Source organism: Paenibacillus provencensis (assembly GCF_042678545.1).
Lineage (GTDB): Bacteria > Bacillota > Bacilli > Paenibacillales > Paenibacillaceae > Paenibacillus > Paenibacillus provencensis.
The window spans coordinates 1-57,671 of sequence record NZ_JBHTKX010000007.1 but is presented as its reverse complement, the minus strand read 5'-3'; the positions used below and the strand labels follow the sequence as shown (position 1 = coordinate 57,671).

The window sequence follows — 57,671 nt, the reverse complement described above, 5'->3', positions numbered from 1 at the left end:
GATCGAACGGGTTCGGCGCGGTGAAGAAGTAGCTGAGATTTACAAACTGGATTCACTGCTTAATCAGGAATATCCGGAGATGTATTCGCTTGCTTGGAAGCTGACGAAGATAATGGAAAGACGGATTAATCTTCCTGTGTATTCCGCCGAGGTGAGCTACTTGACGATGCATTTACAGCGGCTTTCCCAGAAAAAGGAGCGAAACGAATAAATTTCTATTCAATATGTAGGGTATTATTTTTGTTTCTAACTATATCTTGTGGTTATTAAGATGTTTCGAAATTAAAATATTTTTTTGATTGTAAAGGCTTGCAATCTTTTTTTTCTGGTGCTATGATGTTCACCGTAGTAAATAACAGCTTAATATTATGACGTGTTACTGATTCGATCAGGCATGAGTTGATTAAAGTATGATTGGCAATGACTACTATTGGGCAATATAACCCACAGGTTGTTGCACACATGCTCTATACGCTCATGCTTTTTTTGCATTCTTCGAAATCAACTGACACATATATCCTTGAAGGAGTGAAACACATGTTCAAAAAGCTTTTCGGCGTGTTGCAGCGTGTCGGTAAAGCAGTCATGCTTCCGGTTGCGATCCTGCCGGCGGCAGGTCTCCTGCTCGGAATTGGGAACCTTCTGGTTAACCCTGACTTCCTGCAGTATGTGCCTTTTCTAGAGGCTCACTGGATCCAAGTCGTTGCTAGCGTCATGATGAACTCGGGACAAATTGTCTTTGATAACCTGTCCTTGCTGTTCGCCGTTGGCGTAGCGATTGGTCTTGCCGGTGGGGACGGCGTTGCGGGTCTAGCCGCAATTATTGGTTATTTGGTTATGAACGTAACCATGGGAACAGTCATGGGCGTAAATGCTTACTCTATAGCCCAAAGTGGAGCTGCATATGCAAACGTTCTTGGTATCCCGACTTTGCAGACAGGCGTATTCGGTGGTATCATAATCGGGGTCTTAGCTGCCTCGATGTATAATCGATTCTTTAAGATCGAACTTCCGTCCTACTTGGGATTCTTTGCAGGTAAACGCTTCGTACCGATCATCACCGCAGTGATGTCGCTCTTGATTGGTTTGGCATTGACACTAATTTGGCCGCCGATCCAAGAAGCGATGAACTTCATCTCTCGAAGCATGATTGGTGAGAATGAAACACTGGCTGCCTTTATCTTCGGTCTGATTGAGCGTTCGCTCATTCCATTTGGTTTGCATCATATCTTCTACTCACCGTTCTGGTTCGAGTTTGGAGAATATGTTAACCAAGCAGGTCAAGTCATCCGTGGTGACCAGAAGATATTTATGGCTCAGTTGCAAGATGGCGTAGCATTTACAGCGGGTACATTTACAACAGGTAAATATCCGTTCATGATGTTCGGTCTTCCGGCTGCAGCACTTGCCATCTATCACACAGCGAAGCCAGAGAACAAGAAAGTAGTCGGCTCCTTGATGGTATCCGGTGCACTGACAGCATTCCTGACAGGTATTACAGAGCCGCTTGAGTTCTCGTTCCTGTTCGTAGCGCCTATCTTGTTCGCAGTTCATGCTGTGTTTGCAGGCTTGTCCTTCATGGTGATGCATATTCTCGGTGTTAAGATCGGGATGACCTTCTCCGGTGGTTTCATTGACTTCATGCTGTTCGGGGTATTGCCAAACCGTACGCCTTGGTGGCTGGTTATTGTTGTAGGTCTTGTGTTCGCGGTGATCTACTACTTCGGTTTCCGTTTCGTTATTCAGAAATTCAATCTGAAAACACCGGGACGTGAGGACAAAGTTGTAGAGACGGGATCAATGAATATAGGATCCAAGGACGAGCTGCCGCATCAAATCCTGAAAGCTTTTGGTGGTTCAGACAACATCAAGCATTTGGATGCATGTATCACCAGACTTCGTATCGAGGTTAAAGATAAAGGCAACGTTGATAAAGGTCGTTTGAAAGACCTTGGTGCTTCTGGAGTACTGGAAGTCGGTAACAACGTACAAGCGATCTTCGGGACACGTTCGGATACGATTAAGTCGCAAATGAAAGACATCATCGAAGGGCGTACACCAGCACCAGCGCAAGCCACTGCAGAGCCTAAACCAGAAGAAGAGCAGGCACAAGGTGAAGCGGGTGAAGCGATCATCAATGAGCAGATCGTTATGCCGGTTAACGGTGAGCTTCTCGATATTACGAAAGTTCCAGACCCAGTATTTTCCGAGAAAATGACAGGTGATGGATTTGCGATTCTGCCGCATGATGGAACGATTGTGTCACCAGTGAACGGTAAAGTGTTCAACGTATTCCCTAGCAAGCATGCGGTCGGCATCATGTCCGACGGCGGCAAGGAAGTACTCGTTCACATTGGAGTCAACACCGTGAAGCTGAAAGGCCAAGGCTTTAATGTTCTGGTTGCCGAAGGAGATCTCGTCTCTGCAGGTCAACCGATCATGGAAGTTGACGTGGATTATGTTAAGGAGCATGCTCCTTCCATTATTTCACCAATTATTTTCTCTAACCTGCCGGAGGGTTCCGCTGTTACACTGAATAAATCTGGTGTACTGAAAGCTGGCGAAAAGGGAATTATAACAATCAAATAAAGACGAGATTTTTACGTTTGAATTCATAGCACCGTAGAAGAGCTCACGCAAGATCTAGTTAAAACTTAAGTTTTGGCTAAATCTTGCACCTCATTTATCAGCAGCATGAATCTGGGAAAAATCAGTCTATTGTGGTTCGATACTCCTGTGTAACAGGTAATATACGTATATGACGTAATCACAACCAAATTAAAAAATGACGAAAGTGGGATGAAAACTATGCAACAAACATTCAGAATTACTGACGAAGATGGAATCCATGCACGCCCTGCAACAGCACTTGTAAACACGGCTAACAAATTCAAAGGTGCTGAGTCTTTTGCAGAAGCGAAAGGCAAAAAAGTAACATTGAAATCCATTCTGGGTGTTCTCTCCCTTGGTCTTGAAAAAGGCGACACAATTAGCATCATCGTTGAAGGCGAAGGAGAAGCAGAAGCGATTCAAGCACTGACAGACGTTATGGTTAACGAAGGGCTGGGCGAAGTTCATGCCTAATGTTTCCGGGATTGCTGCCTCGGCGGGTATTGCCATTGCCCGGGCGTTTATCTTGGAGCATCCTGATTACTCTGTAGACAAACGCTCGATCACCGACGTTGATGCGGAGATTGCTAAACTGGAAGCGGCTTTGGAGAAATCCGAAGCCGAGCTCCAGGCAATCAAAGCACGTACTTTGCAAGAACTGGGTGAGAAAAAAGCAGAAATTTTTGAATCTCACTTGCTTATATTGAATGACCCGGAACTTATTGATCCTGTTAAGTCCAAAATTTCTGATGAAAAAGTAAATGCTGAATTTGCACTTGAAGAAACAGCAGCTACTTTCATTCAGATGTTTGAAAATATGAAAAGCGCGTATCTTCAAGAGCGTGCAGCTGACATGCGTGACGTTACCAAACGCGTGCTTGGTCACTTGCTTGGACTTCAAGTTGTGAATCCGGCAGAGATCAGCGAAGAAGTCATCGTACTTGCTGAGGATTTGACTCCGTCTGATACAGCGCAGCTGAACCGTAAATACGTGCTTGGCTTTGCTACCAATATTGGAGGTCGTACCTCTCACTCCGCAATCATGGCCAGATCTCTTGAAATTCCTGCAGTTGTGGGAACGAAGGAAGTACTGACTCAAGCGAAAAACGGTGATCTGATCATCGTGGACGGGTTGGACGGTCATGTACTGATCAATCCGGAGGCTTCCGTTGTGGAAGAGTACAGATCCAAGCAGGCTGCTTATGCAGCTCAAGTTGCAGAGTGGAGAAAGCTACGCGACGAGCCTACAGTAACCGTAGACGGCGTGCATGTTGAACTTGCTGCAAACATTGGTACTCCTAACGATGTAGCTGGTGTGCTTGAGAACGGCGGAGAGGGCGTAGGTCTCTATCGTACAGAATTCCTGTACATGGGACGCGACAAGCTGCCATCTGAGGATGTGCAGTACAATGCCTACAAAACTGTTCTTGAAAAAATGGAAGGAAAACCGGTTGTCGTTCGTACACTCGACATTGGTGGTGACAAGGAGCTTCCTTACCTCGACCTTCCAAAAGAGATGAATCCATTCCTGGGCTTCCGTGCGGTTCGCCTATGCCTGGATCGTCAAGACATTTTCCGTACACAGCTTCGTGCATTGCTTCGCGCGAGTGTGCATGGTAACCTGCGCATCATGTTCCCGATGATTGCTACGCTCGGAGAATTCCGTGAAGCAAAAGCAATTCTTCTCGAAGAGAAGGAGAAGCTTGTATCTGAAGGTCTTGAAGTATCCGACAGCATTCAGCTCGGAATCATGGTTGAAATTCCTTCAACTGCAGTGCTTGCCGATCAATTTGCCAAGGAAGTGGACTTCTTCAGTATCGGAACGAACGATCTGATCCAGTACACGATGGCAGCTGACCGGATGAATGAACGTGTATCTTATCTGTACCAGCCTTATAACCCATCTATTCTTCGTTTGATCAAGATGGTCATTGATGCAGCGGATCGCGAAGGCCGCTGGGTTGGCATGTGCGGAGAGATGGCAGGCGATGCTACCGCAATTCCGCTGCTTCTGGGTCTTGGCTTGGATGAATTCAGTATGAGCGCGACTTCAATTCTGCCTGCACGCAGCCAGCTGACCAAGCTGTCTCAAGCAGACATGAAAGAGCTTGCTGCAAAAGCACTGGATATGCAGACTGCTGAACAGGTGGTAGAGCTTGTTCAGAGCATTGAACAGTAATCTTTGTTTTTCGAAATTTCTGAAATCTCTATTTTCTAATTCTCTATCTTTTCCAACATTTTCACGGTATTCGCATCATGCGGATACCGTTTTTTTTACTATTTAGCAAATGTGCTTAATTATCTCTACCGCCGCGTCCAGAACAGCCTGTGTATATTCTCTAAATTGGTTTAAATCGATCTATACCTGGTGATCACTCAGTCTCTAAATTAGAATGAAATGGAGCACTTACAGAATTTGAGAAATACATAGAGAACATGATAAAGGAGATTCCATGTACAAAGATAAGGAAATTGCAGTTCGACCGATAGAAAGGGCAGATTTACCGCGTTTATGGGAGCTGATCTATACAGAGGAGAATCCAGAGTGGAAACAGTGGGATGCACCCTATCTTCCACATTATACGAAGAGTTGGGAAGAGTTTGCTGAAATGCAGGATGGCTGGATTGCAAGCGATCACCGCTGGGTCATTATTGTACACGAAGAAATATGCGGAATGGTTTCTTACTATTATGAGGATGAACAGAAGAACTGGCTGGAAATGGGGATTGTGCTGCATCAGCCAAGCAGCTGGAACCAATCCATTGGAACAAGAGCTTTAGGCTTATGGATCGATCATCTGTTTAATCATTTGCCTCTTGTTAGAGTGGGACTGACCACCTGGTCAGGGAACACTCGAATGATTCGGGTCGCAGAGAAGCTGGGCATGCAGATTGAAGCAAGAATCCGAAAGGTGAGATACTATAACGGCAAGTACTATGATTCCATTAGACTCGGAATGCTTCGTGAAGAATGGGAGATATGAGGAAGAGACAAGAGCAGGATATGATAAATGATGCACTTGGATCTGAAAACAATTAACAAACCTCCAATATAGGATTGGAGGTTTGTTTGGTCTATTTCTGTTCTATTTTAGATCAAGGCGAGACTGCCTGCGTATGAAATTAACTGCATGCACAGTTTAGGACAGGCTTACGTGCAGCTGTCGTTTCATCCAAACGAGTAACAGGTGTCCCGTAAGGAGCATTAAGGACGAGCTCTGGATTCTCTTCGGCTTCCTTAGCAATGCGGATCATCGTGTCGATGAAGCCGTCGAGCGTTTCTTTGCTTTCGGTTTCTGTCGGTTCGATCATGATGCATTCTTCCACGTTCAGCGGGAAGTAGATGGTTGGCGGATGATAGCCGAAATCAAGCAGGCGCTTCGCTACATCAAGTGTACGTACACCATACTGCTTCAAGCCTTTGCCGGACATCACGAATTCATGCTTGCAGACGCCTGGATAAGGAATTTCATAATAAGGCTCCAGTCGTTTCATCATGTAGTTGGCATTAAGCACAGCATACTCGGATACCCGGCGCAGTCCAACCGGACCATAAGTACGGATATAGGCATACGCACGAACAAGAATTCCGAAGTTACCATAGTAAGCTTTAACACGGCCAATGGATTGTCCTTCTTCACGATCCAGATAGAATGTACCCTCTTCTGTACGTTTCACGTGTGGTTTTGGAAGGAACGGCACGAGCAGCTTCTTCACACCGACAGGACCAGCGCCTGGGCCGCCGCCGCCATGAGGAGTACTCATCGTTTTATGCAGATTCAAGTGAACCACGTCGAAGCCCATATCACCTGGACGGGCAATTCCCATAATTGCGTTGGAGTTAGCTCCATCGTAATACAGAAGACCGCCGGCATCATGCACGATCTTGGCAATCTCAACAATTTGTTTCTCAAACAGGCCGAGTGTATTCGGGTTCGTCAGCATAAGCGCGGCTGTATCGCTACCTACCACTGCACGCAGCTCATCCAGATCGACCAGTCCCTCTGCAGTTGAAGGAATAGTCACGGTCTCGAAGCCTGCAACTGTCGCACTGGCAGGGTTCGTACCATGGGAAGAGTCAGGCACGATGACCTTGGTGCGAACTTCGCCGCGGCTCTCATGATAAGCACGAATCATCATCAGTCCTGTCCATTCACCGTGTGCACCGGCTGCCGGCTGAAGTGTCACTTCGTCCATTCCAGTAAGACCTGCGAGGTCGGATTGCAGCTGATACAGCAGCTCAAGGGCGCCTTGTACACTTTCTTCCGGCTGATAAGGATGAATCTTCGCAAACCCGGTATAACGAGCAACATCCTCGTTAATCTTCGGATTATATTTCATCGTGCAAGAGCCTAGTGGATAGAAGCCGTTATCTACACCAAAATTGCGGCGGGACAAGCTTGTATAGTGGCGAACGACATCGACTTCATATACTTCTGGCAGTGCAGCTGCCTCCTTACGCAAAAACCCAGAAGGGATAAGCTCATTCTGACGTACCTGAGGCACATCAAGCTCGGGCAAGGAGTATGCGACGCGACCTGGTTTGCTTAGTTCAAATATCAGCTTCTGCTCAGGAGCTTCTGATCCTGCCGTTCTTCCAAAATCCAGTGCAGCTGTCTCGTTCTGAACCTGTGGTTTCTCTGCTTCAATCTTACTCACAGCAATCCCTCCAATACCGCTTTGAATTCATCGATCTCTTCTTTGCTCCGGCGTTCTGTAACGGCGATCAGCATATGACCACTTAGTTCCGGGTATTCACGTCCCAAATCATATCCGCCGATAAATCCTGCAGCGAGCAGCTTGCTCTGCACATCTTCCATACTCGAATTGTCGGGAAGCTTAATAACAAATTCGTTAAACGTCGGTGAAGTAAAAGGAGTGCTTACTCCTTCAATAGAAGTTATTGTCTGCTTGGCATAATGACTCTTCTGCAAATTAAGCTCCGACACATCCAGCATGCCTTGTTTGCCGAGCAGAGACATATAGACCGACGCACTTAGCGCAAGCAGAGCCTGGTTGGAACAAATATTGGAGGTCGCTTTTTCACGGCGGATATGCTGTTCACGAGCCTGAAGTGTGAGTACAAAGCCTCTTCTGCCATAACGATCCGTCGTTTGACCAACGATCCGTCCAGGAATTCTGCGCATATGGGCCTGTGATACAGCAAAATATCCACAGGTAGGACCGCCATAGGAGCCTGCAATTCCAAGCGGCTGAGCATCACCAACCACAATATCCGCACCAAGCTTGCCCGGAGCTTCCAGAAGTCCGAGTGAAATTGGATTCGCACTGACGATAAGGAGTCCTTTGTTTGGATGGATCAGGTCAGCTGCAGCCTGGATGTCTTCTACACTACCGAAGAAATTCGGACTTTGAATCATCACTGCAGCCGTATCTTCACTGATTGCAGCTGCGAGTGCTTCCATATCTGTAACACCATTTGTATAACCAATCTCAACGACCTCAAGATTCAGACCATGTGCGTAACTGGCGAGTACCTGGCGGGATTCTGGATGCACCGTACTCGATACAACCAGCTTTTTACGACGTGTCGCACTTGCAGCCAGATTACCTGCTTCTGCAAAGGCCGTTGCTCCATCATACATACTGGCATTGGCGACAGCCATTCCGGTCAGCTCGCAGATATAGGATTGGAATTCAAAAATCGCCTGCAGCTCGCCTTGGCTGATCTCTGGCTGATAGGGCGTATAAGCAGTATAGAATTCGGAGCGGGAAATGACATGGTTAATAACAGAAGGTACATGGTGGTCATAGATACCTGCACCTAGAAAGCTTGCGTGTGTATCTGCGTTCACATTACGTCCGGCAAGGCGGGACATATGACGAGTAAGTGCGTATTCGTCCAGCTTGGATGAAACAGGGAGTTCGCCTTTAAAGCGGATCTCTTCAGGAATGTCGGAGAAGAGATCCTCCATCGTTTCCGCTCCGATTGCTGCCAGCATTTCCGCCTGATCTTGTTCCGTCATCGGTAGATAACGATTTGCCATTATGAATTCGCTCCTTTTGCCGCTTGGGCTGTAGGTTTTGGTCTTCTATAGAATGGGGTTTTGATCACTTCTGCCTTGAGGCGTTTCCCCCGGATTTCGACTTCAACAGTGGTGCCTGGTTCTGTATACTGAATATCCAGCAGTGCAAGGCCCAGATTGCGTTTGAGTGTAGGCGACTGGGTACCAGTCGTTACCTCACCGATTTGCTCTCCCTCTGCATAGACCGGATAATGAGAACGCGGAATGCCTCGATCCGTAATCTCGATACCGACGAGTTTGCGGGTCAGGCCTTCCTCTTTTTGCTTCACCAGTGCATCCCGACCGATAAAGTCACCAGCAGCCAGCTTCACGAACATGCCAAGCCCGGCTTCAAGCGGTGTAATCGTAGAAGAAAGCTCCTGTCCATATAACGGGAGTTTAGCTTCAAATCGAAGTGTATCTCTCGCGCCAAGCCCGATGGGAAGCAGACCTTCATCTTCACCTGCGGCCATAAGCGCAAGCCATACTTTCTGTGCGTCATCGGCACTGACATAGATTTCGAATCCATCCTCACCAGTGTATCCTGTACGCGATAGAATAACGGTGCTGCCGCTCACTTCCGCACCGTCCACAAAACGGAAAGAGCCAAGCTCAGCAAGATTCACATCGGTCACTTGGGATAGAATAGCTTCTGCCTTCGGACCCTGTAATGCAAGCAAAGCAGTTGCTTCCGATTCATTCACCAATTGAACGTTCTCAGGCAGATGGTCCTGCAGCCAAGTCCAGTCCTTCTCGATATTGGATGCATTCACAACGAGCATGAACAAATGGTCGCTGCGCTTGTAGACAAGCAAATCGTCCACTACACCACCAGTTGGATAGCACATGAGTGTGTATTGTGCCTGACCGATTTCAAGCAGGGATACGTCATTTGTCAGCATTCCTTGTAAAAAGTCTGCTGCATTCTCGCCTTCTACCCGAAATTCACCCATATGGGATACATCGAATAGTCCAGCCTGCTGTCTCACAGCCTCATGTTCTTTCTGGATTCCGCTGAAGGAAACCGGGAGCTCCCAGCCTCCAAAATCGATACAGCGTACATTTGGATATTGTTCATAAAGAGGGAAAAGCGGTGTTCTCAATAATTGGGACATAATTTTCACCTCGTAAAAAGCCGGCTTTCGGCTGTAATTTAGAAGAAGAATAAGTAGAGTTTTCAGAATAAACACTTGAAAAGGGAAAAAGGAAAAAGGGCTATTGGAAAATGGAAAAAGGACAGGCCAAAGAAAAATACACGCTAATAAAGCATGTGTTCTTCTTAGGCTCTGTCCTTGGTACCTGAGAGTTACCCCGCATGATGCTCACGAGTTTCCCCTTGGGTGATCCTTTATTAACATCGTTCGCTTATCGTAAGCAGCGAACGGTTATGGATGCTCTCCAGAGTCGCGTCCGGTAAAAGTCCTTTTTGCCTGAGAGATTCACCCTTTGCTTATCAATGGGCTTACTCCTTCGGCGTTACCATGCGGAAATGTCCCTGCTTACAAGCTGATAATGAACATCATACAACAGCTGTCAGAAGCTCAGAACGATGATCCTGCGGTAATCTCTCCCTTTACGTTCAACCGCTTAATGGGCTAGAATGTTCGGAAATAGCGAACTCTTCCGTTCAATCTAACGCTTATACTACATTAATACGTGATTAAATCCGAAAAGTCAAGGAGTATGTTAAATAAACATATTTTTTGTTAGCATTCTTGACATTGTGATGAGGATTGTTTTACGCTATGGGTGGAAAAAGGGCAGGAACCAGAGAAGAAACACAATTCTAACTTTTGAAAAAAGCGAGGCTGACGAGAACATGAGCGAAGTGATTAACGGTTTGTTGTATAGTAAAGAGCATGAATGGGTTCAAACGTTAGACGGAGATACGGTACGTATCGGGATTACTGAATTTGCTCAGCATCAGCTGGGAGATATTGTGTTTGTGGAGCTGCCTGAAGTTGGAACGGAAATTAACAGTGACGATAGCATTGGTACCATTGAATCGGTTAAGACCGTATCTGATTTGTTTGCGCCAGTAAGCGGAACAATCGTCAGTGTTAATGACAAGCTTCAAGACGAGCCGGAGCTTGTAAATGCTGCACCATATGGTGACGGCTGGATGATTGAAGTGAAAATAAATGGAGATTCCAAAGCTGCTCTTACTAAACTGCTGGATGCAGATGCGTATCGCGCGCATACTGAAGAGTAAGAATATATTTATTTTAATTATCTATAATATATAACGCGTTTGTTTAAATTGTATGAGCTGATTTTCCTGTCTTAAAGGGGAGATCAGCTTTTTTGTATTATTTCGGCTTATAACACTTAGGTATAACTGAACTGAACATGGATTATATCTGTTATGGTAAAAAATGTTTCTCGTGGAACGAAACTCATGGGGTTAATTAATTTTATAAAATCCATCTTGATCCTTTGAAATATGAATCGAAACCGGCTTAATTGCCGAATTCTGATGTTGAGACTGACTTGTTACCGTTATGCTGGTTTCACTTACTGGTGTAGCTGCAAGAGGGGACCAATAAATGGTGTTTCCTTCTTTCAACTCAAGTGATGCTCCCGATGATCTCACCTGCTTGCCAGCCGAACCTTCCTTAACCAGTAATTCACCAGAGGAAGTTGCTATAATTAGTGGGAAATTATTATGATCTTCACTTATTTCGATTGGGAATCCGGGAACGCTGCTCATCACCACAGAATATTTATCTAGCGGGAATGCGACTTGAAGGGAGCTGTGACCATCGTACTCTGATGATATGTTTGAAGGTGGAGATATAGCAGAAGGTACATTGGGCCACAGAATGAACGCGAAGGCAAGAAGGATGGAAGAGACGGTAAGAGTAAATACTTTTGACTTGAATGATGATTGTGTCCTCATGACATGGGTCTTCATAATGATAACCTCCCGGAAAGATTAGTATATATTTTATATAACGTTCACTTGCCGCTAAAGTTTTGAATATACAATCATTCGCATATGAAATTGATTGATAAGGTGAAAAATATCCAGGCAGCTTAGACTTCGTCCGTTCCCCTGGCATGAAACTCGGTCACACATGCTTCACACACACATGCCTTGCGTCTCTGCTCGTCCGGAATACGTGACAGCAGCTCCTTGGGCACAGACTGGCTCATGCACCAGCATTCAGTGTGAGGTTTCCCGGCTGCATTGGCACATCCATTAGGCTTGTGGCATAAGGGGCAAATGTGCGGATTGATGTCAATCGTTAAGGAGGGCATCTTTTTCACCTGCTTATTATTAGTCTGTTGGCTGTACAAAATCGACCAGTATCAAGAAAATGAGCATCCGTGCAATCACGATACCGTATTCAAATTTAAGCTTAAGTCTATCATATGGGTAACTGAATCCAAAGTCATATTTGTACGTAAGCCAGGATATGAGCTTACCTAAGAAGTAAAGTATTTTTCATGGAAATGTTAAAGACGGACGAGGAGAGACAAATCCCCGCCCGTCTTGGGTTATTCAATTGCATAATTCCGCTTATTCAAATGAACATTTAAGACTCGTCTTTTGGCATTTCTATACTGAGACCCGGAACATGCTTCTTGGACATTTGCTTTCGTTTTTTTCGAATCTCCTTAGTCTGGGAGACAACGTCAAAATCGTAGTCGTCCGGGTAAAGCTCCTCGCCTGCAATATGAAGCTTCACTCGCTGCTTGGCAATTTTCAGCTTTTTTCCTCGAATAAGTACGGTAAGCTTGCCTTTTGCATCCTCTGCTTCGACGATAATCCCCCCTTCCTTCATATAAGGGATGTGCACCCTGTCACCAACTTGCAGCGGCCGGACCGGCTGAGCTTCCACATCGCTTGGTTGAGGTCTCTTGGCATGGGCAGCGCTGGATTCTCGGCGGTCGTTATTCACCCGATTTGTATTGTCACGGGTTAGATCTTGAGGATCTAAACTTCGGGATTCCGCGAGGTTGACCTCGTTACCGCTGGATTTCGATTCCCCTAACGAATCAGCATTCCCTGTCAATGATGTGGCAGAGATCTGTTTGGAACGCTCAATGATATACGGCGGAATTCCGAGCTTTAGGGCAATGGCATAAGCATAGCTGTTTCCTGCTTCCCCAATCGTCAGCCGATATAACGGCTTTAATGACTCGGTATCAAATTCCATGCGGGCATTTTCGAATCCGTTAGCCGAAGCTGCGAAATTTTTGATCTCCGAAAAATGGGTTGTTGCCACGACAGTAGCCTGCCTTCTATGCATCTCTTCCAGCAGAGCAATGGATAGTCCGGTTCCCTCCCCAGGATCTGTACCCGAAGCCATTTCATCAATAAGAATGAGCGTTGAGGGGCCCGCCATCTTCAGAATCTCGATGATGTTCTTGATGTGGGCAGAGAACGTACTGAGCTGATGCTCGATACTCTGACCATCTCCGATATCGACGGCAACTTGCTCAAATACGCTCAGCTGGCTGCCTTCTCCAACAGGGACTAGAAGTCCGGACTGGGCCATCAGCGTCAACAAGCCGATGGTCTTGAGGCACAATGTTTTACCGCCGGTATTGGGACCTGTAATGATCAAGGACTTGAATGCATCACCAATGTGGAAGTCCAGTGGAACCATATGATTCACGAGCGGATGCCGTGCGGATCTTAATCGAATGACCCCATGATCGACGAGATGAATGGACCGTCCCTGATAGGAGAGAGCATAGCGCGCTTTGGCGAATAAAAAGTCATACATGCCCACTGTGTCCGTATTAACCCGAAGCTCATATTCAGCTTGATCTGCCAAACGCGTCAATTCACTGAGGATCTTCATTTCTTCTCGCTGCTCCGCAGCACGATGCAGACTGAGCTCCATCTGGAGGGCAGCGATTTCGTCAGGCTCAATAAATACCGTTTGGCCACTGGCTGATTCACCGTGAACCGTTCCTCTGATAAGCTTGCGGAATTCCTTCTGGACAGGCAGGCAGTAGCGATCCCCGCGTCTTGTAATGAGCTGGTCCTGCAGAATAGAACGGTGCTTGGACAGGAGGGTATCGAGCTTTTTTTTCAGCCGTTCCTCAATGACCTGAACTTGTTTTCTCGTCTTGAGCAGCTCTTTACTCGCGTGATCCGTTACCCGTCCTAAGTAAATACAGCGTTCTACCTCTTCACGAAGGGAATCCAGGGTGTACATGGAGCCAGCATAGGCACTTACATTCGGGGCGATTTCTCCTTTGGATTGCATGTACTTCATAAGCTGGGCGCAGCTTCGCAGAAATTGCAGTAGATGCATGAAATCCTGTTCGGTAAATAAATAGCCGGTGCCCAGCAGATTCATGATATTCTCGATTCCTGACAATGAAGGAAGAGGGACGCTTGCTCCGTGCCGGATCAGTCCCAGTGCCTCATCCGTTTCAGCCAGTGCCTGACGGATCTGGGTTAGACGAGTCATGGGGGACAGCGAATCGATCTGTCGCTCTCCAAGGTAGGATACCGCGTAGGACCGCAGCTGTTCTTTGACAGTATTGTATTCGAGTCTTTGCATGCTTTGTTGATTCATGGGTTAATGCTCCTTTTTTTGTAATGTTTGAATGACGTTGAAGCGGATAAAAAAAAGACGCAAGAAACGAACAGAAGCGTTCGTTCTTACGTCTTTATGCATGAGTTATCTTAAGGATCGGGCAAAGAATGCTGCTAATCCATAAGGTATCAACCTGTGAGTGGCCCCCGGTCATCAAAGTTATGTTCATAACAGAACATTGATGGTCTGTAAATAGATGGATTCCGGGTACAAAAAAACCGCGCTGCAAAAACAGCACGGATGAGTTCACAAGTCAATTATTACATAACTCATGTTCATAGAGAGTTTGGTTATCCGCTGTTCTTAACTGATTTCATGAGGCATCTGAAGTGAGTGCTTGAAAATGCGCATAAAAAATAAACATCGCAAATTCAGGCGATAAAGCAATAGATCAAGCCTCAGTATGAAATTAATTAGTTAAGAACGATCACCGACATCAAAAATCTCTCCTTTTTTGGATGAGTTACTTTGTATCATAGGCTACAGGTTAGCAAAAGTCAACAAATTGAATATTGGGAAGATGTACTATACAATGAAGAGGAACGAGCAACTTCAACAATTATATAAATACGGGAGCCTGCGGAAGCAAGCTGAGAGTACAACTAATCTGTTGTTGACCGGTTGAACCTGCCATGGATAATGCCAGCGTAGGGAGCGAACATGATGATTACGCATGCTTTCGCATGCGTTTTTTTATATTTGCGGTACCCCTCAGTTCCAAGATCGGCTCCTGTGTACCTTCCAAAAAGAAAGGTCTGATGACGATGTCTAATGATGTACTATCCTCTCTTATTACTCGAATTCATGAAGAACAACCATTGATTCATAACATAACGAATACGGTCGTTACGAATTTTACGGCTAATGGTTTACTAGCCCTTGGTGCTTCCCCGGTCATGGCATATGCGGAGGAGGAAGTGGCGGATATGGTTCAACATGCCCGCGCACTGGTGCTCAATATCGGGACACTTACTACAGACCTTGTCAATACGATGGTCACCGCAGGCAAGGCGGCAAATAAATACGGTGTTCCTGTGCTCCTTGATCCTGTCGGAGCGGGAGCTACACCTTATCGAACGGATGCGGCTCTTCGGATTCTTCGTGAAGTGGAGATTACACTGATTCGAGGCAATGCAGGAGAGATCAGTCACCTCATCGGGGAAGGAATGACTGTAAAAGGTGTAGATGCAGGTCAATCCGAGGTCGTAGAACGAGCCCAAATGGCGGTGCGTGCTGCCCGAACATTGGGAACAACCGTCGTTGTATCTGGTCCAGAAGACGTCATTACCAATGGTGATACAGGACTTGTTATAAAGTCCGGCCATCCGTTACTAACACGTGTCACAGGGACAGGCTGTCTCTTAACCTCTGTCATCGGTGCTTTTCTTGCAGTTCATGATTCGGTATTAGAAGCAGGAGCCGCGGGTCTCGGCTATTACGGAGCGGCTGCAAGCATAGCAGGACAGAAGACAGAGCAGATGGGAACTGGCAGCTTCCAGATTGCATTTTTGGATGAACTGTCCAATCTTGAGCCGTCTGTTTATGAGAAGTATGTGGAAATTACAGATATGAACGAGCTGTTCATCAAGGAGGAGGCATAAATGATGGAAATCGCTAAGGCGCTTACCATTGCAGGTTCAGACAGCGGAGGCGGAGCCGGAATCCAGGCCGATATCAAAACCTTTCAGGAGCTGGATGTCTATGGCATGTCAGCACTCACAGCGGTTACTGCCCAAAATACACTTGGCGTGCAAGGCGTTTACTCTCTGCCGGTTCCATTTGTAGCGCAGCAGATTGAGTCTGTCTTTGCCGATCTGAGACCGGATGCGGTGAAGACAGGGATGTTATTCAGCAGTGAAATTATTGCAGAGGTTGCACAGCAGGCTGCACAGCATCGGATAGATAAGCTGGTCATCGATCCAGTGATGATTGCAAAGGGCGGCGCATCCCTGCTTCAATCTGAAGCTGTAACGGCGCTTGTTCAGCAGCTGCTTCCGCTTGCACTTGTCGTTACACCTAACATTCCCGAGGCGGAAGTGATGACAGGCTGCACTATTCATTCGCTGGCAGACCGCAAGGAGGCGGCTAAGCGAATCCATGATTATGGCCCAGCGTATGTCATTGTTAAAGGGGGCCATGATGCAGGCAGCGATACGGTTACAGATTTATTATACGATGGGACAGCCTTTACGGAGCTTGCAGGACCAAGGGTGGACACCGTTCATTCCCATGGAACAGGCTGTACGTTCTCAGCGGCGCTTACCGCAGAATTGGCAAAAGGAAATGATATCCTATCAGCGACGAGGACGGCAAGAGATTATGTCCAGGCTGCACTCACCGATACATTAGGTATTGGAGGGGGACATGGTCCGACCAATCACTGGGCTTATCGCAAGCAAAAGGGAGTGAGCAGCGTATGAGCCGGATTTCGAGTGCTCGTATGAAGGAGCTGCTCCGAGTTTATTTTGTTATGGGCAGTGCAAATTGTGTGAAAGCACCGGAGGATACGCTGCAGGCCGCACTAACCGGCGGGGTGACATTATTCCAGTTCAGAGAGAAGGGGACCGGCTGTCGTGAAGGCGCTGAGCGGATCGAACTCGCCCGGCGTTTGCAGAAGCTGTGCAGGGAGCATAATGTACCTTTTATCGTTAATGATGATGTCGATCTGGCGCTTGAAATCGATGCAGATGGTGTCCATGTCGGTCAGGATGATGAGGAAGCGGGCATGGTGAGACAGAGGATTGGTAACCGACTCCTTGGCATATCGGCGCATACTATTGAAGAAGCGGTGAAAGCTTATGAGCAAGGAGCCGACTATATCGGAGTGGGGCCAATCTATCCGACAAGGTCGAAGGATGATGCAGAGGCTGTACAGGGTCCTGGAATTATCAAGGCTATGCGGGAAGCGAACATCATGCTTCCCATCGTTGGAATTGGCGGGATCACGGCCGCAAATAGCAGGGAAGTCGTTGAAGCAGGAGCAGACGGAGTAGCCGTCATTTCTGCGATCAGCTATGCAGAGGATGTTGCCGACAGCGTGAGGCAGCTCCATAACTTTAAAGCTTAAGATTATATAAAGAGAAGAATAGCTGACATGAATCAGTCATTCTTCTCTTTTTTAGTTGCAAAGCATGAAAACGAAAGTTAAATTACATTCATGAATTATATAACAATTTTAACCAGCATTGAATTCATTTCCTTCTAAAAAACGAACAATAATAATTAATATCTACATTATTTTTCGTATCTAATCCCTAACACCTGACATTAACATGACGCTATAAAGTGCTCAAAGCACAAAAAAAAGTTGCCGTTTTATTTAAAAAACCAAAACGACGTAAATTTTGTTTACATCATCTCTTCATCCCATTACATTGTTTCTAACAACAATACATAACTGAGGGGTGGATATGAATGACCGCACGTTATCAAGGAATGGCTTACAACGAGTTGTTCCTCCCCAGACTGTCCGGGCCTGAGATCGGTGAACTTGCCAAGACGGGAGCCATGCTGATCTTGCCGATCGGTGCCATGGAACAACACGGACCGCATCTTCCTGTTTATACCGACACGCTGATTGGAGAAGGGATGTTAACGGAGGCATTCAAGCATCTGACTTCAGAGGATAATATATGGCTATTACCGCATCTCCCTTACGGAAAAAGCAATGAGCATGCAGGCTGGAGTGGAACGGTGACCTTAACCGCAGTGACGCTGCTCGCTGTACTGATGGATATTGCAGACAGCCTTGCCAGAACCGGCTTTGACAGGCTCGTATTATTTAATACTCACGGCGGAAATGCCGATCTACTTAATCTGGCTGCCAGAGATATTAGAGAAAAGACAGGCATGATGGTATTCAGGCTCGATGGAGGCGGTCTCGATAACGATAAAGAGCTCTTAACACCTGAAGAACGAATGTATGGCATTCACGCAGGTGATTCGGAAACGTCGATGATTATGCATCTACATAACGCATGGGTGCATCACGATGTGCTTCCAAATGAATTTCCGCCTGTTAGCTCAGAAATGAAGCTTCAATTCAGCAACAAACGCTTTGCATGGGTGATGAAGGATCTATCCATATCCGGCGTTTGTGGAAATGCACAGCTGGCTACAGCCGAGAAGGGCAGCACACTGCTGACATCGGCAGGCAGGAATGCAGCGGAGCTGTTTAAACTGATGCTTGAATTCCAGTTTGACAAGAAAATAGAAATGGAATCCGTTTAAAGGGAGAGATGACGATGAGCAGTTTGATTACAGCACAGGGAAACAAGGCAAATCTTAACCCAGGACTGGCACCGTTAGTGGAGATGGAAGGCATCAGCAAGATTTATCAGACCGGCACCGTTGCCCTTCAGGACGTCAATCTTAGCATTCCTGAAGGAGAGTTTGTCAGCTTTGTAGGTCCTTCCGGCTGCGGTAAATCCACCATATTTCGTATGATCGCCGGTCTTGGAGATCCGACAGCTGGCAGAATGCGGCTGATGGGCATGGAGCCTGCAGAAGCGAGGAAACAGAGTGATATTTCATTCGTTTTTCAGGATGCAACACTACTTCCATGGTGTAAGGTAATCGACAATGTTACGCTGCCGATGGAGCTGCGTAAGGTGCAGAAGAAGGAAAGAGTGGAGAAGGCAATGCATGTTCTCGAGATGGTCGGCCTGAAGGATTACGCGAACGCTCTTCCACGCCAGCTCTCGGGTGGAATGAAGATGCGAGTGTCGATCGCGAGAGCACTGGCATCAGATCCGAAGCTGCTGTTAATGGATGAACCTTTTGGAGCACTGGATGAAATGACCAGACAAACGCTCCAGGATGAACTTCTTGGCATATGGCAGAAGGATAAGAAAATGACAGTATTATTCGTTACACATAACGTTTTTGAAGCGGTATACCTCTCGACCTCAATCGTTGTCATGACAGCAAGACCTGGCAAAATCGCGAGCACAATTCCGGTTCCGGTTCCGTTTCCGAGAGACGAAACGTTCCGTACCGCGCCGGAGTTCAGCAAGCTGGTCGGTCAAGTGTCAGAGGTGCTGCATCACTAGCATTAATTAAAAATTCCGTGCTCAGGGAGGACGAAGATGATGGCTGTTGAGATCGAGAAGGTGTGTATTGATGGGCTTGGTATAGATAAGGTGCTGCTTGATCTTGATTCCAGGGAGAAGCTCTCGAAGGATTACTACTGGTATTCTCCTGTCCTCGAAAAACGGTTGAAGGATAAAATTGCGGATAGTATTGTTCGACCCGAGACGGATGCTGAAGTAGAGACATTGCTTAAGATCGCATATCACCACAAGGTTCCCGTTACGGTAAGAGGTGCGGGTACGGGTAACTACGGTCAAGCCGTACCGCTCGAAGGAGGCATTGTGCTCGATCTAAGCAAGCTGGATCAAATCCTCGAATGGGGTGAGACTTCAGTCCGGGTACAATGTGGAGTAAGGCTTGGATCTCTGGAGCGTGCGGCTCGGGAACGAGATCTTGAGCTGCGAATTTATCCGAGTACGTTCATGAAGGCAACTGTCGGCGGATATGTATGCGGTGGTTCAGGCGGGATCGGTTCGATTACCTGGGGTGACCTGTGGGACGGCAATGTAACGGAGGTCGTCGTCTATACCTTGGAAGAGGAACCGAGAAGATTGGTCGTTTCCGGCGAAGAGCTTCCAGCCTACATTCATAACTATGGCACAACCGGAATTCTGACGGAGCTCGTCATTCCACTTGCACCGAAGACCGAGTGGGAGCAGTCTATCGTCTTTTTTGATGATTTTGTGCAGGCTATGGAGTTCTCCCATGACTTATCTCACAATGATTCCATCCGCAAGAGACTTATCTCTCCCCACGAATGGCCAATACCTTCGTATTTCAGACCTTTGAAAAAGGTAGTCGTACCCGAGAAAGCAGCCGTTCTGTTAGAGACAGAGGAGGGAAGCCAGCCTGCCCTAGCAAGTCTCGCTGAACAGCATGGCGGCACAATTGGTCATTACATTCCGGCTGAGAAGTACAGATCAGGCATTGGCTTGTCTGACTTTGGCTGGAACCATACGACATTATGGGCGCTTAAATGCGAGAACAATATTACGTATTTGCAGGCTGGGTTCTCATTATCGCATTTCAGAGAACAAGTGAAGCTTGTTAAAGAAACCTTTGGAGATGAAGTGCTGCTTCATTTTGAATGGATGAGAAGCCGTGGCAAAGTAACACCATCATCACTGCCCGTCGTGCGATATACGACAGAGGAGCGCTTGAACGAGATTATCAACTTCTTTAATGCTAACGGAATTTATGTAGCTAACCCACATACGTATTCGCTGGACTCGGGCGGACGAGGAATATTGCCGCTCATGAAACAGAAGAAACGGGAGAATGATCCATTAAGACTGCTTAACCCTGGCAAAATCGATTAGAAGAGAGCTCTTCAAAGAAAGGACGTGCATAGACAATGGCAATGAATCAGCCGAAGCTTGCTTATGAAAAGAAGGGTCTGAAAGGGGACAGCAATGCTCCTTCTGCATCTGCTGTCCAAACGACGAAAGCAGCGAAAAGCAATAATTTCATGCAGAAATTCCTTCCTCCTGCCATCGCATTCATCGTTGTTGTCGGCTTATGGGAGATCGTAACGAGATTACTCGGGTATGCCCCCTATTTGCTCCCTAAGCCATCGGATATCGTATTATCGGCGGTGGAGAATTGGAGCAACCTGATGACATCGGTCATGACGACAGTGTATGAATCCGTATTTGGATTTCTGCTCAGCATCATCATCGGGGTATCCGGAGCGGTACTGCTTGCCAGTTCAAAAATAATCGAGAAAGCGGTCTATCCCTATGCGATCGTGCTGCAGACCATTCCGGTTGTAGCGATCGCTCCGATTATCGTCATCTGGTTTGGTGCAGGAGTGAACTCGATTGTTATTATTGCCTTCTTGATCGGCTTCTTCCCGATGATATCCAACACCTTGATTGGTCTTAATTCTACTGATGGCAATATGCAGAATCTATTTAAGCTGTATAATGCTTCACGGTGGCAGGTCATGTGGAGACTGCGTCTGCCTGCAGCCATGCCTTACATTATTGCAGGACTGAAAGTATCCTGTACCCTGTCTGTCGTTGGGGCCATCGTCGGTGAATACATTGCAGGAATCGGCGGCGGCGAGGGCGGTCTCGGGTATGCCATTACTGTAGCCTCTTCGAGACTCCAGACGCCTTATTTGTTCGCATGCGGACTGTGTGCCTCCATTCTTGGAATTACCTTCTATCTGCTCGTAAGTGCCTTCTCCAAATGGGCGCTCAGCTCCTGGCATGAGTCTGAAATGAAATCCGAGAACTAAAATTCCTGAATATAAAATATAAGGGGGATTTAAAGGAATGAACAATTCATTGAAGAAGAAAATGTCAGGTCTCACGGTAACGATGGCACTCGCCCTTATATTCTCAGCATGCAGCAGCTCAGGCTCTGGCAGCAGTACAACCGAAGGAAGTGCCAGCGCAGGTGAAGAAGGCGCCAAGGAACCTGTAAAAATCACCCAAGTGACGAACTGGTTTGCACAGCCTGAGCATGGAGGGCAATATACCGCTCTTGCCAAAGGGTACTATGAAGAGGCAGGTATCGATATGACCATCGAGCCGGGTGGACCTCAGGTTTCCTCCATGCAGATTGTGGCCTCCGGCAAAGCGCAGTTTGGTATGGGGCAAGCGGATGAAGTGCTCACTGCAAGAGATAACGGAATTCCGGTTGTAGCGATTGCCGCGATCTTCCAAAAGAGCCCGCAAGCGATGCTGTTCCATGCGGATGCGGATATTCAGGATTTTGAGGATCTAGACGGACGTAATGTATATATTGCACCTGGGTCAGGGTATTGGGATTTTATCAAGAAGAAATATGAGCTCACCGAAGTGAAGGATCAGACCTATACAGGGCAATTCGTTAACTTCATTGAAGATAAGGATGCGGTGACCCAGTCCTATGTCACATCAGAGCCCTACACACTGGAGCAGCAAGGCATTGAGACCCGTCATTTGCTGACATATGATGCAGGATTCCAGCCTTATTCCAATGTGCTGTTTACAACAGAAGAGTTCCTTGAGAAGAATCCTGAGGTTGTAAAATCGTTCCTTGCAGCCTCCATCAAAGGCTGGAATTACTACAAAGACAACTATGAAGAGATGAACGAGTTCTTGAAGGAAAGAAATCCGGATCTCACGCTGGAAGGGATGAAATATGGAGCTGAGCAGGAGTTTGAATTGATTTTTACAGATGAAACGGAAGCGAATGGACTGCTCAGCATGACAGAAGAACGTTGGACGAAGCTTCAGGAAGATATGCATAGCCTTGGACTTCTGAAAGAAAAAGAGGACATTACGAATGTTTTTACGACTGAATATCTTCCCGGTTCTAACGAGTAATCAATAGACAGCCTGGTGAAGCTGCAGCCTCCTGGCTTATCGGACGCCGACCTTTTGGGCAGCGGAAGAATAAGTTGCAGGGGGCTGTTTTTAATGAGATGGATACACCTGATTTCAATTATGCCAGTGCTGAATAGGAGGAGCGAAGGATGTCAGGAACGCTGCGTTTAATAAATGCAACCCTGCACGGTCTTGAACATAAGGGGAAGCTCTATGATATTTACATTCGTGAGGGGAGATTCGAGTCTGTTCAAGAGCAGACCTCATGTGAGGAAAGGGTCCAGGCTGCAGATATTGCATCTTTTGGACTTCCAATGGAAGGGGAAAAACACGGGAGACAGAATGTCTTTGATCTGAACGGACGAATGATACTTCCTGGCATGGTGGATATACATATGCATCTTGATAAAGCCTTCAGCTTGCCTCAGGTAGGGAATCAAACAGGCACACTGCTTGAAGCCATTCAAAATTACAGCAGCGCAGCTTCTTCCTTCTCCAAGGAGACGATTCGTGCACGAATCGTAAGGACAGCTCTGCAGGCCGTGTCTTATGGATCGACAAGGCTAAGATCCCATCTTGATTTTAATGTGAATGCAGGCGAGGATATTGCTATGCGTACGGTGGAAGCTGCACTGGAAGCCAGAGCATTACTGGGTGGCGTTGTGGAGCTGGAGCTGTATCCCATGGTTCCTTATCGGGATCTTGGAAGAAGAGGCATGGAGCTGATTGAAGAGTCGCTCAGAATGGGTCTTGACGGCATTGGCGGTGCGCCGCATTTATCGGCTAAACCGGATGCAGATATCGAAGGGATATTTGAGCTGGCTGTACGTCTTGGCGTGCCAATTGATCTGCACTGTGATGAGACGGACAATCCTGAGATGAAGACCGTACTTAAAGTAGCTCAGGAAACATTAAGATATGATTACTATGGAAAGGTCAATACAGGACATTTATGCTCCTTGTCTTCCATGCCCGCAGCTGAGGCTGATGAGCTGATCGAGATGATGTCACTCGCTGGAGTTCATGCGGCAACCCTTCCGGCAGCGAATTTGTATCTTCAAGGCAGAGCAGATCTGGGGCCTGTAAGACGCGGTGTGACGAGGGTCCGTGAACTGATGGAAGGGGGAGTGACTCTCGCCGCGGCATCTGATAATATTCATGATCCATTCCATCCCTTCGGGAGAGGGGATCTGCTCCAAATCGCGCAGCTCACAGGTTATGCGGCCCATTATGGAAGTCCCGAGGACATGGTGCGTCTCCTCGATATGGTAACGGTGAATCCTGCCCTCATTGCCGGCTTGGAGAATTACGGTATTCGTGCTGGTGGAACGGCCGACTTTGTAATCGTAGATGCAAGAAGCCCAGAGGAAGTGTTCACATGTCTGCCGGCTGGCCGATGGGTCGCCAAATCAGGAGCATGGGTCAGTGTGACAAGGGCATCAAGCCGTTTTGGAGAAGAACGAATTCAAAGGTTATGGGAGGAGTCGGTGTTAGATACGGAAGGAATTGGGGGTAGCGTGGTATGGAAATGACGATATTGAAAAATGTAATGACACCGGAAGGCCGTCATGTGGATGTATTCATTGCATCGGGCCGTATTCATTCCATTGAGCCATTCGGCACTTACTTAGTCTGGAAAGACGATCAGGAAGTGGTACATACCATTGATGGGCAGGGAGGACTCATGCTCCCTGCGTTTGTAGAATCCCACATTCATTTGGATACCGTGCTCACTGCGGGTGATCCAGACTGGAACTTAAGCGGTACCTTGCTTGAAGGGATCAGGCTGTGGAGTGAACGCAAGAAGCGGCTAACCCCAGAAGATGTGCGGCACCGGGCGAGTGAAGTGATACGTCAGCTGGTGGGACACGGAGTCCTGTATATTCGGACCCATGCAGATATTTCTGATCCTCAGATGACAGCACTAAAGACGCTACTTGCACTTAAGGAAGAGTGGGCATCGGTTGTTCAGCTTCAGGTCATCGCTTTCCCTCAGGACGGCATTGTTGCATGTCCTGGAAATGCAGAGCGAATGGAGGAGGCACTGCAGCTCGGCGCCGATGGTGTAGGGGCGATTCCCCATGGAGAACGAACCCGAGAGGATGGGGTAGAGTCACTTGAGATTTGCTTCGAGCTGGCTAAGAAGTACGGCGCATTCGCTCACGTCTTCTGCGATGAAACGGATGACGAGCAGTCTCGCTTCCTGGAGAGTACAGCAGCGCTTGCTATTAAGCATGAGCTATATGGCAAGGTGACGGCCAGTCATTGCAGTGCCACTGCTTATTACAATGAGTCGTATTTCCAGAAGCTGCTTGGACTTGTCAAAGCCTCCGGTATCCATGTTATTGCCTGCCCGCTGATTAACAGCTCCATGCAGGGCAGATTCGATGCATATCCGAGAGGCAGAGGGATTGCGCGGATCAGAGATATGTCGAGAGCAGGCATTCCGGTTTCCATTGCCCACGATGACATGCTGACGCCATTCTATCCGTATGGAGACGGAAATCAGCTGCAGGCAGTACATATGGCAGCACATTTGGAGCATATGACGGGAAGAGATGACGTATCCTCACTGCTGGATATGATCACAAGACATGGGGCCAGCGTTCTTGGACTTGAGGACAGCTACGGGATTGCACCCGGAAATCCGGCTAATCTTGTCGTGCTTCCTACCTGGCAGGCCGCAGATGCGATTCGGCTTCGTCCGAAGCCGCTGTATGTGATTCGCGAGGGAATGGTCATTGCCCATACACCCCCTGTCGAAACCGAATTCTCTTTCCCTGCTCCTATTCTAAGGTTTATTAGAACATCATTATGATTGCAAGCAAAACGGCGTCCCATCGAACTTGTTGATGGACGTCTTTTTATGCTGTGCGGAAGCCTTTTTTTACAGAGGAGATACATTAGCCGACAACCTTTGCAGAATGATGTCATATACTATCATGTAAGCGTTTTCGATTACAGGATACCTGCTTTGCTTCATTCTTTCTCGTGCAGGCGGTTATAGTTTCTCTATGAAAGTGGCATAAATGATAGTAATGGCGATAGAGTCATTGCTCTGTAGTTTATATATTTAACAGCTTAGGATCGATCACCCTGTGCAGGGAGAAGCAGATGAGTCTTTAAAGTCATAACGCACAAACGGGTAAGACTGCAGGGTCCGTAAATTATCAAAATCACGGGCGGTGAGCTTGATGCAGAATCTGAATAACGTTTATTATGACAAAAATGATCTCGGATTGACTTATACACGTACGAGCTGCACGTTTAAAGTATGGGCTCCTACAGCGAGCAAGATGGAGGTTGTTCTCTATGAAGATGCGGGTCGATATGACTCTAACGGCTTGGTTGCGGATCATGAGGATGGCGGAGCGCCCTATGTTATGAACCGAATGGAAGCGGGCACTTGGGGACTTACACTGCAGGGCGATTTGGAAGGGAAGTTCTATATGTACAAAGCCGGTTTCCCGAACGGACAGGTACATTATGCAGTTGACCCATACGCTACATCTGTTGCAGCTGGGGGTGTGCGCACCGCAATCATCGATATGACAAGGACAGATCCGGACGATTGGGAGGATGATGTAAGGCCTCCACTAATCAAGCCAACGGATGCTGTAATCTATGAGCTTCATGTCCGGGATTTCTCTATGGACGAGGAGTCGATCTTTCAGAAGAAGGGGCTCTATATTGCTTTTTCGGAAGAAGGCTTAACCGATCGAGACGGACATCGTATTGGAATTGACCATCTGAAGGAGCTAGGGGTAACCCATGTCCACCTGCTTCCGGTGTTTGATTTCAAGACGGTTAACGAATTAACAGTGCATGATACAAAAGCAGCCGATAACAAATATAACTGGGGCTATGACCCGCAGAATTTCAATGTACCGGAGGGCTCGTATTCAAGTGATCCTTCAAATCCGTATACAAGAATTCGAGAGTTCAAGGATATGATCCGCGCTCTGCACCGCTCCGGCATTCGAGTCGTTATGGACGTCGTTTATAACCACACCTATGGCGTGGATGACGGTCCTTTCGACGGCATTGTTCCAGGATATTATTACAGAAAAAATGCACACGGATTCTTATCCAACGGATCCGGTGTAGGGAATGAGCTGGCAACTGAGCGGCCCATGGTCCGAAAATATATTAAAGATTCCGTCCGATTCTGGACGGAGGAGTATCATATCGACGGCTTCCGTTTTGATCTCATGGGTCTGATTGATGTTCAGACCATGACGGAAATTACGGAAATGCTTAGACAGGAGATGGACCCTTCGATCCTCATCTATGGCGAACCATGGACTGGCGGCGATTCACCGCTTCCAGACAAAACACTCAAAGGTGTACAGCGCGGCAAAGGCTTTGCGGTCTTTAATGACCATTATCGCTCAGCGATTAAGGGTGATAGTGATGGTGCGGGAAGTGGATTTGCCACAGGCTGGTGGGGAGTCGAAGGTGCAGTGCTGACCGGGGTACAGGGTGCAATACATGATTTTGCTTATTCCCCGGCAGAGACGATCAATTATGTGACCGCGCATGATAACCTGAATCTATGGGATAAAATCGTGACAGCTCAAGGCATCAGACATCTGGTGGCCTTTCCTGAATGGAGGGATGGCCTTCCGACAAGTGGAACCAGCCCTGCGGATGCAGTCCGTCATGCGGATCCATACCGCCATGTAGATCCACTCCATTTGTTCGACAATGATACGGTGAGGCGCTCGTTGCTTGCCAATGGAGTAATCCTTACCTCACAAGGCATTCCTTTTATTCATGCAGGGGATGAACTGCTTCGCTCCAAATACGGGGATCACAACAGCTATCGGAGCGGCGATAAGGTCAATGCGCTGAGGTGGAGAAATAAAGCGAGGTTTCGAGCTGTATTTGATTACTACAAGGGCCTCATTTCGCTTCGGAAAAAGCATGCTGCCTTTCGTTTGGAGCACCGGGATCAGATCGAGCAATATTTGAAAGTGCTCCAATGCGGTAACGGAGTTCTTGCTTATATGCTGGAAGGTTATCGGGCAGGGGATATATGGAACCGGATTATCGTCATTTACAACGGGAAAGAGCAGGATGATGTGGTAGCCTTGCCACAGGATGCTGCCTGGAACATCGTTGTCAGTGATCGTATAGCCGGAGACGAGGTACTGGGGCAAGTGACTTCACAGATTGTTGTCCCAAGGTTGTCCATGATGGTGCTCTATGATCGGGAGAGTGGAATTGAAGCGCAAGTTTTGAATTCAATTGAAATTAGGACCTCCAGAAGAGCAGTGGCGGCAGGGGAACATTTTGAGTTTGAAGCGATTTATAGAGATCAGCACGGTAAGCGGATGGAAGGCGTTACTGCGGTATGGAGCTCCTCTGATGATCGTGTGATTCGGGTAAGACAGACGGGCAAGGCGAGGAGCTTCGAGAATGGAGAATGTACAATTACTGCAGCTCATGGGGAAATATTCTCGACGGTTCAAATGAGGGTCGATAATCTATATCCTGACCGGATTGAGATAGCTGTGGATAAGTCAATCTACGCGACCCAGGCTTTTCGACCTCAGGTGACGATCTGGAACCAGTATGAAGAGGTGCTTAGCGGAGTTCCATTTACGATGGAAACCACAACACCTCGCGTCATTGCTGTGGATGAGGCGGGCAAGGTTAAAGTGATCCGTCCTGGTATGGCGACGCTTACTGCACAAGCAGGCGAGGCGAAGACAAAATGTCATTTTCAAGTGCAGCCTTATTTCGTCCGTACGGTTGAAATTGAATATTCTCGGCCGGATGGACTTTATGAGGGCTGGAATGTCTGGGTATGGGGCACGGGAATTCATGATGGAAAGATACCATTGCAAGAAGAAGGAAATCAGACTGTGAGGGCACGGATTAGAGTGGCTCCCGGCATTAAACGGATTGGGTATATCATTCGGTTGAATGAATGGGAGGAGCGGGAAGGGGACCGTGATTACTATATAGATATTCCGCCTTCTCCAGGGAACGAACGGATTAAGGTTCATGTGCACAGCGGATCGAGAGAAGTGGTGGTTGCAGTGGGTGGGCAGCAGAATTCGCTTGCATGGGCTTAGTAGTGCGTAAACAAATGGAGATTCAATCTCGTTAATAGGGGTTAATTATAGATATGGCCCTGATTCTATCTGGTTTTGGGGGCAAATTCGAACCATGGACTTGTAAGGAGGATGTTTAGATATGAAATCCAACGGAGAAACGGTCCAACTAATTGCCGAACAAAGGACACAGAAAAAAGGTTCAGGTTTACGAAATCTAAGACAGAGCGGACGCGTTCCGGCTGTTGTATACGGGCAGCAATTTGACAGTATCCCGATTCATGTAGATGCGAAGGAATTTTCCCGCATATCTCACACAGGGCGTTCCGAGCTGTTCGAGCTGAAATTGGACGGTAAAACGGTGCCGGTGCTGATCAAGGATATGCAGAAACAAAACGATAGACTGCTCCATGTTGACTTTATAAAAATTGCGAGAAACAAGCCGATTCAGGTCACGATTCCGATCGATTTCCAAGGTACAGCGGTTGGTTCCAAGACAGGCGGCGTATTCCAGTCGCTCATAACCGAGCTGGATGTAGAAGGACTTCCTAAAGATCTTCCTTCTGTCATTGAAGTAGACATTACAAAGCTTGAAGTCGGGGATAAGCTGGCAGCTTCCGAAATTCAACTGCCGAAGGGTATAACCTTGATTACGCCCGAAGATACACTCGTGGCTTCTGTAACGGTACTGCGTGCAGCAGATACGGATACAGGCGAGGCGGCGGAGTCTAGTGCCGATGGAGAGGTAGCGTCTTCTGAAGAAGAGTAATTAAGATGGGTAGAATATAGAATATTTATAAAGGGCTCTGCGCAATTAACGCGCAGGGTCTTTTTTAAATGAATAGAATACATATAATTGCTTACCTGACTGGATACAAAAAATAAAAACAGCAGCTGTATACGATCTGAAAAAAATTAATCAGATGCAACTTTTCCGAGTGATATTTTGTCTAAATTAAAGAGGCAGAGAGGGTGGTGATGGTTACTATGAAGAATGTAATGATTACTTTTTTATTAGTAACACTAATATTAAGTGGATGTTCGTTAAGTGAGGAAAACAACAACTATACTATTATTACAGGGTATATTATTGACAAGGAAGAAGGGCGATTACTTGTTGTTGAAGGATTAGATGAATCCGAATTTGATATACATGAGCAGACAGTTGAAGAAATATTAAAAATTGCTGATCCAAATGCAACTTGGGTTTCTATCGGCGATAATAGAGAGAATGATTACAGCGTCGGTGAACAAGTTAAGGTCACAATAGACGGGGGAGTAAATACATCGTACCCTGCGCAAGCGTCTGCTAAGCATATTGAAGTGGTTGAATAAGGTTGACAAAAGGCTGCCTTTTTAACCTGATTTATAAAACAGATTAAATACAAAAGGCTCCGTTTTTCACAATTCGGAGGGGGGATTAAATGATGGGAAGAAAAAAAGTGAATATGGGGGATGTATTTCTTATCCCACTTGAAGGAATTTGTTAGGGTTATGGTACTTTCCCTGCTATATTTTGGGAGATAAGCCTACAGTTAAACAACCCAAGCCTGCATAAAAATCAGACTTAGGTTGCTTATTATTGCTTATAAATTGCAGTCAATTTTACAGCTAGAAAAACTTTCGATGATTCCGATCATCCTTAATGATCTCAACCGCTTCACGGAAGCGCTGGGAATGCACGACCTCCCGCTGTCTAAGGTATTTCAGACCGTCCTGTAGATCAACGTCATCGGTCATGTCAATGAGCCACTGATAGGTCGCCCGCGCTTTCTCCTCAGCAGCAATGTCCTCGTATAGATCAGCAATCGGATCGCCTTTGGCCTGAATATAGGTAGCCGTCCACGGCACGCCGGCAGCATTCTGATAGAACAAGGCATGATCGTGATTGGCAAAATGAGCTCCAAGTCCAGCCGCCTTCAGCTGTTCTGGTGTCGCATCTTTTGTTAGTTTGTACACCATAGTGGCAATCATCTCTAGGTGGGCAAATTCTTCAGTTCCGATATCCGTCAACAGTCCGATGACTTTGTCGGGGATAGTGTACCGCTGATTCAAATAACGCAGCGCTGCAGCCAGCTCTCCGTCAGCACCTCCGTATTGCTCAAGCAAAAATTTGGCCATCATAGGATCGCATTTGCTTACGCGAACGGGATATTGCAGTTTCTTATCGTATACCCACATGGTATGAATTTGCCTCCTTTACTTTAGACTTGCCATGGCCAAGGGGATTTGGACCATAGCCAGGAAGATTGCTGTGCTCCACTTTGACCGTATTGAAGCAGGGGACCATACAGAGCCTCAAACTGATCAGCAAGCTCTCTTCTCGCTTTGGCATACAGATTGAATTGCTCGAGTGCGGCAGGGTCATCGGGGTGCGTATCCAAATACAAGCTTAACTCGACAAGCACAAAATCCAGTGCCTGCAGCTCATGCAGCAATTTGTAGTAGTTCTCGTCAAGCGTTTGGTTCACATCTACTCGCCCCTTTCTAATCAGATGTTTTTCAAGTGCAATGCAGCAAAATCTGCTCTACATCACTTGCTCCTTGGCGGGTCATATGGGCTATACAGTACTTTCCACAAAGTGCCATATTTCAACGCGTCAAATGCGCTGAACTGGGGCAGATTGGGTGGCTGAAATCCAAGATATAAATTGGGTGGTGTGCTGTAATATTTCACACGAATGGGAGGGCACGGATCAAACGGACCAATAAATGGCTCATACGATTTAAACTGTGAATGGGAAGAATTCATGATGCGTGATCAACACCTTTCTCTAAAGTAGAGGAAACCGGACTATTCGTTCATATTTTGTTCCTTGAGCAATGGAATCTGTATGATGTATATGCTATCAGTTTAGTACACATACGTATTTTTAATGGAATGATCAATTTTCGTAATTGCGAAAATTAAACTTTGATATATGATAAATTATGAAAAATAACCGTGACAAAAATAGTTGGTTAAAACAGGTCTTAAGATCCTTTTTTTTTGATTTACATTTATATAAAATAGTCCAAAAGTTTTGTTTTTTTCTGTAAAAAAAACTATAACGGTTACCGATAAACTTATCATTGACTACTACGAGCAAAGGAGGTATTTACGTGCATAAAAAACTTTATGCCGCAATAACTGATATGGAAAACCATCGGTATTCCTCAAAATTACGAGTAGGAGAGCCTGTTTTTCTAATTAAAGATCCAGATAACTTGTCCGACTCTGAAGCGATTCGCGTTGTTTTTCCTCCTCATGGACAAATAGGTTACATAGCAAACCATCCGGAAATCGTGCCAAGAGGCTGCTGCAGTGCAGGTAGAATATATGATACGTTCAAGCAGCAGACTCTTGGAATTGTACAGTTTATCTTTCAGGATATGGCGATTATCGAGCTTAGAGAAGTGACCTCTATGCCGGGAGCGGAAGAGAAGGAAGTCTTCATTATGTACCGAACATCCGAGAGGATGTAACGTATTTTTAATTCTGTTGTTCAATCTGGATATCACGGCCTGTCAAATGCTGATAGCTCGCTTCCAGCTGTGCAGCCGTCGCTTGCCAGGTATAATGGTGCAGGGCCTTCTCTCTTCCGTTTGCTCCCATAGACTGAGCCAGCTCAGGGTGCTTAGCGAGCTGAGCAAGCCGTTTGGCAAAGCCAAAAGGATTCTTATAATGCGTAACCAGAAATCCGTCATGGCCATCTTCGATGATTTCACGGATTCCTCCATTTTTTGAAGCTATGACCGGGATGCCTGAGGCCATCGCCTCTACATTGACCAGTCCAAACGCTTCATGCTTCTGAGAAGGGCATACGATACAGTCTGCAAGCGGGTACAGCTCGTGGATCTGCTCATGCTGAATTTCACCTAGAAAAAGGAGTTCAATTCTGAGTGTTTTGGCAAGCTGTTTGAGTCTGGCAAGATATGCTTTATTCTTGCTTTTACCGACGATGATAAGCCTGGTTCTGATGGAAGGCTGTACTCGGTAGAGGGCGCGCATGATAACGGGAATTCCTTTTTGAGGGATCACTCTGCCGACAAACAGTACGTTATAACGATTACTGGATATACCGTAGTGTTCCATACGAGCTTGTTTTTCCACCGCGGTTAATGGCTTGAAACGATGAACATCCACGCCTAAAGGTATCGTTATGATGCGATCAGAGGGCAGGGAGAATCGGCTTATGATCCGTCTTTTCAAGGAGCGGCTGTTTGCGATAATAAGATCTGCTCTCCGAAGCAGAGAAGAGATGGTATTGGATTTGGGAACAAAGGTAAGTGAGTGAAGAAAGAGGGCTACGGGCTTATCCGGATAAGCCTGTTTAATCTTAGCCATGCAGCGCGGACGGTTATCAACTTGAATAAGATCCACATGATCTAGTGTCTGGATGCATTTGATCACCTCTACCGCATAATCCTTTTTACTAAGAGCAGGTACTCTCTTGATGACAAGCTGATCACTGATCCATGTCTCATGCGGAAGCTGCGTAGTTAGTTTGCTAATTATCGTGATCTGATGGTGCATCGAGAGCTCTCTGGCGATGGCGAGCATGCAGATTTCTACAGATCCGCTTCCAGGCAGAGGAAATTGCTCAGGACTAACCATCACGATATGCATGTATATATGCCCCTTTCCGGTTGTCTTCTCTACGAAACGAGTTGAAGAGATTTTGCACAATCCTGAGTTATATATATATGCTGCCAAGTAATGAGGAGTTAGCAAATCGGGCAGACATCAGAGCGAATTCTACGGACAGCAAGAAAACCGTCCCCCTAAAAAAATAGGGAGCACGGTTTTTTCGTGTGTTAATCCAGAATCCATCGTTTCTGATTTAAAATGTGACCCGAAGGGTGAAGCATACATGATCTTATTTTAAGGGAATGGAGGAAGAAAACAAATGGGAGTTAAGCTCAATACTCTTAATTTGTATCTATTTCGAGCTCCTGAAGTGCTAGTTCAATATATTTGTTCTCAAGCACTAAGGAGGTGTCAAGCTGTTTGTCGATCGCATCAATGGAATAGAGGAAGTCAGCCTGTTCCTGATGCGCGGCTGCAAATTCAGGTGTAATTGGAGACAGGAGGGAAGTGTTGTTATTCATAATTTTCACCAGCATGTCTGCGTCCACATTTTTCGTTTGTCCAAAATGGGCTGCAACCTCCTCGACATGACCTTCATAATACTGCCTTACCTGTTCGTAAGTCTTAAGAAAAGTAACCGTCAGCTCCGGATAGGTTTCAATAAAGTCGGTACGTGCGATGAGAAAACTAGGCGCTAATATGTTCAATTGTTCTCCGTCAACAAGAACCTGAGCCCCTGTCTGCGTGGCGGCTGTTGTTACATAAGGCTCCCAGACAGACCATGCATCCACTGCTTTGGAGTCGAGGGCAGGCCTTGCTTCATCGGGCTGAAGCTGAATTAGTTCGATATCATTTCCGGTAAGTCCCGCGGTATGAATGACCTGGAACAGGAAGTTGTAGGCGCTGCTGCCTTTGGCTACGGCAATTTTCTTACCTTTTAGATCCTCAATTCGCTTAATATCACTGCCTTCAGGCACGAGAAGGGCATTTCCTTTCTTGCCGTCACCAGTAACAGCGATCGCTTTGAAGTCGATACCTCCGGTCTGTCCTGCGATCACTGGCGTACCACCTGTACCTCCAAAATCCAGTCTGCCCGATGCGAGTGCTTCAAAATGGGGAGGTCCGCTCGCGAACTCATGCCATTTTACTTCTGCACCGACCTGTTCAAATGCTTTTTCAAAAGCCTTCGTATCTCTTGCATAGGAGAAAATGCCGGTGGCGCCTTGCACTCCTATATTGATGACAACTTTATCTCCTGAACTGACGGCTCCTGCCACATCTGCCTCGCTGCCGCCTTGATTGGCGCAGCCGCTTAACATGAGCAAGACAATGAGCGCGGCCAGGAAGACTGCAATGGTGCGTGGTTTCTTCTTCATTTGTTCAGACATTGCTATCGAGCTCCTCTCTATTCAACCATTGAAGCTGTCTCGCCAGCGAAGCAGCTTTCTCTCTAAATACCGGACGAAGGAATCCGTGATCTTCCCGACCGCGGCAAAGATAATGATACCGACAAACACCACTGAGGTCTGCGTGAATTGACGTGCATCCTGTATCATATACCCGATTCCCTCACTTGAGCCCATAAGCTCAGCTACCACAAGTCCCAGCCAGGCAACGCCGAGGGATAGACGAAGTCCGAGCAGGATGTTAGGCAGTGCAGCAGGCAGCACGAGGCGGATCAACTGCTTGAAACGGCTGAATTCGAGCACCTTGGCAACCTCAAACAGCTTAAGATCTACACCGCGAATGCCAAGAAAGGTATTAACATACATTGGGAAAAAGGCGCCTTTGGCGATAAGCAATATTTTGGAGGTCTCGCCGAACCCAAACCATAGAATAAATAACGGAGTAAGTGCCAGATGGGGGATCATACGCAGCATTTGAAAGGTGGGGTCTAAAGTCTGCTCAAACCGGCGCAGGAAGCCGACAAGGGTACCAAATACCAGGCCAAGCCCAGCACCTAACAGAAAACCGCTTGCTGCTCTCGCGATACTGATTTGCATGTGACCAAACAGCTCGCCCGAAATCATCAGGTCCTTGAAGGATAATGCAATTTGCAGCGGGGTGGGGAGCATTGTGCTTGAGATCCATCCTGAGCTTCCTGCAACCTGCCACAGAATGAGTACGGTGCCTGGTACGAGTAGTCCTAGCAGAATGGAGCTGAGATGACTTGTTTTTGAAGCTTTAGCATTAGAGCGTTTTTTGCGCGTTGCCGCAGGCTTTATTTTAGTGCCTGAAGACTTCACTTGCTCAATCATAAGCTGACCTCCTTAATAGGGTGGATGATGGGATAACTACTCTATGCGAGAAAAATGGGTACAAAAAAGAGGCATCTTCCAAAATCGAAAATGCCTCCGTTTGTACGGTAGACGGTGAGAACAATTCTAAATCTCATAATTCCCATCGAATTGATATGTTATTGAGGTAAATAATATCAATCGATATGAAGCATGTCAATCTTTATTTTTCATATGAATTGCATCACTTGCTAAGCCAGGGTATTCAATTGGCCATGCCCAAAAAGCCCCCTGGTAAGTAAACCAGAAGGGCTGTATTGATGACATGGTCACTCGCGGAGCTATTCTACCTTGTAGGCACCAGGTATCTGAACATCAGGGTTAACATCGCTCTCATAATCAACACCATCCATCTGAAATCCGAACAGCTGGAAGAACTCTGTGTTGTATCCTTTCAGGTCCGAAATGTCATAAATGTTGTCGCTGTTGACCTCAGACCAGATGCGAAGAACCTCAGCCTGTACATCTTCTTGAAGCTCCCAGTCATCAATTCGAATGCGTCCTACATCGTCAACAAGCGTTTGCTCGCCATGGTACAGACGATCTGCAAATAAGCGATACATCTGTTCAATCGTACCTTCATGCAGCCCTTTTTCCTTCATGACTTTATATAATGCGGACACATATAGCGGAACGATCGGAATTGCCGAACTGGACTGGGTAACAAGCGCTTTGCTTACAGCAACATAAGCTCGTCCGCCCGTGCTGGATAGCTCCTCGTTCAGCTCATGTGCTGTCGCCTCAAGGTGATCCTTCGCTTGACCGATGGATCCTTCACGGTAAATTGAACGTGTAATTTCAGAGCCGATATAGGAATATGCAATCGTAGTGGCACTGTCTGCCAGCACGCCTCCGTCCTTCAGCGCCTTAATCCACAGCTTCCAATCGTCACCGCCCATCACCGTTACAGTATTGCGCACTTCTTCCTCGGTTGCAGGCTCTATGGTTACTTCAGTGACTTCACCTGTATGGAAATTGACCGTTTTGTTTGTGAACGCTTCTCCAATCGGCTTAAGAACAGAGTTTACCATTTCTCCGGTTGCCGGGTCCTGGCGTCTGGGTGCAGCGACACTGTAAACAACCAGATCAACCTGTCCCAATTGTTCACGAATCACCTCTACCGTTTTTTGTTTCGTTTCGTCGGTGAAGGCATCTCCGTTAACACTATAAGACTTAAGTCCAGCCGCGTTTGCTGCCTGCTCAAATGCAGCGGAGTTATACCAGCCCGCAGATGCCGTTCTTTTCTCGCTTCCTGCACTTGGACGGTATACACCGATGGTATTGGCACCTGCACCAAAAGCAGCAACGATGCGGGAGGATAAGCCGTAGCCTGTAGAAGCACCAAGAATAAGTACGTTCTTAGGTCCGCCATTGATTTGCGGCTGTGATTGTACGTATTTAATTTGCTCCTCCACCTGGCGCGCGCATCCAACGGGATGTGCTGTTGTACAAATAAAGCCGCGTGTTCTAGGTTTTATAATCATATTCGTTATATTCCTCACTTTCACTTTCGTTAGACATATCATGTCTCGCAATCTAGATACAGCCACATCCTATTGTAACAATATTTCAAGAAAGTGAAACCATCTTCATCGATTCTTGAACTCAATATAATCCAGACTCAGATTCGTTTGAATCATAACCTGCTCTGCCATATAGCTTGCTGAGTATTTAAAGTCGGTTTCCGCCCAGTACATAATGACGCCTACAAAAGCCGGCATGCGGTAGCTGAGCATAATTTCATAGTCTATTGATCTTGAGGAATCATTCATCACGATATGCATATCATTTCTCATGGCATCTTTAAGCAGATTACAGATGTCATACGAAAGATCGTTGCTTACAGAAAGAAGGGCTTTGAACTGGTCTTTGTGATGCTCAATGTGCTCTAAGAGACGCAGAGTGGAAGGATAAATCTTGTCCGCATCAACCCGATCCATACCTTCATAAGGGGCGAGCAATGCAGTTGAAACCCCTTGCAAGAACTCCCCTTTGATTTCTCTAAGTAAATCCTCTTTATCTATATAATGATTATAAAAAGTCCCGCGATTGTAGTCTGCACGACTGGCGATGTCCATAATAGTGGTAGCCTCATAACCTTTTTCAAGCACTAGCTCTATAAAAGCGACTTTAAGGGCAAGCCGTGTTCGTTTGCTTCTTCTGTCGTTCGTATCTTCCATTTGCCTGTAGACTCCTGTCCTATTCGTTCATAGTTGAATCAGTTTCGTAATACTCTCAATTAGAGCAGTTAAAGGTAATATGAAATGGCTTCGGTTACTTACGATTATAACGTAAGTCCTCTTCGTTCCCAAATCACTGTGATCCAATTTTGAACATTTTTAACGAGAGTGTCCAACTTCTAATTGTAAATTTAACAATTAAATTTTATGTGTCGATTAGATGACAATTCTGTGAATACTGATTATTGTCCTTCTTTTTCGAGAGGAGTACGATAAACAAGAAGTGAGTTACTAACAACTAAGAATCTTGCATGATTCTTATGGAAATGAATTACATTACCATCGTATGGCATCTGAAGTAATGCTGCAGACGTCATACCTATCCCGAGGAAAAGGAAGCGAATATACAATGAGTCAAACACAAGTAAAGACAGCAATTGTTACTGGAGCAGCAGGCGGTATTGGTAAGGAACTGGTACGTCGTTTGGCAGAACGCCAAGTGAACGTGGTCCTCGTTGACCTGAAGGAAGATGCGATTAAAGCAACAATCGAAGATCTGGGTCTTAATGATTCTAATTCACTTGCCGTTGCAGCAGACGTATCCAAAGAGGAAGATGTGCAAAACTATGTGAACAAGGCTGTTGAGAAGTTTGGCACTATTGACTATTTTGCAAACAATGCGGGAATTGAAGGTCCTACAGCTACCATCGATGAGATGAGTGTACAAGCACTTGACCTCGTATATAACGTGAATGTTCGCGGTGTATTCCTTGGTTTGAAGTATGTGATCCCTGTAATGAAGAAACAAAATTCAGGCGCAATTTTGAACACTTCTTCACTAGCAGGCCTGATGGGTGCTCCAGGGATGTCTCCTTACATTATGTCCAAGCATGCTGTCATTGGTCTTACTCGTGTAGCAGCAAATGAGCTGGCTTCATTTGGAATCCGTGTCAATGCGGTTCTTCCAGGTACGATTGCAACTCGTATGATGGAGCAAATCGAGGCAAATTCCGGTCAAGCAGAAGAGTACAAAAAAGCCAACGAAGCTGCAACTCCAATGGGCCGTTACGGCAAGCCGGAAGAAGTGGCTGCAGTCATGAATTTCCTGCTGTCTGACGAAGCTTCCTTTGTCACAGCATCTCTATACACCGTTGACGGCGGTATGGTCGGTCAATAATTAAGAAACATACTAAAGAGCCTGAACCATTACGGTTTTAGGCTCTTTTTTTGCTGTTCACAAGAAATTTCAATCCATTATTTCATACATGCAATGACGATCCGGTTTCCATCTGGATCAATAACGGCAAATTCGGCCAAATCTTCGAAGTCATTCGGTTTACCTGTCACTTTAAAGCCCTGATCCAAGACGTATTGATATGCTGCCTCAATGTCGTCTGTTTCGAAATAGAACAGCTCTGTGAAATTTTCCTGCCGCCAAGAACGATGCTGGTCCAGCAGCAATACCGGCCCGTTTGTCATGGGAATGCTGTAAATGGGAGGATCCGTGTCCTTGTCGTCATAAGGCAGATTAAATAGCTCCGTATACCACTGGACAGCGGACTTCATATCGGTCACATCGACAAAGACGCCGCCAATTCGGGGAAGGATCGGACTGACACAATCGGCAGGGTTCAATGCGTTTGCCTCAGCAGAAGCCGTATTACGACTTACCATGAGTGTATTTCCTTCGAGGTCACTGAAGTTGAAATAGGCCATAGAGCCATGATGAGAGGGCTTAGAGTAAGTCACCGCCTTGTGCTCGGTATGTTCGTATGCCTCATCTATATTGCTGCAGGCGAGCATGAAGCGGGGCTTCATCTCTTCACGCCACTCCGGATTTTTTCGATTCTCGGTGTTCGAGTCCAGAATAAGATGAGCCTCCGGCAGATCAAACCAATACACAGGTCCTGACGTTAGGCGTTCTTCCCTGACCTGAAGACCAAGCAATTGACTATACCACTCAGCCGCTCTTCGTAAATCCGTAACATGAACAAACAGGCTCGTTATCCGGTTTTCTATCGGTTTAATTTGCGTATTGGCAGTAGTGTGATGATTACTCAATATGAATCAACTCCTTCTCTGAAATTGGGATATGCCGGTGTACCTTGAGAATGTGATAGGGAATATATATTCGCTTTTTGGATAAATACCCCTGCATTAAACGAGATAAAAATATATAGAAAAAGCCTTCCCTTAGTACAGGAGGCTCCCGTTTTGTAACACTATTTTGACCAAGACTCAATTAACAATTCCGATAACAAAGCCGTCATAACCCTTGCTTCCTACAGTTTGGATAGCGGTTGCCGAAATCTGCTTCTCGTTTGACAGAATGTCGTAAAATTGTCTGACTCCGTGGATCCGTGGATCTGTGCTGTGATGATTTATAATTTCTCCTTCACGAATAACATTGTCGCCAATAATGACTGTACCCGGATGAGAGAGCTGCAAGGCGTACTTTAAATAGGATGGATTATTTGGTTTGTCTGCGTCGATAAAGATAAAATCAAAAGGCCCCTCCTCTTCAACTTTCATCTTTTCCAGTTGCAGAAGAGCGTCCCCGACACGAATCTCGACTAAATGATCTAACCCTGCGAGCTCAAGATTGCGATGCGCAATGGCTGCATGATGGGGATCAAGCTCCAAGGTAATCAGCTTGCCATCTTCAGGAAGCACACGTGCCATCCAGATGGTACTGTATGCCCCAAGTGTACCAATCTCGAGAACTCTTTTCCCTTTACGCATCCACAGAAGCAGCTGAAGCAGCTTCCCTTGATTGGGAGCGACATCAATGGGAGGTAGATTTGCCTGCTGATTGTTTGCTAGAACGGCTTCTAGCACAGGATCTGGAGGGATAAGCTTATCCTCCACATACCGATCGACCTGCATCCATGTGTTGAACTGATTCATAAGTATCACTTCTCCTTTTGGATTATTTTGCTTCTATTCATATTGTATTCCGGTTAAAATGATAAAAATAATATATATTTACGCGATATTCATAAATTTATTATATAGATAGGAGCCGTGCCCATGAATTTGCATGCCCTGCGATTGTTTCATGTCGTTGCCGAGACGGGAAGTGTTACACGTGCAGCCGAAATACTGAGCATCAGCCAGCCAGCGATTACCGCACAGATTAAGAAATTTGAGCAGGAGCTGTCTTTGCCTTTGTTAAAGCCGGAAGGAAGGGGCGTTGCCCTTACGGATGCGGGGGAGCATTTTGCAGTGCTGGCCGCAAGGCTGTTTGCCGTAGAGCAGCAGATCGAGCAGTATGCAGCAGAGTACCGGGATGGCGGGAGAGGAAGGCTTAGGCTTGCAGCTACATATCTACCTGCCAATTTTCTGATTCCATCCTGGATTGCAAAGTATAAGCAACGCTATGAGCAAGTGGAAATGAAGATCAATACGACCAATTCAAGCGATGCCCTAAAGCAATTGCTGGGTGTGGAGGTTGATCTGGCCATCTATGGAGGCCTTCCGGAAGAGCATCCTGATTCCATCTATGCAGAGGAGCTTTTTCAAGATGAGCTTTGGTTCGTTGTTGCTCCGAGTCATTCTTATGCCAATCAGGAAGTTACGCTTGAGGAGATGACAAGGATTCCGTTTGTTATGAGAGAGGAAGGGAGCTCAACGAGGGAAAGACTCTTATCACTCTGTCGAACGTATAATGCGCCCGCTCCTTCTATTTCCCTTACGTTCAACGGCTTGCATGAGGCCATCGCCGCGGTTGTTTCTGGATATGGAGCAAACTTCGTATCCTCCCTTGTCGTGAAAGAGCAGGTTAGACGGGGTGAACTAGCACGCGTTATGGTAACAGGAGTCCAGCTTACGAATACGATTGCAGTTTGTACTCGAAAAAATGAAACCTTGTCTGCATCAGTGAGCAATTTCATTCAAATGATCAGGCAGAATCCATATGAAGAGAGAGGCTGGGCTTATAGAACATAAAAAAAAGCCGTGCTTATGCACGGCCAGTGAACTTTTTGCTGCGGTTCCATTTGTAGATCTCGCTTCCCAAATCGACTAGGCTGATGATGGCAATAACATAGATCAAGTTCTGAATGACTCCTGACCATATGTTTGAGACGATCTCATAGCTTTCTTGTCCAGGGGGAATTAGGCCTGAGGTCTCCAGTTGACTCATAAATGATGCATTCCAGAACGAGGAATCATGAAGCATAATCCAGGCAAGAACAAACGAGAGTATGGTGAAAATTATATGGTAGGCGAGGAGAGAAGTGGTCCTTTTGCGCAGAATCAGTTTAAATATTTCTCCCAAAATGCCTACGGCTCCTAACAGCCAAATGAAAGGTATATACTTCTCAATTCCGGCTGAGCTGATGAACGGAATAGAGGAGAAACCCTGATCATTGAATTGATACACAGCAATTAACTCAACATTTAGGGCAAACAGTGCCGTAAACAAAGTGATAAAAATAATACTGGCGATCGGGTCTGACTTTTTGATCTCTTTACCGTGATCAGGCAAAGATTGCAAATCTTTCGGATTCCATTCTTTCATCGAATGACCGTTGTTTGGTGAAATTGATCTTCTCCGCTGCCCATATTCAATGAGCGCAAATATCACCGTAACCCATGCGATTGCTTGGGAAATAGAGATGACGATATCAATGAGGAAATCGGTAAAATGGTCCAAAATATTGCCAGGCGTCATGATAGCTTCAACTATCGCGAATATACTGAGTGCAATCAAAAAAGAAGCAAGAACAACTTTCATGACTGTCATATAACTAGTATACAATGCTGGACCAATGAGATAGCGTTCGCCTTCGTATCTTGCAGCCATCATCTCCGGATGTCCCAGTTCTATCAGTACACTCTCTACCTGTTGCTCTTTAAGTTCATCCGATGATGCTCGTTCCTCCAGCATATCTTCGATCAGTCCGTGCAGCTCTTTGGATATGTCTGCTCTTTGCTTCTCGGGCAGTCTCTGTGTGACTGCGTACACATAACGCTCAATAAGCTCCATTTCCTTATCCTCCCCTAGTTCCAATAATGTTCTCCATACTCTCAGTCAGTGACAACCATTCCCGGCATACTCCTTCAAAGACGTCCTGACCGAATGGAGTAATGGTATAGTACTTCCGGGGGCGGGCTTCATTTGTGTCCCAGCTGCTCATTAAAAGCTCTTGTTTCTCTAGTCTGCGAAGCAAGGGATAAAGTGTGCCGGGATCAACAGAGAGTCCTTTGTCTTCGAGCACACTGACGAGCGAATAACCGTATTGCGGTTCTGACAGCTGGCTAAGTACAGCGATAATGATGCTTCCTCGTCTAAGTTCGCTTAGTAAATTCTGTATCGTTTCTGTTACATCACTCATATCATCAACTCCTGATCACATTATACTGTATGACACACACTATTGTATATGACAAAATGATATTTATTGTAAATTATTATCTGACAGCTGGTCTCATAATCATATTTCTGTAAAAATGTTTCACAAAAAGCAAAAGAAATGACTTAAGACTGACATAAGAACGGCCCCATCCATAGGTAAATAAAAAAGCCGCACATATTAGTCGCGGCTGTAGCTGTTAAAATAAATCATTATTTGGATATATCAATAAATCCTTCTCCGAACACGTCACGGACATCATGAATGGTTACAAAAGCGGAGGGATCCTCTGACTTTACAATTTTCTTCAGCATAGATACTTCCTGCTTGCTGATCACGATATACAGGATTTCCTTCTCCTGACCCGTGTAGTAGCCATAGCCCCGAAGCACGGATACACCACGATCCATAATATCGGTTACCCTCGAGGCGATCGCATCATGCTTGGCCGACACGATGGTAACTGCCTTTTTCGGATTAAGTCCTTCAATAATGAATTCCATGGCTTTCGTACCGATATACAGGATCAGGATCGTGAACATGAAGTTTTCAATGCCGATAACAAAAATAGAAAACACGGCCACAATAATATCGAAAAAGAGCAGCGCGTAACTGATGCTCCAATCAAGATATTTGTTTGCAAGACGTGCCAGGATCGTTGTCCCAGCCGTGGTCCCGCCAACACGTATAATAAGTCCGATGCCGAGACCAGCGAGAAGTCCTGCAAATATGGCATTCAGTACCGGCTCGTCTGCCGGTATGGACCAGTGCTCAGTCAAGTGCAGGAACAAGGAATTAAACGCGACAACGATAATGGTGTAATAGGTAGTCTGCTTGTCGAGCAGCTTATACCCGATGATAAGCAGAATGCCATTGATGACGAAGCCGACCAGGGCAGGCGACCACTGAAACAAATAATAAAGAACGATGGAAATTCCCGTAACGCCGCCTTCTCCAAAATCATTGGGAATGACAAACAAATTGACTGCAAGCGCAAAGATAAATGCTCCTGCAAGCAGCATGATCATATCAAACATTCTTTTTTTCATAACAAACCCTCCATGAATACAAATAATGCAAAATGATGCACTAAAACGCTAGAAAATGGATTCAATCACACAAAAAAAGCGATTAAAGGAGAAAAAAATCCTTTAATCGCTTGATGCAAATCTGTAAGATTGCGCAGCTCTTTTAGAAATAAATCAGACAGCATTCATGTGCTGTGGTCATTTACTATCCTATTATAGGGGGCAGACCGCTGATTTGTAAACTCAAAATCCTGAAATAATCGAAGGATGAATTCAGATATCTTAATTTAACGCAGTGCATTTATGATCAGACGAGTATAAGCTTCCGCTCCAGCTGGCTCCAGATGAACGCCATCCTCTCTAAAATACTCAGGATGATCCTTGCTAGCTCGGTGCCAATCAACGATGGTTGTGTTGGAATAGCTGCTCCCAATCTCGGACAGCATCTTGTTTACGTTCTCTTCCCAATCTTTAGGTACTCTCGTGTTCACGAGAAGCACTTGTTCGGCGGATTGGAGAGAGTCGAGCAGAGAAGTCAGGCTCTCCTCCGAAAAAGCGCCATTCGTGCCAAGTCCAATAATGACTGTACCGGATAAACGATCTTTCGCTTCGAGTGCCGGAAGCAAATCGTCTGCATGGCTCATCTGTCTTCCGATCTCTGCATCAACGGTAATACCGGGGAGCATCTTCTCCAAGTAGGGAGTTACTCCGACCATTACAGAATCACCAATCGCCGTAATGGAATCACCGGACATCGGCTTCACTTTATGGTCTCCCGGTGTGTCCTTTATATCATCAGCATCAATCGTTGAATCGGGAGTATCCTTTACAGCATCCTTGTTGCCATTCGTCTCTGGCTCTCTATCTTTTGTATCTTCAGCATTGGATTCTTCGTCATTGGGTTCTTCGGTACTTGGTTTCTCGCCGTCTGGCGGCTCTTCATTCGGAACAGGTTCCTTCTCCTGTTGTTGGTCCGGGTCCGGCTCATCTATAGATCCTGGAGAAGGAAATTCAGAAAAGACTCCGTTTGCATCTGGTTTCTTCGCATCCGATATATTCATCGTCATTCCTATACAGAATATCCCGATGAACAGAAGTGAGCTGCAGTAGACGACAACACTTCGGGGTGTTAATGCAGAACTACTGCGCTTCGGATGCCATACTTCATGCCACCATGCACGAAGAGCCCCTTCATGTATCGGTTCTTCAATGTACTTCCAGGACAGAGAAGCCAGAATGACGCTTGCAGCGACCTGGAGAAGGGTATAGAAAGCCCCGATCCCTTCCGGATTCCCTCCGGGACTCGTCAGAATCAGTACAGGATAATGCCACAAATATATGCCGTACGACCGAACTCCAATCCAGCGTAACGGCTCTGCTCCAAGCACCTTGGCAAGCAAGGAAGCCGGGTGTGCCAGGACGGCAACCAGAACAGCGGATGCAATCGAGAAGAGAAGCATCCCGCCGTTATATAGCCATGATTCGTAGCGGTCTGTGCTCCACATCATATATAGAACAAACAGCAGCGCACATATGCCTGTCACATCCAGACCCAGTCGTGCAGCCGGCTGGACTCTCCCGGATAACTTGTAGCTGGGCCAGACGATGGCAAGGGCGGCACCGGTCAACAGCCCGAATGCCCGGGTATCTGTTCCGAAATAGACTCGGCTTGGATCCGAACCGGGCTCATGAAGAAGGGACATGAGAAGCGCTGACAGTACAGCAAGCGTACAAATAAATAGGAACATCTTGCCCCGTCTTGGGAACAATTTGAGTCCAATCAGCATAAGAAGCGGCCATAACAGGTAGAATTGCTCTTCAACGGCCAGGGACCACATATGTCCAAGCGGCGAGGGAGGACCAAACGATTCAAAATAGGATATATCCTGGAAAATAAATTGCCAATTGCTTATGTATGTAACTGCGGCAGCAACGTCATAGCGTAGAGACGCGAGCCGGGAAGTATCAAACAAGGTCATCCACACCACCGTCATGAGGAGCATGACGAGCATAGCAGGGAGAAGTCGCCTGAACCGACGGTACCAGAAATGCTTCAGATCGATTCTGCCATGGTGATGCCATTGCATGGCGAGGATGTTTGTAATTAAATAGCCGGATAATACAAAGAAGACGCTGACACCTAAAAATCCACCCGGAGCTTCATCAAGCCCCCAGTGGTAGCACATGACGCCAATCAGCGCCAAAGCCCTTAATCCATCCAGTCCCGGCATATAGCGGGAGCCTGTTTTCATCGGTTTAGGCATGAGATTTCACCTCAGCCATACACACATGCTGCAGTTTTTGGTCAGAAAACGGAGTCATCTCCGTATAGTTCATATTCACAAACGTCTGGGTGTGTGGAGTCAAGTAAGTGGTCATTTGGAACATGCGTAAACCTTTCCTTTCACAAACAAATTCAATAGGTTAATACTAACACTGCAGTAAAATAAGGAAATGACAAAATGGTAAAGTACAGGTCACATTGTTGAAGTCATAAATAAGACCAGAATTATAATGATATCAGCTCCTGATCCGGCTTCAAGAGGGAAATAAATTCCATCAGGCTGTTCGATATCCATTTCTTGGGATGAATCACCAAATACATATACAGCTTGATGTCAGAATGAGCAAAAGGGAGGACACTCAGCTCTTGTCTGTGTATCTCATCTCGTACAACCATCTCAGGCAGCAGTGCAATCCCGTCACCTGCCATGACACAGCGTTTAATTGCTTCAGGGTTGCCCAGCTCGAGGCGGACATTGAATGGTATGCCATGTGCGCGCAGCACCTTTTCCAGCATAATCCGATAATTGCAGCTGGCTTCAGCCATAAACCAATCCGTATGCTTCAAATCGTTAATTTCAAGCTGGGTCAGCTGTAATAATGGATTATTCGGGCTTGAGATGAGTACAAGCGGCTCCTCCCTAATGACAATCGTATTCAAGGTTGGCTCAGGCAGCGTATTCCCGAGAATGAGACCGATATCGAACTCTCCCTCTTTAACCTGATCCAGGATGTAATCCTCACGATCGGCTTGCAGCCGTATATTCATCTCGGGGTAAGACTCCCGAATGGTTTGAATGACTTGTGGAAGGAAGTAAGAGGCGATGGAATCAATGGTGCCGATCGATAAAGTTCCGCCTCCTTGCATCGCCAGCTTCTCTTTGGATTGATCGTACAGTTCAATAATTAGGACGGCAATCTTCAGCAGCTCTTCACCAGACGAAGTGAGACGAAGCGTTTTGCCATGGCGCTCGAACAATTTGACATTGTATTCCTTCTCCAGCTTCTGAATCTGGGTCGTCACGCTGGATTGGGCATAGCCGAGCTCTTCCGCCGCTCGAGTAAAGCTTTGACGCAGGGCGACCTGCCGGAATGTTTTGAGATATATAAAATCCATGAGCTCACCTCATCAATAATATTGATAATACATATCAACTATTATAGATAACAGTGATGCTGCATGCTATGGTAAATTAAAATAAATACAACGTATTGGGGGCAGCTGTAACATGTTAAGCGAGCAAAACTTGAAGGGCATCTACGTACCTGTCGTTACTCCATTCCAAACTAATCATACCCTTGATCTAGCATCATTTGAATCCTACTTAAAGCACCTTTTGGTCCATGATATTGATGGACTCGTCATCAACGGAACGACTGGAGAGTGTCCGACGACCAATTGGGAAGAGGTCACGAGCCAAGTCGAAATAGCGAAGATTGTAATGAAACAGCTGAATAAACGTGTTCCCATTGTCATTGGCACCGGAACCAATGACACACTCTCATCGGTTAAGCGGACAGAGCGTGCAGGAGAGCTCGGGGCAGATGCCGTCCTCGTGGTGACACCATACTACAACAAGCCGACAGACAAGGGAGTTGTAGAGCATTTTAGAAAGATATCTGAAGCTGGTGTCCCTGTGATCGCTTATGAAATTCCAGGCCGGACGGGAATCCGGTTGTCGGTGGATGCGATAAGAGAAATCCTTGAACTCCCGCAAGTCATCGGATTAAAAGACAGCTCGGGCGGTGTAGAACTGGTCTCAGAGCTGTCACGGCATGGCTCGAAGCCGGTGCTCTGCGGCGAGGATCTTCTGTTCCACGCTTCCCTGAGCCAAGGGGCAAGTGGAGGGATGCTCGCATCAGCCAACCTGAATACGTCGAAATTCATTGACGTATATAACCGGTACATCAGCGGTGAGGTCTCCGAATCGAAGAAGCAATTCGATGAGCTGGTTCCACTGATCCGTCTGTTATTCCAGGAAGAGCCGAACCCGGCTCCGCTGAAATGGATCTTGTCTGAGCTCGGCTGGATCGAATCCGACTCGGTTCGTCTGCCTCTGCTTCCGATTTCTGACCCGTTGAAGGAAGAAATTAGGAAACATATTTAATGCGTAAAAGTGGTGTAACCTCTCTCCAAGGTTACACCACTTTTTTGTCATGTGATGTTTGTAATGCTTAACAGACTGATTAATTCATTCACTATGATCGAACATGTGTGAGTGCTTCTATATATCAACAAATATTCCCTGAAAATGTGAGATGTATAGTAAATTATTAGTAGGTAGTGAGATGAACAGCACTATAAGTAAAAACAATGATTGAATATGATTGGCCAGCAGCATAATGCAGAGGGGGGTAAATATGAGAACTTGGCTCAAGCAGCTTCGCAAAGGTTATGGCAAAAAGCTGGTTTCCTTACATACCTGGAATGGCTGGATTGTATTCTTACTGGCTTTAACCGGTCTGATCCTTATCGGCGGATTCTGGCGGAGTTTATTGGGAGAGGGAAGGGTATGGATCAAAACGCTCCATATTATTGTCGGTGTGGCTTCCATCCTTCCGGTTCTCAATTATCTGCTGCTTGCAGGGAAACACTGGAAGCAGCTGAAGCAAAAACCTCTGCAGCGACTAAATGTTGTTATCGTACTGGCACTTCTTGTTGGCTGGTTTATCTCGGGGGTGCTGCTGTGGCAGTTCAAGCAGGTAGGTCCTGCGGTTTCGAATGCTGCGTTAGTTGCTCATGATTTGCTCACCTGGATTGGACTTCCCTACATCATCTATCACTCGATTACCAGATTAAAATGGTTCAAGGAACCCGCACGCCGAACGATCAAAACGGGACACAAGGAGAACCAGCTTCATCCTGCGGCCCCTCAGCCCATATACACGAGAAGAGCTTTTATCGGCGGAGTGATTGGAATCGGGCTAACCGTAACGCTGGCCCCGTCCTTTTTGAAATGGCTTGGGAGTTTTGGCGGGAGCAATTCCATGGAGAAGCTGCTTGAGCAGAACGAGAACAGACTTATTCCCTCTCCTGTGCCGCATTCGTCATCTCAGCATCCAATGGGTGGGGGAGCGGAAGGGGATTTTCGGGTATATACCGTAACGAAAATGCCTGTCTTCACCAACGAGAACTGGTCCTTCACGATCGATGGGCTCGTGAATAATCGCTTGAATTGGAGTTGGAAGGAGTTTGTACAGCTTAAGCGTACGGTACAGGTGAGTGACTTTCACTGTGTAACAGGCTGGTCAGTCTACAACAATACCTGGGAGGGACTACGGCTAAAAGACCTGCTGAAGCAGGCCGGAGTGCAGCAAACAGCGAAGACGGTAAAATTCTATTCTGGGGACGGGGTTTATACCGATACGCTGACGCTGGAGCAGGCAGATATGGATGATGTGATGGTCGCTGTGCTGCATGATGGGAACCCGATCCCCAGTGACCTCGGTGGTCCGGTCAGACTCATCGTACCGAAGATGTATGCCTATAAATCGGTCAAATGGCTGACCCGGATCGAGTTGATTGAAGGAGAGCATATCGGCTATTGGGAAGAGCGGGGCTATTCGAATGATGCCTGGGTTAGAAGCAGCTAAGTTTTTTAGTAGTCATGAAGCAATCTATAGATCGCTTTTTTAAAGTTTTCATTTTTTACAGTTTAAAAGCTAGCCCGGCATTCTCAAGTGCAGCCCTAAGCTTGGGCAGTGACGCGGGCCCCATACCGTGAAATTTCAAAATCTCTTTCTCACTGTAAGTGGAAAGCTGCTCCAAGGTGGTAATTCCATGATACTCCAGTGCGCGTCTTGCAGGTGCAGAGAGCAGTGAGAGAAACCCGCTGTCCGGTTTTCTCTCCTTCTCACAGATGGGGCATGTCGGACAATCACTGCTTTTATAATATTGGTGTCCATGGCTGCAGGTTCTCAGACTTTTATTTGAAGTTTCCATTCATTCATGTCCTCCTGTAAAATCATATTTGTTTACAATTCTCGCAATAGCATCTTCCATTAAAGAGCCTGCTTATTCAAAATCCTTTCAGCAAAAGCGACATAGTTTAACAGCTTCGGGAATTCTTCTGGTGAAGCACCGTCTTGTACACTCCAGCAGTTTCCCATCGCAGTTTCCACATAGAGACATTGTCGCAAGATCTCACCCGGGATATGAAGCTCCTTCTCCAGTGTGAGGATGATATTGTTGATCTTGTCATAGAGCTCCGGGGTGATCTCCTCCTCGAATTCATTTAAGATAAAACGGGGAGTGTCAAAGATCGGATCGCCAATGACGCCCTTCGGATCGATAATCTTATATTCTCCATGACCACCCAGCAAAATATTGTCATGATGAAAGTCGCCATGCAGAAGCCGTTCTTTTGAATATTGGGAAGAGAGCGAGATGCAAATCTCCTGGGCCTTTTTCATATGCAAATAGAGCTCTTTGGCATCCTGCCGCTGGCTCATATAATTCGTAATTCGATTCACCCACGTGAGATAGGTTGGGTATATCTCAGCGTCAGCGGGTTCAATATGAAGGTCTGTATATAGGGAACAGAAGACGGCAAGTCTTCGCTCAAGCGAGCTCTCTTTTCTTAAAGTATAACCAGGCTCGATCCGCTCTTCCAAAATAATGCCGTGTTCACGATCTATATCGTAAACCTTGCAGAATGGTCTTCCCTTGTATTCCTCCAGGGTACTGAATTCGGTTAACGTTTCTGTGGCAGAAGGGTTACCGATCTTTAATATGGAGCTGCCATACAGGTCTGACTCGCATTTGAACACCAGGTTGGCCGAATGGGAAGGGATGAATTGAAATGAAGTTAGAGACCACTTGTCTGCGTAGATGCCGAGATACTGCAGCACTTCTTCGTAAACAGGTTCACCAAAACGCTCTTTTATTTTTGCGGCTTCCTCTGATTTAAAGTTATAGCTCATCTTGAATTGCCCTCCCCTATATCCACGTTACTTTAAAATATATTAGTGCAGCAGGAAATACGAAAGCAAGCTTCTCAAGTTCGACAAGATGCAACTTATCCTAATTATCACGACACCACTTGCTCTTATGCTCATATTAACAGAAACAGATGGAAATAAGGAGGAGCTCTTACACGTGGAATTAATTTTGGAGAACATTGTCAAAAGCTACGGAAAGAAAAGTGTGCTGCAAAACACCGGATTTACGTTTGAAAAGGGAAAAATTTATGGTCTATTGGGCCGGAATGGTGCAGGGAAAACAACCCTATTTAATGGCTTGAGCGGGGGAACCAAGCTTGACGGCGGTCATGCCTGGCTATTGGACAATGGTACACGCCGTATTTTGAAAGAGGATGACATTGGATATGTTTACTCGCTGCCTATATTGCCTGAGTTCCTTACGGGGTATGAATTTGTGAAGTTTTTCATGGACATTAACAGAGACAAGCTGCAAGCAGACAGTCAGATCGACGACTACTTTGAGCTGATGAGAATAACAGCGGAAGATCGGCATCGCCTTATTAAAAACTACTCCCACGGGATGAAAAACAAAATTCAGATGCTGCTGTTCTTCATTACGAAGCCGCCGGTCATCCTGCTCGACGAACCGTTAACCTCGTTTGACGTGATTGTCGCGCTTGAGATGAAAAATCTGCTGCGGACGATGAAAAAAGATCATATTTTAATCTTTTCTACGCATATTTTGCAGCTGGCTTCGGATCTTTGCGATGAATTAGTCATCTTGAACAAAGGGCAATTGTCTTCCGTACCGAAGGAGCTGCTCGGCAGTCCCGGCTTCGAACAGAGCGTTATCGATCTGCTGAAGGATGATTCGGAAGGGGAGGAGAGACTGGATGCTTCGAACCCTTAATACGATTCTTCAACTACAAGTATCCTCTATTGCAAACCGGTTGATCTATTATGTTCAGAAGCTTCCGCTGATCGGCGGTCTGGTCGGGGACACTGCTTATTCCAGAGCTGGTTTGAAAAGAGCAGGGGCCATTGCCGCACTGCTGCTGTCTATTCTGTGGGGCTTCCTTGCCAGTATGCTGTATATCGGTCTTGTCATTTATATTCCGGTTGTTACCTTGGGCACAGATCTGGCTCCTGAGCGTCAGCTCAATCTATTTTGGCATATTTTCTTCATTATCACATTTATTATTGCTGGTGTATCAAGTGCTCGGATTCTTGAACCGAAGCGGAGTAAATACATCGCGGTCAAGCTGTTGCGCCTTCCGGCTACACGATATATGCGGGCGACGCTGGGCTACAAATACATTACCATGTTTGTTTATTTGCTGACAGCGGTTCTCCTTTTTTCCTCGCTGCTCGGGGCGCCGATGGTACAAGGCATACGGCTGACGGCTGCCGCCGTGATGTGGCGGATCGCCTGCGAATATTTTCATTATTGGCTGTTTCGGCGTACTGGCAGTGTGCTAATCAAGAATAACATTGTTGTCTGGACCGTCATCTTCATTGGTTACGCGGCTGCGTTTGCACCATTGCTGTTCGAATGGGCTCCGGCTTGGGGAGCGCCGCTCACTTCGGCTATGCTGTTATACGTCATTTGCATGTTGCTGGGGGTGTTTGCGGGTGTCGTTCTCTTCTGGCGAATAGATTATACAGATGCGGTAGACGCGGCGACGAAGCGGGATGACCCGCTGCTTGACCTGGGCCGGATGATGGCGGATGCGCAGCAAACAGCCGTCAAGGCGAAGGACAGTGATTACTCGCAAGAGGTGCTGAACGACAGCAGGAAGTCTTTTGAGAAAAAAGAAGGCTACGATTATATTAATGCTATCTTTTTCTCGAGGCACAAGAGCTTGATCCGTCAACCGTTGTATAAACGTCTGGTCATTCTGGCTGCTCTTGGAGCTGCCTTGATTCTTGCTGGATTTCTATACCGAGAGCCAATGGCTGCCGCGGCTTCTAACATTGGGGTGTTGCTTCCTGGTCTTATCCTTATCATGGCGTATTTGACTGTCGGGGAACAATTGTGCAAAGTGCTGTTTTTCCATTGCGACCTGAAGCTGCTAAGACAAAGCTTCTATCGCCAGGATGCGGCTAAGCACTTTCGGATCCGTCTTATTAAGATCCTGGGCATGAACCTGCTCCTCGCAGCAGTTCTCGCAGTGGTTCTGACGCTGGCCACTATCGCTGCCGGAGGGTTAACAACAGCAGCTGACCTGGTATACCTTTGGGTAAGTGCTTTTTCACTGGCCCTATTTTTTTCAGTCCATCACTTGTTTTTGTACTATATATTCCAGCCGTACACGACGGAACTGAATACGAAAAATCCGTTCTTTTATCTGTTTAGCTGGATTGTGTCAAGCATCTTTGTCCTATCGATCAGCTTAAGACCAGATCCGGCTGTTTTCTCCATGAGTACTGCTGCGATAGCGCTGATCTATCTTGTGGCTGCTCTGCCGTTAGTACGCAAGTATGCCTCGCGTACGTTTCGGGTGAAGTGAAGATTCGGCAATACGATCAGATTTAGACCGTTACCTTGCTGTGGGGCGGTCTCTTACTTTTGGTTAATTATTGCCATGATGGATGAAGATGATGACTCCTAGTTAACCTTGGAGTACAAAAAATACATCACCAGGGCTTTAAAGCCGCATGGCGATGTATCCATAGATTTAAACAATGCTAAACTTCTGTGGGCTTCTCCTCGTTCCCGACCTTCACTGGGTTCTCCTCATAGCTGATCCAGTCGCTCCAGCTTCTTACTTCCCCACGCCCCCTATGCTCGAATAGCTCTAAACCGAAAAATTGGGGGTTCCGACCAGCGCGGCGGGAATGCTTCGGATGATATGTCAGCGTCCATGTGCAACGACCTCCCTCGGCTACGTTTGGGAGGACTTAGGGAGCAAGAAGCCCGTGAACGACGGGGTTGGCGAAACAGTATGGATTGAGCCAAGGCTAGGTATCCACCTGTGGCTGAGTTAAGCCGAACAGAACGCCAACAAAGGACAAGTGAAGCAAGGTAGCACCCCAAAGGGTGGATGGGTGGGGTTGTCATTGTTTGCAGCCTGTTGGGCAATTGTTGACTGTCAATAGCCTGAATTCTATATCATTGTTGTGACTGTTGAATGAGCCTGTGATAAGTCAGAATTATACTTGAGTAGTACTGCATCATCCAGTCGTACCATATTGGTTTTGAGTACTCCTTAAACTGCTTTTCATTTTCATGCCGAATTTGAAAGTTATTCACTACCTCAAATATAAGCTTATCATGATCATTTTTATGAACTTGAAACTCATCGTTTAAGAGATCTTTTAACTTACTCCGAACTGGTTCAAGAATATCCGCAAGGATATTTATTGCTTTTTTCTTTTGTTCCAGATTGGCATCAAATCTATAGTACATTCTTGTTGCAGTTCTTAATTGTTCAAGTACATTTTCACCTAGTGTCACCGGGATTTCGCTATGCATCATTTCCTTAAGAGCCTCATTTGGTTGTACCATTATAAATCCATACTTCTCGTCAAGGTAATAACCATTATTATATCTTTTCAACAGGTTATTAATATATGTCGCAAATTCGTTCTTGGGCTCTTCTGTAATTAGCTGATCTTTCTTATAGTTGTAATAACCAATATGGTTATAAAGAATTTCTATAATAGTAAATAACTCTTCTTCTTTATAATATATGTAGTTGTCAGCTATGGGCAGTACATCTGTACTGTTTAAATGGTTCATAAAATAGATTTCTGGAGAAGGAGACATCGTCGGGGCCAAAACTTGGTAACTATCACGATAACTTTCTTCTTTTGTGACTCCATAAAAGGCTGCTCGGAAGAACCCTTTTTCCTCAAAATAACTATATGTTTGATAAAAATACTTACTTAGGTCGACAAGACTTAATGAGAAGTCTTTATCTAATAAATTATTGCGCTCGGCGTAGTAATGCACGTTATCACTCCATTGTCCGTTTAGATTACTGAATAATAAAATTATTATACAGCACTGATTAGCCACCATCATAGCTTCGGTGGCTTTTTTGCATCCATTTTGAGAGGAGCGATTCATATGCCCACGGCAACAGCAACACGCGAACGGTTGACTTTCACTGCGATCAACTTGCACCATCCGCTCGATTATTACTTCGGTCTTTTCCTCCGAGCCAAAGAGACTGAGGGCTTGAAGCCCCGGACGCTAAACGACCACAAGAACCATTACCGCTACCTTCAGCGTTGGCTGACCGAACACTACCCAACACTCAAGTTGGGCGAACTGACCTCCGATCACGTTCGCCAGTACGTCCAACACATGCTGAATGAACACATGCTGTACGACGGACACCCAACATTGCAAGACCACAACACCGCCAAAGGCTTGACTTCCGCAACCGTAAACATCCGCACCCGAACCCTCAAGTGCTTCCTTCGCTTTCTCCACGACGAAGGATACCTTCAACCCGACCTTGCTTCCCGCGTCAAACTCCAAAAGGTCAAAGAGGATACGATCAGCGGTTTCGAGAAGGAACAAGTACTGCAACTGCTTGCCGCGCCGAACCAGCGGGAGTACACAGGATTCCGTGACTATGTGCTGCTCACCGTGCTTTTCGACACTGGGCTTCGGATCAACGAAGCGCTGAACCTGACAGTGGACGATCTGAACCTTGCCGATAGAACGGTCACTGTCCGTGCCGAGGTTTCCAAAAACGGCAAGTCACGCACCGTACCTGTAGGTAAACGCACGGTTGAGCTTCTCGCTGGGCTTGTCCAAGAGAACAAAAAGCAGTTTGCCCGCCGTTGCCCTTCCACCGTGTTTCTACTGAACAATGGTAAGCCTTTGAAGTACAACCAATCCTACGAACGCATCCGTCTCCACGGCGAGTCAGCGGGCATCGTCGGCGTTCGCGTCTCTCCACACACATTCCGACACACGTTTGCCACGCTGTACGTCAAGAATGGCGGCGATCCGTTTTCACTGCAAAAGATACTTGGTCACCATGATATATCCATGGTTCGGAAGTATGTCCAGCTAAGCAACCGTGATCTGCAAGAGCAACACGCGCAGAGTAGTCCGCTCGTCGGCATGTAACCGGAGCAACCACCGGGGCCAGACAAACACAGCGGCAATCACTCCCTGCCAACCTATTGCAGAATCATAATAACCGCGATTTTGGGACTTGCGGATGGAAAGCTTTCGTAAAGTCGCTTTTTCTGTCGCACCCTCCGAACCTTCACGCATCCAAGTATAAGGCCACAAAGCGATCAACTTGATAACCGTATCCAACAAATCAAGCAATTTTGCAAAACCGTCGCTGCCGTTTTTGCGACGAAAGCTGTTCTTACCCACGTTTAAGAGATCGCCACATCAGATGCTTGTTGCAACGAACAGTGATGACGGGGACTGACGCGATAGGCTTTCCGGTTTGCTTTTTGTGACTCTTTGCTTCGCATCAGTCTATTCTATGGTATGACTCGGCAGGCTTCCTTTTGTCCATTCCGCTCCCTCCACCCACAGGTGATTGACAGCTAGATTTTTTGCATGTTTTACTGAGAGTATAAACAAAACAACTGAACGATCAGAACGTCAGAGACGAGAAGGAAGTCCAAATGGCGATCAACGTCTTGACGGAGGTTTTCAAAACCTATGCGCCAAAATAGTCGTACACAGTGAAAGCCGCCTAACCTGAGTGCAGGAGAGGCGGCTTTCGGTTTGATTGAAGCTGTGGGAGACTGCAATAATCGATAAACTCAACAAAGAGTACCCCAGCCTCCAGCGGGACAAACCCGTAAGATAGTAAAACCCAGGTGAATCATGCCCTAGTATTTTATACTGCATTGTACGAGCCACAAAACCAGTCCGTCAAGATATAAGTGAACGTCGTTTTCGGTGAAGGTGATCGGAAGTTATCAACCCACAGCCCCCATCCGTCCATCCCCGAGTCCATCCACCCTTTGGGGTGCTACCTTGCTTCACTTGTCCTTTGTTGGCGTTCTGTTCGGCTTAACTCAGCCACAGGTGGATACCTAGCCTTGGCTCAAACCATACTGTTGCGCCAACCCCGTCGTTCACGGGCTTCTTGCTCCCTAAGTCCTCCCAAACGTAGCCAAGGGAGGTCGTTGCACATGGACGCTGACATATCATCTGAAGCATTCCCGCCGAGCTGGTCGGAACCCCCAATTTTTCGGTTTAGAGCTATTCGAGCATAGGGGGGCGTGGGGAAGTAAGAAGCTGGAGCGATTGGATCTCGTACAGTGAGAACCCGATTGCGACGGGAGAAGAGTAAGAGCCGAGAGGCCGCGTCGGACGCGGGTTTAGGGGCTGTGACAGGTTGCTTTTTAATAACCTGTTGCAGTCCTTTTGCGTCT

Annotated in this window: 52 protein-coding genes and 2 riboswitches (1 of these 54 running past the window's edge); of the genes, 27 read left to right on the top strand and 25 right to left on the bottom strand. The window is 46.5% G+C overall.

Features of this window, described 5'->3' with window-relative positions; all coding sequences use genetic code 11:
• The 5 genes from glcT to ACFQ3J_RS23890 form a co-directional block, all read left to right on the top strand.
• A protein-coding gene (gene glcT / locus ACFQ3J_RS23910; protein WP_091158833.1) for a glucose PTS transporter transcription antiterminator GlcT crosses the window boundary here: on the top strand, nucleotides 1–211 show its final stretch. It extends 638 nt beyond the left edge of the window; only the last 211 of its 849 coding nucleotides appear in the window; the start codon falls outside the window, past its left edge; it ends in the stop codon at nucleotides 209–211.
• A 326-nt stretch (nucleotides 212–537) separates the two neighbouring features.
• Nucleotides 538–2,589: a glucose-specific PTS transporter subunit IIBC gene (gene ptsG / locus ACFQ3J_RS23905; RefSeq protein WP_251584247.1), complete on the top strand. Its 2,052-nt coding sequence runs from the start codon at nucleotides 538–540 to the stop codon at nucleotides 2,587–2,589.
• Nucleotides 2,590–2,808: 219 nt separating this feature from the next.
• Nucleotides 2,809–3,084 (top strand): HPr family phosphocarrier protein, encoded by a 276-nt coding sequence (locus tag ACFQ3J_RS23900; RefSeq protein ID WP_076313442.1) that lies wholly within the window; start codon nucleotides 2,809–2,811, stop codon nucleotides 3,082–3,084.
• Nucleotides 3,077–4,789, top strand: a complete 1,713-nt coding sequence (ptsP, locus tag ACFQ3J_RS23895; protein ID WP_091158830.1) for a phosphoenolpyruvate--protein phosphotransferase — start codon at nucleotides 3,077–3,079, stop codon at nucleotides 4,787–4,789. Before ACFQ3J_RS23900 ends, ptsP begins: the two co-directional genes overlap by 8 nt.
• A 274-nt stretch (nucleotides 4,790–5,063) precedes the next feature.
• Nucleotides 5,064–5,594, top strand: a complete 531-nt coding sequence (locus ACFQ3J_RS23890) for a GNAT family N-acetyltransferase (protein WP_251584249.1) — start codon at nucleotides 5,064–5,066, stop codon at nucleotides 5,592–5,594.
• Between the two features lie 139 nt (nucleotides 5,595–5,733).
• Here ACFQ3J_RS23890 and gcvPB read toward each other — a convergent pair whose 3' ends face one another.
• Genes gcvPB through gcvT form a run of 3 tightly spaced genes read right to left on the bottom strand, consistent with a single transcriptional unit; the run spans nucleotide 5,734 to nucleotide 9,751 of the window.
• Nucleotides 5,734–7,218: an aminomethyl-transferring glycine dehydrogenase subunit GcvPB gene (gcvPB, locus tag ACFQ3J_RS23885; protein ID WP_251584326.1), complete on the bottom strand. Its 1,485-nt coding sequence runs from the start codon at nucleotides 7,216–7,218 to the stop codon at nucleotides 5,734–5,736.
• 47 nt (nucleotides 7,219–7,265) lie between these two features.
• On the bottom strand, nucleotides 7,266–8,621 hold the full coding sequence (gene gcvPA, locus ACFQ3J_RS23880) for an aminomethyl-transferring glycine dehydrogenase subunit GcvPA (RefSeq protein ID WP_091158827.1): 1,356 nt from the start codon (nucleotides 8,619–8,621) through the stop codon (nucleotides 7,266–7,268).
• On the bottom strand, nucleotides 8,618–9,751 hold the full coding sequence (gcvT, locus tag ACFQ3J_RS23875) for a glycine cleavage system aminomethyltransferase GcvT (protein ID WP_251584252.1): 1,134 nt from the start codon (nucleotides 9,749–9,751) through the stop codon (nucleotides 8,618–8,620). The genes gcvPA and gcvT overlap by 4 nt, the downstream gene beginning before the upstream one ends.
• A gap of 167 nt (nucleotides 9,752–9,918) precedes the next feature.
• Nucleotides 9,919–10,042, bottom strand: a riboswitch (glycine riboswitch).
• Between the two features lies 1 nt (nucleotide 10,043).
• A riboswitch (glycine riboswitch) is annotated at nucleotides 10,044–10,219 on the bottom strand.
• Nucleotides 10,220–10,455: 236 nt separating this feature from the next.
• Between gcvT and gcvH the strand changes: the two genes are divergently transcribed.
• Nucleotides 10,456–10,848 (top strand): glycine cleavage system protein GcvH, encoded by a 393-nt coding sequence (gene gcvH / locus ACFQ3J_RS23870; RefSeq protein WP_091158823.1) that lies wholly within the window; start codon nucleotides 10,456–10,458, stop codon nucleotides 10,846–10,848.
• A 192-nt stretch (nucleotides 10,849–11,040) separates the two neighbouring features.
• Here the strand turns inward: gcvH and ACFQ3J_RS23865 are convergent, their stop codons facing one another.
• The 3 genes from ACFQ3J_RS23865 to ACFQ3J_RS23855 form a co-directional block, all read right to left on the bottom strand.
• Entirely contained in the window at nucleotides 11,041–11,550 is a 510-nt protein-coding gene (locus ACFQ3J_RS23865) for a hypothetical protein (RefSeq protein ID WP_251584254.1), read from the bottom strand.
• 122 nt (nucleotides 11,551–11,672) lie between these two features.
• Nucleotides 11,673–11,897 carry a cysteine-rich CWC family protein gene (locus ACFQ3J_RS23860; RefSeq protein ID WP_251584256.1) on the bottom strand — a complete coding sequence of 75 codons (225 nt, stop codon included), beginning with the start codon at nucleotides 11,895–11,897 and terminating at the stop codon, nucleotides 11,673–11,675.
• A 278-nt stretch (nucleotides 11,898–12,175) separates the two neighbouring features.
• Nucleotides 12,176–14,176 (bottom strand): endonuclease MutS2, encoded by a 2,001-nt coding sequence (locus ACFQ3J_RS23855; RefSeq protein WP_251584259.1) that lies wholly within the window; start codon nucleotides 14,174–14,176, stop codon nucleotides 12,176–12,178.
• A 779-nt stretch (nucleotides 14,177–14,955) separates the two neighbouring features.
• On the opposite strand from ACFQ3J_RS23855, the gene thiM reads away from it, so the two are divergent.
• The 13 genes from thiM (at nucleotide 14,956) to ACFQ3J_RS23790 (ending at nucleotide 30,002) form a co-directional block, all read left to right on the top strand.
• Entirely contained in the window at nucleotides 14,956–15,798 is an 843-nt protein-coding gene (gene thiM / locus ACFQ3J_RS23850) for a hydroxyethylthiazole kinase (RefSeq protein ID WP_379294199.1), read from the top strand.
• A 3-nt stretch (nucleotides 15,799–15,801) separates the two neighbouring features.
• Nucleotides 15,802–16,617, top strand: coding sequence for a bifunctional hydroxymethylpyrimidine kinase/phosphomethylpyrimidine kinase (gene thiD, locus ACFQ3J_RS23845; protein WP_251584328.1), 816 nt, complete (start codon nucleotides 15,802–15,804; stop codon nucleotides 16,615–16,617).
• The gene (thiE, locus tag ACFQ3J_RS23840) at nucleotides 16,614–17,264 is read left to right on the top strand and encodes a thiamine phosphate synthase (RefSeq protein ID WP_251584260.1); all 651 of its coding nucleotides are present in this window, start codon (nucleotides 16,614–16,616) and stop codon (nucleotides 17,262–17,264) included. The genes thiD and thiE overlap by 4 nt, the downstream gene beginning before the upstream one ends.
• A gap of 347 nt (nucleotides 17,265–17,611) precedes the next feature.
• Nucleotides 17,612–18,427, top strand: a complete 816-nt coding sequence (locus tag ACFQ3J_RS23835) for a creatininase family protein (protein ID WP_091158814.1) — start codon at nucleotides 17,612–17,614, stop codon at nucleotides 18,425–18,427.
• Nucleotides 18,428–18,441: 14 nt separating this feature from the next.
• The gene (locus ACFQ3J_RS23830) at nucleotides 18,442–19,248 is read left to right on the top strand and encodes an ABC transporter ATP-binding protein (protein WP_251584261.1); all 807 of its coding nucleotides are present in this window, start codon (nucleotides 18,442–18,444) and stop codon (nucleotides 19,246–19,248) included.
• A gap of 36 nt (nucleotides 19,249–19,284) precedes the next feature.
• Nucleotides 19,285–20,607: an FAD-binding oxidoreductase gene (locus tag ACFQ3J_RS23825; protein WP_311287750.1), complete on the top strand. Its 1,323-nt coding sequence runs from the start codon at nucleotides 19,285–19,287 to the stop codon at nucleotides 20,605–20,607.
• 149 nt (nucleotides 20,608–20,756) lie between these two features.
• On the top strand, nucleotides 20,757–21,530 hold the full coding sequence (locus ACFQ3J_RS23820) for an ABC transporter permease (RefSeq protein ID WP_379294197.1): 774 nt from the start codon (nucleotides 20,757–20,759) through the stop codon (nucleotides 21,528–21,530).
• A 37-nt stretch (nucleotides 21,531–21,567) separates the two neighbouring features.
• On the top strand, nucleotides 21,568–22,605 hold the full coding sequence (locus tag ACFQ3J_RS23815) for an ABC transporter substrate-binding protein (protein ID WP_091158808.1): 1,038 nt from the start codon (nucleotides 21,568–21,570) through the stop codon (nucleotides 22,603–22,605).
• Between the two features lie 149 nt (nucleotides 22,606–22,754).
• A complete protein-coding gene (locus tag ACFQ3J_RS23810; protein WP_091158806.1) occupies nucleotides 22,755–24,137 on the top strand; it encodes an amidohydrolase family protein in 1,383 nt (460 codons plus the stop codon).
• Entirely contained in the window at nucleotides 24,128–25,423 is a 1,296-nt protein-coding gene (locus tag ACFQ3J_RS23805) for an amidohydrolase family protein (protein WP_091158805.1), read from the top strand. Before ACFQ3J_RS23810 ends, ACFQ3J_RS23805 begins: the two co-directional genes overlap by 10 nt.
• 376 nt (nucleotides 25,424–25,799) lie before the next feature.
• The gene (gene pulA / locus ACFQ3J_RS23800) at nucleotides 25,800–28,688 is read left to right on the top strand and encodes a type I pullulanase (protein ID WP_091158803.1); all 2,889 of its coding nucleotides are present in this window, start codon (nucleotides 25,800–25,802) and stop codon (nucleotides 28,686–28,688) included.
• Nucleotides 28,689–28,809: 121 nt separating this feature from the next.
• Complete coding sequence (locus ACFQ3J_RS23795) at nucleotides 28,810–29,436, top strand: 50S ribosomal protein L25 (protein WP_091158801.1); 627 nt, start codon at nucleotides 28,810–28,812, stop codon at nucleotides 29,434–29,436.
• A 218-nt stretch (nucleotides 29,437–29,654) separates the two neighbouring features.
• Nucleotides 29,655–30,002 carry a YobA family protein gene (locus ACFQ3J_RS23790; protein ID WP_170862449.1) on the top strand — a complete coding sequence of 116 codons (348 nt, stop codon included), beginning with the start codon at nucleotides 29,655–29,657 and terminating at the stop codon, nucleotides 30,000–30,002.
• 276 nt (nucleotides 30,003–30,278) lie between these two features.
• On the opposite strand, the gene ACFQ3J_RS23785 is transcribed toward ACFQ3J_RS23790, so the two are convergent.
• The 3 genes from ACFQ3J_RS23785 to ACFQ3J_RS23775 all read right to left on the bottom strand — a co-directional run bounded on the left by ACFQ3J_RS23785 (nucleotide 30,279) and on the right by ACFQ3J_RS23775 (nucleotide 31,419).
• A complete protein-coding gene (locus ACFQ3J_RS23785) occupies nucleotides 30,279–30,848 on the bottom strand; it encodes a manganese catalase family protein (RefSeq protein WP_091158798.1) in 570 nt (189 codons plus the stop codon).
• 23 nt (nucleotides 30,849–30,871) lie between these two features.
• Complete coding sequence (locus ACFQ3J_RS23780; RefSeq protein WP_091158796.1) at nucleotides 30,872–31,138, bottom strand: spore coat protein CotJB; 267 nt, start codon at nucleotides 31,136–31,138, stop codon at nucleotides 30,872–30,874.
• Nucleotides 31,139–31,200: 62 nt separating this feature from the next.
• Nucleotides 31,201–31,419, bottom strand: a complete 219-nt coding sequence (locus ACFQ3J_RS23775; protein ID WP_091158795.1) for a spore coat associated protein CotJA — start codon at nucleotides 31,417–31,419, stop codon at nucleotides 31,201–31,203.
• Nucleotides 31,420–31,769: 350 nt separating this feature from the next.
• On the opposite strand from ACFQ3J_RS23775, the gene ACFQ3J_RS23770 reads away from it, so the two are divergent.
• Nucleotides 31,770–32,132, top strand: coding sequence for an HIRAN domain-containing protein (locus ACFQ3J_RS23770; RefSeq protein ID WP_091158792.1), 363 nt, complete (start codon nucleotides 31,770–31,772; stop codon nucleotides 32,130–32,132).
• A 7-nt stretch (nucleotides 32,133–32,139) separates the two neighbouring features.
• Here the strand turns inward: ACFQ3J_RS23770 and ACFQ3J_RS23765 are convergent, their stop codons facing one another.
• The 5 genes from ACFQ3J_RS23765 to ACFQ3J_RS23745 all read right to left on the bottom strand — a co-directional run bounded on the left by ACFQ3J_RS23765 (nucleotide 32,140) and on the right by ACFQ3J_RS23745 (nucleotide 37,714).
• Nucleotides 32,140–33,276, bottom strand: a complete 1,137-nt coding sequence (locus tag ACFQ3J_RS23765) for a glycosyltransferase family 4 protein (protein ID WP_091158791.1) — start codon at nucleotides 33,274–33,276, stop codon at nucleotides 32,140–32,142.
• Nucleotides 33,277–33,578: 302 nt separating this feature from the next.
• Complete coding sequence (locus tag ACFQ3J_RS23760; protein WP_091158789.1) at nucleotides 33,579–34,625, bottom strand: aliphatic sulfonate ABC transporter substrate-binding protein; 1,047 nt, start codon at nucleotides 34,623–34,625, stop codon at nucleotides 33,579–33,581.
• Nucleotides 34,626–34,646: 21 nt separating this feature from the next.
• Nucleotides 34,647–35,495, bottom strand: coding sequence for an ABC transporter permease (locus ACFQ3J_RS23755; RefSeq protein ID WP_091158787.1), 849 nt, complete (start codon nucleotides 35,493–35,495; stop codon nucleotides 34,647–34,649).
• A gap of 320 nt (nucleotides 35,496–35,815) precedes the next feature.
• A complete protein-coding gene (fabV, locus tag ACFQ3J_RS23750) occupies nucleotides 35,816–37,018 on the bottom strand; it encodes an enoyl-ACP reductase FabV (RefSeq protein ID WP_091158786.1) in 1,203 nt (400 codons plus the stop codon).
• A gap of 105 nt (nucleotides 37,019–37,123) precedes the next feature.
• Entirely contained in the window at nucleotides 37,124–37,714 is a 591-nt protein-coding gene (locus ACFQ3J_RS23745) for a TetR/AcrR family transcriptional regulator (protein ID WP_091158784.1), read from the bottom strand.
• 409 nt (nucleotides 37,715–38,123) lie between these two features.
• Here ACFQ3J_RS23745 and ACFQ3J_RS23740 point away from each other — a divergent pair, with 409 nt between their 5' ends.
• Entirely contained in the window at nucleotides 38,124–38,891 is a 768-nt protein-coding gene (locus ACFQ3J_RS23740; RefSeq protein ID WP_091158782.1) for an SDR family NAD(P)-dependent oxidoreductase, read from the top strand.
• A gap of 77 nt (nucleotides 38,892–38,968) precedes the next feature.
• Here the strand turns inward: ACFQ3J_RS23740 and ACFQ3J_RS23735 are convergent, their stop codons facing one another.
• On the bottom strand, nucleotides 38,969–39,775 hold the full coding sequence (locus ACFQ3J_RS23735) for a VOC family protein (RefSeq protein WP_091158781.1): 807 nt from the start codon (nucleotides 39,773–39,775) through the stop codon (nucleotides 38,969–38,971).
• A gap of 177 nt (nucleotides 39,776–39,952) precedes the next feature.
• On the bottom strand, nucleotides 39,953–40,621 hold the full coding sequence (locus tag ACFQ3J_RS23730) for an O-methyltransferase (protein ID WP_091158779.1): 669 nt from the start codon (nucleotides 40,619–40,621) through the stop codon (nucleotides 39,953–39,955).
• Between the two features lie 123 nt (nucleotides 40,622–40,744).
• On the opposite strand from ACFQ3J_RS23730, the gene ACFQ3J_RS23725 reads away from it, so the two are divergent.
• Nucleotides 40,745–41,662 carry a LysR family transcriptional regulator gene (locus ACFQ3J_RS23725; protein WP_091158778.1) on the top strand — a complete coding sequence of 306 codons (918 nt, stop codon included), beginning with the start codon at nucleotides 40,745–40,747 and terminating at the stop codon, nucleotides 41,660–41,662.
• Nucleotides 41,663–41,675: 13 nt separating this feature from the next.
• Here the strand turns inward: ACFQ3J_RS23725 and ACFQ3J_RS23720 are convergent, their stop codons facing one another.
• The 5 genes from ACFQ3J_RS23720 to ACFQ3J_RS23700 form a co-directional block, all read right to left on the bottom strand.
• Nucleotides 41,676–42,704, bottom strand: a complete 1,029-nt coding sequence (locus ACFQ3J_RS23720; protein WP_091158777.1) for a hypothetical protein — start codon at nucleotides 42,702–42,704, stop codon at nucleotides 41,676–41,678.
• Between the two features lie 4 nt (nucleotides 42,705–42,708).
• On the bottom strand, nucleotides 42,709–43,053 hold the full coding sequence (locus tag ACFQ3J_RS23715) for a PadR family transcriptional regulator (RefSeq protein ID WP_091158775.1): 345 nt from the start codon (nucleotides 43,051–43,053) through the stop codon (nucleotides 42,709–42,711).
• A 230-nt stretch (nucleotides 43,054–43,283) separates the two neighbouring features.
• The gene (locus ACFQ3J_RS23710; RefSeq protein WP_091158773.1) at nucleotides 43,284–44,120 is read right to left on the bottom strand and encodes a YitT family protein; all 837 of its coding nucleotides are present in this window, start codon (nucleotides 44,118–44,120) and stop codon (nucleotides 43,284–43,286) included.
• 266 nt (nucleotides 44,121–44,386) lie between these two features.
• Nucleotides 44,387–46,363, bottom strand: coding sequence for an acyltransferase family protein (locus tag ACFQ3J_RS23705; protein ID WP_091158772.1), 1,977 nt, complete (start codon nucleotides 46,361–46,363; stop codon nucleotides 44,387–44,389).
• 245 nt (nucleotides 46,364–46,608) lie between these two features.
• A complete protein-coding gene (locus tag ACFQ3J_RS23700; protein WP_091158770.1) occupies nucleotides 46,609–47,499 on the bottom strand; it encodes a LysR family transcriptional regulator in 891 nt (296 codons plus the stop codon).
• A 112-nt stretch (nucleotides 47,500–47,611) separates the two neighbouring features.
• On the opposite strand from ACFQ3J_RS23700, the gene dapA reads away from it, so the two are divergent.
• Both dapA and ACFQ3J_RS23690 read left to right on the top strand, forming a co-directional pair.
• Nucleotides 47,612–48,490, top strand: a complete 879-nt coding sequence (gene dapA, locus ACFQ3J_RS23695; RefSeq protein ID WP_091158768.1) for a 4-hydroxy-tetrahydrodipicolinate synthase — start codon at nucleotides 47,612–47,614, stop codon at nucleotides 48,488–48,490.
• A 253-nt stretch (nucleotides 48,491–48,743) separates the two neighbouring features.
• Nucleotides 48,744–49,976, top strand: a complete 1,233-nt coding sequence (locus ACFQ3J_RS23690; protein ID WP_091158767.1) for a molybdopterin-dependent oxidoreductase — start codon at nucleotides 48,744–48,746, stop codon at nucleotides 49,974–49,976.
• 55 nt (nucleotides 49,977–50,031) lie between these two features.
• Here ACFQ3J_RS23690 and ACFQ3J_RS23685 read toward each other — a convergent pair whose 3' ends face one another.
• Nucleotides 50,032–50,325: an RNA polymerase alpha subunit C-terminal domain-containing protein gene (locus tag ACFQ3J_RS23685; protein ID WP_091158765.1), complete on the bottom strand. Its 294-nt coding sequence runs from the start codon at nucleotides 50,323–50,325 to the stop codon at nucleotides 50,032–50,034.
• A 59-nt stretch (nucleotides 50,326–50,384) separates the two neighbouring features.
• Nucleotides 50,385–51,305, bottom strand: coding sequence for an aminoglycoside phosphotransferase family protein (locus ACFQ3J_RS23680; protein ID WP_251584263.1), 921 nt, complete (start codon nucleotides 51,303–51,305; stop codon nucleotides 50,385–50,387).
• Between the two features lie 175 nt (nucleotides 51,306–51,480).
• Between ACFQ3J_RS23680 and ACFQ3J_RS23675 the strand changes: the two genes are divergently transcribed.
• Both ACFQ3J_RS23675 and ACFQ3J_RS23670 read left to right on the top strand, forming a co-directional pair.
• On the top strand, nucleotides 51,481–52,215 hold the full coding sequence (locus tag ACFQ3J_RS23675; RefSeq protein WP_251584264.1) for an ABC transporter ATP-binding protein: 735 nt from the start codon (nucleotides 51,481–51,483) through the stop codon (nucleotides 52,213–52,215).
• Nucleotides 52,199–53,815, top strand: coding sequence for a hypothetical protein (locus tag ACFQ3J_RS23670; protein ID WP_251584265.1), 1,617 nt, complete (start codon nucleotides 52,199–52,201; stop codon nucleotides 53,813–53,815). Before ACFQ3J_RS23675 ends, ACFQ3J_RS23670 begins: the two co-directional genes overlap by 17 nt.
• A gap of 602 nt (nucleotides 53,816–54,417) precedes the next feature.
• On the opposite strand, the gene ACFQ3J_RS23665 is transcribed toward ACFQ3J_RS23670, so the two are convergent.
• Nucleotides 54,418–55,260: a hypothetical protein gene (locus ACFQ3J_RS23665; RefSeq protein WP_251584267.1), complete on the bottom strand. Its 843-nt coding sequence runs from the start codon at nucleotides 55,258–55,260 to the stop codon at nucleotides 54,418–54,420.
• 117 nt (nucleotides 55,261–55,377) lie between these two features.
• Here ACFQ3J_RS23665 and ACFQ3J_RS23660 point away from each other — a divergent pair, with 117 nt between their 5' ends.
• Entirely contained in the window at nucleotides 55,378–56,394 is a 1,017-nt protein-coding gene (locus ACFQ3J_RS23660; RefSeq protein WP_251584269.1) for a tyrosine-type recombinase/integrase, read from the top strand.
• Here ACFQ3J_RS23660 and ACFQ3J_RS23655 read toward each other — a convergent pair.
• Nucleotides 56,335–56,652 carry a hypothetical protein gene (locus ACFQ3J_RS23655; RefSeq protein ID WP_251584271.1) on the bottom strand — a complete coding sequence of 106 codons (318 nt, stop codon included), beginning with the start codon at nucleotides 56,650–56,652 and terminating at the stop codon, nucleotides 56,335–56,337. The two genes, ACFQ3J_RS23660 and ACFQ3J_RS23655, sit on opposite strands and share 60 nt — an antisense overlap.
• Between the last annotated feature and the right edge of the window lie 1,019 nt (nucleotides 56,653–57,671).

Excerpts from the sequence above, each read along its gene's own strand:
- ptsG (WP_251584247.1), top strand. The coding sequence starts at position 538 with ATGTTCAAAAAGCTTTTCGGCGTGTTGCAGCGTGTCGGTAAAGCAGTC.
- ACFQ3J_RS23900 (WP_076313442.1), top strand. The coding sequence starts at position 2,809 with ATGCAACAAACATTCAGAATTACTGACGAAGATGGAATCCATGCACGC.
- ptsP (WP_091158830.1), top strand. The coding sequence starts at position 3,077 with ATGCCTAATGTTTCCGGGATTGCTGCCTCGGCGGGTATTGCCATTGCC.
- ACFQ3J_RS23890 (WP_251584249.1), top strand. The coding sequence starts at position 5,064 with ATGTACAAAGATAAGGAAATTGCAGTTCGACCGATAGAAAGGGCAGAT.
- gcvT (WP_251584252.1), bottom strand. The coding sequence starts at position 9,751 with ATGTCCCAATTATTGAGAACACCGCTTTTCCCTCTTTATGAACAATAT.
- gcvH (WP_091158823.1), top strand. The coding sequence starts at position 10,456 with ATGAGCGAAGTGATTAACGGTTTGTTGTATAGTAAAGAGCATGAATGG.
- ACFQ3J_RS23865 (WP_251584254.1), bottom strand. The coding sequence starts at position 11,550 with ATGAAGACCCATGTCATGAGGACACAATCATCATTCAAGTCAAAAGTA.
- ACFQ3J_RS23860 (WP_251584256.1), bottom strand. The coding sequence starts at position 11,897 with ATGCCCTCCTTAACGATTGACATCAATCCGCACATTTGCCCCTTATGC.
- ACFQ3J_RS23855 (WP_251584259.1), bottom strand. The coding sequence starts at position 14,176 with ATGAATCAACAAAGCATGCAAAGACTCGAATACAATACTGTCAAAGAA.
- thiM (WP_379294199.1), top strand. The coding sequence starts at position 14,956 with ATGACGATGTCTAATGATGTACTATCCTCTCTTATTACTCGAATTCAT.
- thiD (WP_251584328.1), top strand. The coding sequence starts at position 15,802 with ATGGAAATCGCTAAGGCGCTTACCATTGCAGGTTCAGACAGCGGAGGC.
- thiE (WP_251584260.1), top strand. The coding sequence starts at position 16,614 with ATGAGCCGGATTTCGAGTGCTCGTATGAAGGAGCTGCTCCGAGTTTAT.
- ACFQ3J_RS23835 (WP_091158814.1), top strand. The coding sequence starts at position 17,612 with ATGACCGCACGTTATCAAGGAATGGCTTACAACGAGTTGTTCCTCCCC.
- ACFQ3J_RS23830 (WP_251584261.1), top strand. The coding sequence starts at position 18,442 with ATGAGCAGTTTGATTACAGCACAGGGAAACAAGGCAAATCTTAACCCA.
- ACFQ3J_RS23825 (WP_311287750.1), top strand. The coding sequence starts at position 19,285 with ATGATGGCTGTTGAGATCGAGAAGGTGTGTATTGATGGGCTTGGTATA.
- ACFQ3J_RS23820 (WP_379294197.1), top strand. The coding sequence starts at position 20,757 with ATGCAGAAATTCCTTCCTCCTGCCATCGCATTCATCGTTGTTGTCGGC.
- ACFQ3J_RS23815 (WP_091158808.1), top strand. The coding sequence starts at position 21,568 with ATGAACAATTCATTGAAGAAGAAAATGTCAGGTCTCACGGTAACGATG.
- ACFQ3J_RS23810 (WP_091158806.1), top strand. The coding sequence starts at position 22,755 with ATGTCAGGAACGCTGCGTTTAATAAATGCAACCCTGCACGGTCTTGAA.
- ACFQ3J_RS23805 (WP_091158805.1), top strand. The coding sequence starts at position 24,128 with ATGGAAATGACGATATTGAAAAATGTAATGACACCGGAAGGCCGTCAT.
- pulA (WP_091158803.1), top strand. The coding sequence starts at position 25,800 with ATGCAGAATCTGAATAACGTTTATTATGACAAAAATGATCTCGGATTG.
- ACFQ3J_RS23795 (WP_091158801.1), top strand. The coding sequence starts at position 28,810 with ATGAAATCCAACGGAGAAACGGTCCAACTAATTGCCGAACAAAGGACA.
- ACFQ3J_RS23790 (WP_170862449.1), top strand. The coding sequence starts at position 29,655 with ATGAAGAATGTAATGATTACTTTTTTATTAGTAACACTAATATTAAGT.
- ACFQ3J_RS23785 (WP_091158798.1), bottom strand. The coding sequence starts at position 30,848 with ATGTGGGTATACGATAAGAAACTGCAATATCCCGTTCGCGTAAGCAAA.
- ACFQ3J_RS23775 (WP_091158795.1), bottom strand. The coding sequence starts at position 31,419 with ATGAATTCTTCCCATTCACAGTTTAAATCGTATGAGCCATTTATTGGT.
- ACFQ3J_RS23765 (WP_091158791.1), bottom strand. The coding sequence starts at position 33,276 with ATGCATATCGTGATGGTTAGTCCTGAGCAATTTCCTCTGCCTGGAAGC.
- ACFQ3J_RS23760 (WP_091158789.1), bottom strand. The coding sequence starts at position 34,625 with ATGTCTGAACAAATGAAGAAGAAACCACGCACCATTGCAGTCTTCCTG.
- ACFQ3J_RS23755 (WP_091158787.1), bottom strand. The coding sequence starts at position 35,495 with ATGATTGAGCAAGTGAAGTCTTCAGGCACTAAAATAAAGCCTGCGGCA.
- fabV (WP_091158786.1), bottom strand. The coding sequence starts at position 37,018 with ATGATTATAAAACCTAGAACACGCGGCTTTATTTGTACAACAGCACAT.
- ACFQ3J_RS23745 (WP_091158784.1), bottom strand. The coding sequence starts at position 37,714 with ATGGAAGATACGAACGACAGAAGAAGCAAACGAACACGGCTTGCCCTT.
- ACFQ3J_RS23740 (WP_091158782.1), top strand. The coding sequence starts at position 38,124 with ATGAGTCAAACACAAGTAAAGACAGCAATTGTTACTGGAGCAGCAGGC.
- ACFQ3J_RS23730 (WP_091158779.1), bottom strand. The coding sequence starts at position 40,621 with ATGAATCAGTTCAACACATGGATGCAGGTCGATCGGTATGTGGAGGAT.
- ACFQ3J_RS23725 (WP_091158778.1), top strand. The coding sequence starts at position 40,745 with ATGAATTTGCATGCCCTGCGATTGTTTCATGTCGTTGCCGAGACGGGA.
- ACFQ3J_RS23720 (WP_091158777.1), bottom strand. The coding sequence starts at position 42,704 with ATGGAGCTTATTGAGCGTTATGTGTACGCAGTCACACAGAGACTGCCC.
- ACFQ3J_RS23715 (WP_091158775.1), bottom strand. The coding sequence starts at position 43,053 with ATGAGTGATGTAACAGAAACGATACAGAATTTACTAAGCGAACTTAGA.
- ACFQ3J_RS23710 (WP_091158773.1), bottom strand. The coding sequence starts at position 44,120 with ATGAAAAAAAGAATGTTTGATATGATCATGCTGCTTGCAGGAGCATTT.
- ACFQ3J_RS23705 (WP_091158772.1), bottom strand. The coding sequence starts at position 46,363 with ATGCCTAAACCGATGAAAACAGGCTCCCGCTATATGCCGGGACTGGAT.
- ACFQ3J_RS23700 (WP_091158770.1), bottom strand. The coding sequence starts at position 47,499 with ATGGATTTTATATATCTCAAAACATTCCGGCAGGTCGCCCTGCGTCAA.
- dapA (WP_091158768.1), top strand. The coding sequence starts at position 47,612 with ATGTTAAGCGAGCAAAACTTGAAGGGCATCTACGTACCTGTCGTTACT.
- ACFQ3J_RS23690 (WP_091158767.1), top strand. The coding sequence starts at position 48,744 with ATGAGAACTTGGCTCAAGCAGCTTCGCAAAGGTTATGGCAAAAAGCTG.
- ACFQ3J_RS23685 (WP_091158765.1), bottom strand. The coding sequence starts at position 50,325 with ATGGAAACTTCAAATAAAAGTCTGAGAACCTGCAGCCATGGACACCAA.
- ACFQ3J_RS23680 (WP_251584263.1), bottom strand. The coding sequence starts at position 51,305 with ATGAGCTATAACTTTAAATCAGAGGAAGCCGCAAAAATAAAAGAGCGT.
- ACFQ3J_RS23670 (WP_251584265.1), top strand. The coding sequence starts at position 52,199 with ATGCTTCGAACCCTTAATACGATTCTTCAACTACAAGTATCCTCTATT.
- ACFQ3J_RS23660 (WP_251584269.1), top strand. The coding sequence starts at position 55,378 with ATGCCCACGGCAACAGCAACACGCGAACGGTTGACTTTCACTGCGATC.